Here is a 57671-nt window from a genome sequence, read left to right on the forward strand (position 1 = left end):
CGGACCGGCAACCGGCGCGCCCCTGGTGACCCTACTGTCCGGGATCGGGACCGGCGAGGCTCCCGCATCGGTCACCATGGAAGTGTGTCGAACATTCGCGAAGCCGTCATGGACCTGGAACGCCACGCCGCCGAGCAGGGGTGGGACCGACCGCTGGGCCTGTACGCCCTGGTGCCCACCGCCGACCTGTTGAAAGCGGAGCCCGCTCTGGCCGGTCTGCTGGGGATCGACTCCCCGGTCGACCCGGAGGAGCTGACTCCGGTCGAACAGGAGCCGCTCCCCGACGACGTCCCCCTGGAGGACGCGCTGGGCCGCATCCTGTGGCCGCAGGACGTGGCCGGGTGCGCCCTGGTCATGGAGCGCTTGGTGGTGAAGGGGTCGGACGAGACCCTGGCCATGGGCGAGGACCCGGTCGAGTCGGGCCGGGAGACCGAGGAGATCCGGATGGTCGCCGGAGTGCTGCGGGACGGGTCGCGCCACTGCGCGATGCGGATGCGCAGTCACGACAGCGAGGCCGAGGTGCTCAACGGGGCCGACCTCGTTCCGGCGCTGACCTCCGCGCTCGCGCTGACCCTGGACCTCGACGAGGACGGAGCCGCGGGCGGGCGGACCGGGAACGGCTGAGCCGTATTTTCTTTGGGCCCGCGCCCTGTTTGCTTTGGTCCTGCGCTCCGCTTCGGACCGTGTTCGGACGCCGGCAGGGAACCCGGACGGCAAACCCCCTGAGGTGACCGTCCCGGAAAGGAGGGGGACCTACTCCAGGCCCTCGCAGCGGGGCAGTTCACCCTCTCCGGTCCGGATGGTCTCCAGGGCGGCCACCGCGTCGTCGAGCGTCTCCACCCGGGCCACCTCCAACTCCCCGTAGGCCGCCGAGTCAGCGACCTGGTCGCAGCTGTCGGCGGCCACGAGGAAGTACTCGGCGCCGTCGCGCTGGGCGCTGACCATCTTCTGCGGGATGCCGCTGATCCCACCGACCCGACCGTCGGCGCTGATGGTGCCCGATCCGGCCACGCGGGCGCCGCCGGTCAGGCTCTCCTCGCTGAGCCGGTCCATGATCCCGAGCGCGAACATCATCCCGGCGCTCGGCCCGCCGATGTCGCCGACGGAGATCTCCACGTCGATCGGGAAGTCCGTGTCGTCGGCGATGAGGATGCCGACGGCGGCCGTGCCGTCCTCGCCCTCCGTCGTGGTGATCTCGACCTCGACGGTCTCGCCGTCCCGGTCGAGCACCATCTCCACGACGTCACCGGGGTCGCGCGCGCTCACCGTGTCGACGACCGCCGCGCTGCCCACGGACCGCTCGCCGCCGCCCCCGCCCGTGTCGGTGGGGACGGGCTCGCCGTCGATCTCGACGATGACGTCGCCGGGCTCGACCAGTCCGTCGGCGGGCATGCCCTCGACGGCGTCGGCGACCACCGGGACCGCCTCGTAGGCGATGCCGAGCTGGCCCAGCGCGGCGGCGGTCGCGTCGGTCTGGGAGTCGTTCATCTGGACGGTCTGCCGCTCGCTGACCTCTTCGGGCGTGCGGTCGGCCGGGAAGAGCAGCTCCTCTGGCATGACCGCGTTGCTCGGCGAGAGCCAGGAGGTCAGGACCTCCAGTGTGCTGAGGCGCCGCTGGGGGCCGCCCGCGTACTGGATGGTGACCATGGAGAGCGCGCCGTCGTGCTCGTAGCTCTCGGCGCCCTCGATCCGAATCACCGGACCGTCCTCGAACTCGCCCACGGTGTTCACCGTGACGCCGGGGGTCGCCACGATGTAGGGCATGGGGAGGTAGAGGCCGCCGAGCGCCAGGCCCACGAGCAGGGCGAGGGCGACGACGAGGGTCAGGACACGACGAAGCATGCCCATACCTTACGGCCCGTGCGGAACCCGGGCGCGCGCCCGGTCCCCGCACGGCGAGCGCCCTACGGCGTACCGACCCACTCGTCCTGGCCGTCCTCGAAGGACTGGTGCTTCCAGATCGGCACCTGCGCCTTGAGGTCGTCGATCAGGCGGCGGCAGGCCTCGAAGGCCTCCTGCCGGTGCGCCGCGGCGGCGGCCACGACCACCGCCGCGTCCCCGATCTCCAGGTCGCCGACGCGGTGGACGGCCGCCAGCTTCACCACCGGACGCCCGGGGACGGTGGTGCTGGCGAGCACCTTCTCCATGACGGCGCGCAGCCGCTCCTCCACCGAGGGGTGCGCCGAGTAGGCCAGGCGGGCGACGTCGCGCCCGTGGTCGTGGTCCCGGACCGTGCCGATGAACACGGCGGTTCCCCCGGCGTGGGGATCCGACACGGCGGCGAGGACCTCGTCGACGGACAGGGGCGTGTCGCGTACGGCCGCGAGAGTGATTTCTTGCACGCCTCGACGGTACCAACCCTGACCTGCTCGGTCCCGGTGCCGGGCCAAGCCCTGTGAGGTCCTCCATGCCGACGGGGACGGCCTCGTCGTCGGGTACGAATCCGGACACGCACCCGGTCCACGACGGTCGGCCCCCACCGTTCCCTCTGCCCGGTGGTCAACCCCGGCCGCGGCGGCGCAGGTGGCGGATGGCGGCGGCGGTACCGATCGCGGCGGCCGCCGCGCCGGCCGCGCCCGCGGCGGTGATGGTGACCTCCTTGGCGCCCAGGTTGCGGCCCACCAGCGCTGGTTTGCCGCTCCGGTACTCCAGCAGTGCGCTGAGCACCTCCCCGTTGCCGTAGAGGGGCTTCCACCCGGCCTCCAGCAGGGCCCGGCAGTCCACCACGCAGGGGTAGACGAGGTGTTTGAGCTCGCCCTCCGCCGCCGGGGTGATCCTCGCCTGGTGCAGGCGGCGGATCGCGCCGAAGGCCAGGTGGGCGGTGACCTCGAAGGATTTCATGCCCGCGATCTCCTCCACCTCCTCCTGGGAGAGGGAGCCCTCGCTGGCCACGGTCACGACCCCGCCGAGGCCCTCGACTCCGTGCAGGGCGCAAAATTCCAGGGCGCTGGCCAGGTCGTCGACGTGGCAGAACTGCCACCGCTGCTCGTGGCCCTTCACCGTGAGCAGGCGCGGGGCGGAGAAGTGGCGGCTGAGCAGGGTGTCCAGGCCGGGGCCGACCAGCGGTGCGGGGCGGACGACGGTCACGGACAGACTCGGGTGCGCGCGGCGGGCGCGTTCGACGAGTGCCTCGATCTCCGCGAAGTCGCCGGTCAGCCCGGCGCTGTTGTCGGATACCCGCGGAGCGTCCTCGGGCAGCGGCACCGGATTGTCGGGAGCCGCACCGTAGACCATGGTGCCCGTGACGAGGATGACGCGCGGCACCCCCGAGGCGGCGGCGGCCGTCAGGACCGTCTGGGCGGCGCGAACGTTGTGCTGACGACGCCTGGCGGGTTTGGTGTCCAGGGAACGGTCGTCGGCGGTGTGCACGAGGACGTCGATGCCGTCGAGCCGCGAGACCAACCCCGGATCGCACACATCGGCGATGCGCCAGGTGACGCCGTCCAGGTCGGAGAACTCGCCGTCGATCGCCACGACCTCCCGTGCGGCCGCGGAACCAATCGGCTCGGTCAGGCGTTGCACGAGGAGCCGACCCACCCCGGAGGCGGCGCCGGTGACCGCGACCACCGAGCCCGCGCCTTCGGACGGGCTGTGCTCTGGGCGAACCTGGCTGCTTTCGGTATTCACTCCGGGCGACTCCCAGCTAACGTGACAGTGGAGACCAAACCTAATCCTGCCTGAGGTCTGATTGTGAGCGACCTGCCATTCGGTTTCAGCATGCCGAACGATCCCGATGACGAGTCCGGACGCCGCTCTGGCGACTCCGGCTCGGGTGCCGGCAGCGGCCGCCCGGGCGGGGGAGACTCCGGAACGCCGAGCGACTTCCCGTTCGGCGACCCGCAACAGATGGCCAACATGCTCCGGCAGTTCGCCGACATGATGTCGAGCCAGCCGAGCCCTGGTGGTTCCGGCGGCACGTCGTCGCAGTCGGGGATCAACTGGGACATGGCCAAGAACATCGCGCGGCACACGGTGTCCCAGCAAGGCGACCCGAGCGTCCCGCCCCACGACTACGCCAAGGTCGAGGAGGCGCTCCGCCTCGCTGACCTGTGGCTTGACCAGGCTACCGACCTGCCGTCGGGGATCCACACCGCCCAGGCGTGGAGCCGGTCGGAGTGGATCGAGCGGACGATCGACTCGTGGGCGCAGCTGTGCGACCCGCTGACGTCCAAGACCGTGCAGGCGATGGGACAGAATCTCCCGGAGGAGATGCGGTCCATGGCCGGTCCGCTGCTGGGCATGGTCCAGCAGATGGGCGGCATGATGGTCGGCCAGCAGGCGGGGCAGGCGATCGGCGAGCTGGCGCGCGAGGTGATCGGTACCACCGACATCGGTCTGCCGCTGGCTGGTGAGGGCAACGCGGCCCTGTTGCCGCCCGGTGTGGCCGGGTTCGGTGAGGGGCTCCAGATCCCCGAGGACGAGGTGCGGCTGTACCTGGCCGCGCGCGAGGCGGCGGTGCACCGCCTGTACTCCCACGTGCCGTGGCTGCGTTCACACGTGTCCCGGCTGGTCGAGGAGTACGCGGCCGGGATGTCGTTCGACGTCAGCGGCCTGGAGGACAAGCTCGGCGGGATCGACCTCACCAACCCGGAGGCCCTGCAGGAGGCGCTGTCCGGGGGCATGGGCGGCGAGAGCCTGTTCCAGCCGGAGGACACACCGCAGCAGAAGGCGGCGCTGGCCCGCCTGGAGACCACCCTGGCTCTGATCGAGGGCTGGGTGGCCACGGTGGTGTCGGACGCGGTGTCCGAGCGGCTTCCGCAGGCGGGCGCCCTGGCCGAGGCGACCCGGCGGCGCCGGGCGACCGGTGGGCCCGCCGAGCACACGTTCGCGGCCCTGGTGGGCCTGGAGCTGCGCCCGCGCCGGCTGCGCGAGGCGTCGGCGCTGTGGACCGCGCTGGAGGAGGCGCGCGGGATCGAGGGGCGCGACGCGGTGTGGCAGCACCCGGACCTGATGCCCGCGGGCGCGGACCTGGACGACCCGGACGCGTTCGTCAGCGGCGGCGGGGAGTTCGGGGACGCCGATTTCGACATCTCGAAGCTGACCGGCGACACGAACGCCGCGAAGGACGAGAAGAAGGACGACGGGGACGACCGCGGAGAGGACGCCTAGACCGTGTCTCTGCACGCGGACGCCCGGGCGCTGTTGGGCGCGTGGAGCGCGCCCGACGCCCGGCAGGAGGAGTTGCGCCGGTCGTACCTGGAACACCTGGACGCGCACGAGGACGCCATGTGGCGCGGGTGCCTGCCCGGACATGTGACGGCGAGTTCGGCGATCATCTCGGCGGACGGGTCCCGGGTGGCGCTGGTCCTGCACGGTATCCACGACCTGTGGCTGCAGACCGGTGGGCACTGCGAGCCCGAGGACACCACGCTCGCCGGGGCGGCGCTGCGGGAGGCGACCGAGGAGTCGGGGATCGAGGGGATCACCCTGCTGCCGTCGCCGGTACGCCTGGACCGGCACGCCGTGCCGTGCGGAGGCGGGAGCCACCACCTGGACGTGCAGTTCGCGGCGATCGCGCCACCGGACGCGGTGCTGGTACGTGACCCGAACGAGTCGAACGACCTGGGCTGGTTCCCGGTCGACGAGGTGCCGGAGCCGTCGGACGAACCGTGTCGTGCTCTGGTACGGGCGGCGGCCTCGGCCGTGGCCGAACACCTACGCGACGGTCGGACGAGCGGGGTGTAGGTCCGGGCGTCCGGCACCGTCGGAGGAAACGCGCGGGCCCCGTTCCACCATCCGGAACGGGGCCCGTGTCGTCATGGTGGCCGCCGAGGGCGTGGCCAGGAGGTCAGCGACGGGGACGCGCGCCATGCGACGGTGGAGCGGCGTCCTGGCACGGGAGTGAACGGGGCTCTGGCACAAGGCCGGGGCCACGAGGGCGGCGCTGAGCCCACGCGCACCGACGACGTTCTTCGCCGGAGAGATCCTTTCCCGCCGACCACCGCCTCGGGCGGCGCCCAAGCGCCGCGGGTCCCGCCGGATTCGTCGCGCACGAGGAGACGCGGGGCTTTTCATCGCTCCGCCACCCGCGACCACGAAGTAGGCATGGCACTCACGGAATGTGTCGCTTTCCCCTGGGCCATGGGTGAGGAGTCCGCGTTCGACACACATGCGGTCGCCCCCGCCGCCGGCCCACGTGTGGTGGCCGAACCCGGTCACGATGACCTCGCGGCACCCTGGGCGAGCACGACACCTGGCAGTGGAATGGGCCAAGGCACCGGGACAGTACCCCGAACGCGGGATACCGAACCCCCGAGGGGGCGCGTCGAGAACCGCGGCGCGGGCCGCCTGACCCTCCGGGGGGACGGGAAGGCCTCGGCCGCCCCTGGCCGGCACCAGAATTGACGTTTCTCATACTCAGGCAAACGGCCGCCATCGTGACCCCATGCCAAAATGAAACATTGTCACTTATCCGACATTGTCACGTGTGCGACATTTTCGTTCCTCTCTTCCATTTCTCTCGCTGGCGAGCAAGAATGGCGAGCAGGAACATCAGTAAACAGGTGGAGGGCACGTCACGTACGCGACATCAGTGAGCGTGCTCGCTCGGGAGCGCTGCCACCGAGCGGCGCCCGCCCGCACCGCCCAGAACCTCCACGGGAGTCATGGGCACGAGGGACTTCCCCCGACCGGACAGGCACCGCGACAGCCGAGGACGAGCACGCCCCGCATCGTTCGGACGCGATGGGGGTTCCCATGAACGAGAAGACGATCGCAGGCGCCCTGTTCGCGGGGCTCGCGGTTCCTGCTCTGACGTTCGGCGCTCCGGCGGCCGCGACGACCGCCCAGCCCGGCGGCCCTGCGGTCCCCCAGGCCAACGGAAGCCCGGCCGTCGTCCAGCAGGAGGCCACGTCGGCCAAGACCACGCAGACAGCGCTCCCCGAGCACCGGCGCTGCCACAACCACCGCCACAAGCACGGCGGGTACCACGGCAAGTGGCACAGGCACTACCACTGCCACGGACACGGGTGGGGGCACCACAGCGGCCACGGTGGCGGTTACGGCCACGGCCACGGTGGCGGTCACGGTCACGGTGGCGGTCACGGTGGCGGTGGCGGTGGCGGCGGACACCACAGCGGCGGAAACAACGACTAGTACGGACGCTGAAGACGGCGCCCACGCGTTCGCGGAGGCTCGATCCGCGCGGTCGGGCCTCCCCCTCGCAGGCCTCCGGGAACCCGCTCCTGCGGCGTCTTCGGGTCGGTGCGGGACTCGACGCGTTCACGAACCTGGTCGAGGACGGTGTAACCGTGCGCCTCCAGCGCCGCGATCACACCGCGGGCGACCGCCTCGCGGCCGATCCCGACGTACGCGCGGACGAAGTCGCTCGGCCGTTTCCCCGGTGTCCACGGCCGCCAGGTCTTCCCCGCTTCTGGGCCGCCTCGCCGCGACCAGCCCCACCCTCGAGGCGGGGTAGGTGACGACACGGGGAGCCCCGCAGCTGTGACCCGCTCCGCATCCTCCCAGTCGGAGATCAAGGGCGGCGGTCAGTCCTCGGCCGCGACCCCAGCGGTGTCCTCTTCCTCCTCGGGAACGTCCTCCTGGTCGCAGGGCTCCAGACGCGAGGCGGCGCTGAACCCCTCCAGGTAGCCCCGGGCACGCTCGGCCTTGGGGTAGCGCCGCACCAGCTCCCAGAACTCGGGGCCGTGGTGCGCGTGGAACAGGTGTGCCAGCTCATGGACGAGTACGTAGTCCACCACCCATGAGGGCATGCCGACCAGCCGTCGGGAGATGCGGATCGTGCGGGTCTCGGGGGTGCACGAACCCCAGCGCGCGTTCTGGTTGTCCACCCAGCGCACGGACTCGGGCAGCTCGGTCCCGTCGAGGAACTGGCGGGCCAGCTCCAACGCGCGCTCGTGCAGCTCCCGATCGCCGGAGTGCCGTCGGCCCTCGCGGGCCTCCAGCCGTTGCAGCATCCGTCCCACCCAGCGCTTTTCCTCAGCGCGGGAGAACGTCGCGGGCACGAGGACGACCGTGGTGTCCCCGTCCCGGTAGGCCGACACGGTACGTCGGCGACGAGGACTGCGGCGTACCTCGACTTTGGTGTCTGAGGGCACGAACTTTACGGTAGCCGAGGGAAGCCCCGTAGCACAGATGCGTCTTGCGGAGAATTGTCCGCCTGCTCCGTGATGACCGGGTGACCCGACACGCACGAAAAGCCCTGCGGTGTGGCGAATTCCACTCTGAGCAGGACGATGTTCCGGCCGCTGGAAGCAGCACACGGACACCCCCGGCAGTGGTTCCATGATCCATCCGCAACGAAAACGAGACCGGACGGTGACCCCGTCCGAAGGTCACCGCCCGGCCCCACCGCGCGTGAATGATCAGGTGGAGGGCCTACCGTCCGCCGCCCTCCCACCGGTCAGCCGTGCGTCAACACAGCCTGGACCACGCGACTTCCATGAGCGCCTCCTCCAAACGGCGCTCCTCCCGCTGGCGCGCGCGCAGTTGGCGCGCTCCGAGCCGGAGGCTCTCCCGGCGACGGGGTTCGACTTCCGCGCTCTCGACCACGCGCATGAGTTCCTGAAGCAGCATCATCGTTCTTCGTTCCTTCGTGGGAAGTGTGTTCGGGATCGGTGGGGTGGGGTCAGGCGGCGACCGGAGCGGGGTTCTTCCGGGGGCGGCCCCGAGGGCGCTTGCGCGCCACGACCTGGCCCGCGACGAGCAACTGCCCGCCCCAGACACCCCACGGCTCCTTGCGCTCCAGCGCGTCCGCCAGGCACTGCTCCTTGACGGGGCACGAGCCGCATACCGCCTTGGCGGCCTCGACGTCGGCGGGTGCCTCGGCGAAGAACAGGTCGGGCTGGAGTCGGCAGGGAACTTCGGTCTCACCCAGCCAGGGCGTTTGCAGGACCGACGCAAGCATCGGTGCCCTCCAAGATCTTTGTTCGTTTCGTACAACGCGGTCGGTGCTTGCTGCCACCGGACGAGTCCGGTGCGGGACCTGGACTTGCGATGTCGCCGAGGCCGTCCACCGCCCCTGGGGGACGGAGTCCGGCTACGGAGATACAAAGAAAGCCGCGGCCCCTGTGCGGGGTCCGCGGCCACGGTCGAAACTCTCGGCCTGTTCTGCTCTAGGCCGGAATCCTCCGTGGACACTCCCCCACTGCGCCGTAGCGGCGCCGGGCGGTTTCGGCGTGGTTCGCCAGCGGCTCGCCCCATTCGGGAGCCAGCTCGAGCTCGGCGGACACACCACTGCCAGTACGGGCATCACCCTTGGCGACCTGGATCACCGAGGGGCGGGACCCCTGGAATCCGGTCATGCCGAGGAAGCCGCCGAGGCCGCTCTCGCGACCGCGAGCGATACCGCTACCGGTGGTGGTGAACTCGCCGAACACGGCGTTGACGTCGCCGTGACCGTTCAAGGCGGTGCCCTGGGCAACGGTCACCGGACGCTGACGCGAAGACATGGCGAAGACAGCGACGAAGCCGGTGGTTTGCGTGGTGTTGCTCATCAGATGGGCACCTCCTTCACGATCGGGCGGCAGGGTCTTTCACCTGCGCCAGGGGCGGTCATGACGACGGTGTACACACTACGGCGTAGCCAAGAAAATCAGCAACCTATTTTTGACCTGCGAAAACGTCCGCATCCGGCCACGGGTTCAAGGGAATGTCCGCGCTCGCGGGAGCGTTACCGGGCGGCCGTCGGCCCGGTGTCCGCCACCCCGGCGCCGCCCCCGGAGCGCCGGTCCGCCGCGCCGCGGTCGTCGGCCGCGCCTTCGCCGCCGCCCGGGCCTGGACACACCCGCGACGAGGTCGGCGGGGGTTTCGGCGCACCGCGGCCCCGGTTCGCGCCATGACCGCCAGGTGCACGGCTCCACCCCTCAGTGATAGGGATTCACCTGGAGCCATGACGGAGTGTCATGGCGCAAGTACACAAGGAGTCGACGTGCGACGAACCACCGCCGTCCTCGGAACACTCACCACCGCGGCCGCGCTCACCCTGACCGCGGCACCCGCCGACGCCGCGGACGGGGTCATCTACCTTCTGTACGGGAACTCCATCGTGCGCGAGCACCAGGACCCCCGGGGCTGCTACCACGTCCCGCACGCCGTCGACGGCATCGACAACCGGACGGACAAGTCCGTCGTCCTGTCGCTGAACGCGTGCGACGAGCCCATCGACGCCCTGGACACCGTGGCCCCCGGTGAGCGCGACTTCGTGCTCACCGGCGTGGAGAGCGCCCACGTGATCGACTAGGTCGACCGGGTCGGCCCCGTCCGGAGCGGGGCCGCCCTCGCGCCGGTACGTGCGCGGCGCCGCGACGGGTGATAGGTGTTCCACACAGAACAGACACGGAGAGTCATCACTCGGACGCCACAGGGAGTCGACGTGCGCCACACCGCCGCAGTCCTCGGAACACTCGCCGCCACGGCCGCGCTCAGCCTGGCCACGACCGCACCCGCCATCGCCGACGCCCCGGAGAGGGCGACCCACTCGCACCCGGCCGACGGGACACTCGTCCTCTTCCTCGACGCGAACGGGCCCGTGGAGTACGAGGACCCGGTCGGCTGCATCACGCTTCCCGAGGGCCCCACGGCGCTCTTCAACGACACCAACCGGCGCGTCTACGTGTCCACCACCTCGTGCGCCTTCCATCCACGCGTCGTCGACAGCGTGCGCCCCGGAGAGTTCGGGTCGCTGCCCGGCAACACCAGGAGCCTCGTCGTCCGGAGCTAGTCCGCCGTGCCGCCCCCGGCCGGTGCGGTACGGGGGCGGCCACCGAGGTCGGTCCCGCGTCGCGGACGTTCCCCGGAACGCGCGGCTGATCGTCACCGACCGCCCACCCGAAGGAGTCGACGTGCGTCGAACAGTCACCGGACCCGGCGCCCTCGCCGTGGCGGTCGTGCTCATCCTCGCCACCGCCGCGCCCGCCGCCGCGGCCACGGGGAAGCTCGTCTTCCTCACCGCCGGCGGGGGCGCCGTCGTCCACGACGATCCCGTCCGCTGCGTCGACCTCCCGGACGGCACGTGGGCGGTCCACAACGGCACCGACGCCTTCGTCACGCTGAACAGCGCGCCCTGCGCCCACTCCGCCCAGCTCGGCATCGGCACCACCCTTCCGCCCTCCTTCGGCCTCCGGGTGGACCGGATCTTCACCGCGAGCGTCCGTATCCCCGGGGACTAGGTGTACTGGCCTGAGGGGTGAGGAACACGGGTCAGATGTTCGACGCCGTCACGGACGTCCGCGACGCCGCTCCTTCCCGACCGGCGGCCACCTCCGCGAGCAGTGCCGCGGCCTCGTCCGCCAGACCGCGCGCCCGCCCGCGTTCCACGGCCCGACCCAGGTGCGCCCGGGCACCGTCCCGGTCGCCCCGGAGCAGGGCGGTACGCCCGAGCCCGGCCTCGGCCCGCACCTGGCCCCGGGTGAACGAGCGCTCCGCCGCGATCTCCAGCGCCCGCCGGTACAGCCGTTCGGCCCGGCCGGTGTCGTCGTCGGCCAGCGCCGAACGGCCGAGCCGGGTGAGCGTGCCGACCACGTCCACCCACAGGCCCAGGTCCTCGGCCGCGGCCAGGTCCTCGCTCAGGAGCGCGGACGCGCGCACGCGGTCCCCGCGCAGCTCCGCCAGGCGGGCGAGCGGCCGACGGGCCCGCAGTGCCCCCCAGCGGTCCCCGAGCCCGCGGAACAGGTCGGCGCTGGTCTCGGCGTCCGCCTCCGCCGCCCGCGCCTCGCCCCGGTCCAACCGCTGCTCAGCGCGTTCGGCCAGAGCGAGGGCCCGTCCCCACGGGTCACCGGCGGCGCGGGCTCCGCCGAGCGGGCGGGGGAGGGCCTCGAGGAGAGTCCGCCGTGGGGGGGACGGCCCGGACGGGTGATCCAGGGGTGTCGACCGGTTCCCGCCCCACGGCCCGTCCGAGGCACGGCGGCCGGGGCGGGCCGGGGCGGGTCAGCCCCAGCCCTCGGCGTCGACGACCCGGATCAGGCCCTCCTGCACGACCGAGCACACCAACTGCCCGTCCCGCGTGTAGACCAACCCGCGCGCCAGCCCCCGCGCGCCCTGCGCGCTCGGCGCCTCCTGGGCGTACAGCAGCCACTCGTCGGCGCGGAACGGCCGGTGGAACCACATCGCGTGGTCGAGGCTGGCCATCGAGATCCCCGCGAACGACCTCCCGTGTCTGAGCAGGACGGTGTCGAGCAGGGTCATGTCCGAGGCGTAGGTCATCAGGCACACCTGCGTGAGCCGGTCGTCGGGGAGCTTGCCGTCGACCTTGAGCCACACGGGGTTGCTGGCCGTGCGCAACTGCGGGTTCCGCTCGGCCTCGAAGGACAGCGGCCCCACCGGACGCAGCTCGATCGGGTGCCACCGGACGAACCCGGGCACCTTCCCGAACGCCTCCTGGAGCCGCTCGCGCGTGCTCGGCAGGTCCTCCGGCGGCGGGACGTCGGGCATCGGGATCTGGTGGTCGAGACCCGGCTCCTCCTTGTGGAAGGAGGCCGACAGCGTGAAGATCGCCTTGCCGTGCTGGACCGCCACCACACGGCGGGTGGTGAACGAACGTCCGTCACGGACCCGGTCGACCTCGTACACGATCGGTACACGGGGGTCACCGGGGCGGATGAAGTAGGCGTGCAGGGAGTGCACGTGCCGGTCGGAGGGCACGGTGCGCCCCGCCGCCACCAGCGCTTGGCCCGCGACCAGACCGCCGAAGACGCGCTGCGGCCCCTCCTCGGGGCTGTTCCCCCGGAAGATGTCGTCCTCGATCCGCTCCAGGTCGAGTACCTCCAGCAGATCGGACAGGGACTGCCCGCCGCCCTCGACCTCCACGCGCTCACCCATCGATCGGCTCCTCCCCGTCCTCGGCGTCCGTGCCGCCCTCTGCCCCACCGCCCGGCTCGGACCGTTCCAGGACATCGGCGGGGTCGGCGCCCGCGACCAGCGCGAGTACGGCTTCACCGTAGCGGTCGAGCTTGGCCTGGCCGACACCGGACACGGCGGACAACTGCGCGAGGCTCGACGGCTCCTGCTCGGCGATGGCCTGGAGGGTGGCGTCCGTGAAGACCACGTACGCGGGCACCTTCCGCTCCCGGGCACTGTCCCGGCGCCACTCGCGCATCCGCTCCAACAGCGCCTCATCGTAGCTGGAGGGGCAGCCCAGGCAGCGGCCCAGCTTCCGCTCGGCCGCATCGGCGAGGGTCACCCCGCACACCCGGCAGCGCACGGGACCCCTGCGGCGCTCGGCCCTCCGGCCGGACGTGGACGGGGAGGCGGGCCGCAGCCCGTCCAGGAAGCGCGAGGGCTTGCGGGTGCGGCGGCCACCCGGGGAGCGGGCCAGCGACCACGACATGGACAGGTCTCGACGCGCGCGGGTGACACCGACGTAGAACAGGCGGCGCTCCTCCTCGACCTGCTCGTCGGTCTCGGCGTAGACGATGGGCATCATGCCCTCGGTCAGCCCGACCAGGAACACCGCGTCCCACTCCAGACCCTTGGCCGAGTGCAGGGAGGCGATGGTCACCCCCTCGAAACCGGGGGCGTGCTCGGTGGCCATGCGGGCGTCGAGCTCCTCGACGAAGTGCGCCATGGTGGCGGAACCCCCGTCGGGACCGGGCACGGCGGCCATGTCCTCCGCAAGCTGGGAGAGCGCCGACAGCGATTCCCACCGTTCACGGGCCTGGCGGCCCTCGGGGGCCTGGTCGGTCAGCCCGAGCGGGCCGAGCAGCTGGCGGACGGTGCGCACGAGCGGTTCGTCGTCCTCGCCGGCGGCGCCGTGCCGGGCGCCGCGCAGGGTGTGGACGGCCTGCTTAATCTCGGGGCGCTCGAAGAACCGTGTGGTGCCGCGCACGGTGAACGGCACCCCCTCGTCGGACAGGGCCTGCTCGTAGGCGGCCGACTGGGAGTTGGTGCGCACCAGGACGGCGATCTCGCTGGCCGGGACGCCCTGTTCGATGAGGAGGCTGATCTTGCGCGCGACCCCGGTGGCCTCGGCGGGCTCGTCGTCGTACTCCTGGTAGATCGGGTCGGGCCCGTCGGGCCGCTGGGCCTGGAGGGTGAGGTGGCCGGTGGTGCCGCGCGCCTGCCCGATGACGTGGTTGGCCACCCGCACGACCTGGGGCGTGGACCGGTAGTCGCGGACGAGTTCGACGACGGTGGCGTGCGGGTAGCGGGCGGCGAACCCGGTCAGGTAGCCGGGGGTGGCCCCCGCGAAGGAGTAGATCGTCTGGCTGGGGTCGCCGACGACGCACAGGTCGTCGCGATCGCCGAGCCAGGCGTCGAGCAGGAGTTTCTGGAGCGGATTGACGTCCTGGAACTCGTCGACGACGAAGTACCGGTACTGGTCGCGGACCCGCTGGGCGATCGCGGGGTACTCGGTGATCATGCCGGCGGTGAGTTCGAGCATGGACTCGAAGTCGAGGAGGTTGTGCTCGCGGCGCAGTTCCTCGTAGGCCTCGAACACCCGCGCGACCTCTCCGGCGGGCATCGGCGACTGGCGGCCCGCCTTGGTGACGGCCTTGTCGTAGTCGGTGGGGCGGACCTGGGTGACCTTGGCCCACTCGATCTCGCTGGCCAGGTCGCGCAGACCCGTCCGGTCGGGTTGGAGGCCGACCGAGTGGGCGGCGCGCGCGACCGCCTTGATCTTGCTGTCGATCAGGGTGGGCAGGGGGCCGCCGATCACCTGCGGCCAGAAGTACGACAGCTGGCGCATGGCCGCGGCGTGGAAGGTCCTCGCCTGCACGCGGGGGGCGCCCAGGCCGCGCAGGCGGCCGCGCATCTCCCCGGCGGCGCGAACGGTGAAGGTGACCGCGAGGACCTGCTGCTCGCCGACGACGCCGCTGGCGACCGCGTGCGCGATCCGGTGGGTGATGGCGCGGGTCTTGCCCGTCCCGGCTCCGGCCAGGATGCACACGGGCCCGCGCAGGGCACGTGCCGCCTGGGTCTGTTCCGGGTCCAGTCCCTCCAGGACGCGGTCGGGATCCATGGTGCTCCTGCGTGTGGTCGGGGCGTCTGAGCGGTTCTGGGGGCTCAGTCTCTCAAGTATCGGCCGTCACCGGGAGCGGATCGGCACCGCGCCCCTTCGGAGCGCCACCGAGCAATCCGGAACCAGTCCGGTCTGTGAGGCGTCCCACCGTGTGTCCGGCGGTCGCGGGAAGCGGGTCGCGCCACGCGGTGTTGTCACGTGGTGGATCGACCGATCCCCACCGAACGCCTGACAGGAAGTGGATATGAGCGACATGACGAAGACGGGCACCGAACTGTTCACGATGTACACCACCCCGTGGTGCGGATACTGCAAGCGGCTCAAGAGCCAGCTGGCCCGCGAGGGGATCACCGGGCGTGAGGTGAACATCGAGGAGCACCCGGAGTCCGCGGAGATCGTGATGAAGGCCAACGGAGGGAACCAGACCGTTCCCACACTGGTCTTCAGCGACGGCGCGGCGATGACCAACCCGTCGCTCGCTCAGGTGAAGAAGAAACTGACCGAGTTGGCGTAGGTCGGTGCGCGGACCGCGGTCCCCCTCGGGACGCGGTCCGCACCGCGGGGATTCCTCCCTCGGGGCCGCGGCCCCGGAGCATCCGCGTACCGTCCGGCGACCAGCACGGCCAACCTCTGGTTGGACGAAGACGACGGGGAGTGTTGAGTTGGGGGACGACATGAGGCCTCATGACATCGCGGTCGCCGACACGTTGGACGTCGGCGTGGTGCGCCGCACCTCGACGGGTTGGCGGGTCGAGGGCGGGCAGGAGATGCCCGACCTGGTGAGCGCCATGGTCCTGGCGGACCTGCTGTCGAACGAGGCCGGTGTACCGAAGCCGCGCGCACAGTCGCCCGGGCGCGCGCCGGAGGGCGCGACCGAGGTGGAGCGGCTGCGCCACACGGTCGCGCAGCTGGAGCACGCCCTGCACTCGCGTGTCACCGTCGAACAGGCGATAGGCGTTCTGGCCGAGCGCCACACCCTGCTGCCCAGAGAGGCGTTCGAGCGGCTACGATCCTCGGCGCGTTCGCGCGGCCGCAAGGTCGCCGACCTGGCACGGGACGTGGTGGAGAGCAGCACGAGCCCCCTGACCTCGCTTCCGGACGAGTTGAACACCTCGGCCGGCGCGAACTGAGACCGCCGCCGGCGGCGGCGGGGGGACGCGAGGCCGGGCACCGGGCCCCGCACGACCGATCCCGGGGGACGGACGTGCGGGGCCGTGTTCGTTCTGGCCCTCCGCTCCGCTTCGGACCGTGTTCGGGCGTCACCACTCGCCGGGCAGCTCGCCCCCGTACCAGTGCTCGATGAGGGAGCGCGCGATGGAGACCCGGCCGGGCAGCGTGACCTCACCGGAGTCCACGGCCGCGAAGAGCCGCTCACGCGTGAACCAGCGGGTCTCGGCGATCTCGTCGTCCGTGCGCTCGGTCTCACCGACCGCCCGCGCCGTGTACCCCACCATGAGGCTGCGCGGGAACGGCCAGGGCTGCGACGACAGGTAGCGCGGATCCTCCACGACGATCCCGGCCTCCTCCGCCACCTCGCGCACCACCGCCTGCTCCAGCGACTCCCCGGCGTCCACGAAGCCCGCCAGGACGGAGAAGCGGTGGGACCCCCACCTGGGGTTGTTGCCCAGCAGGGCCTCCTCACGGCCGCCGCGCTCGCGGTGCACCAGCATGATCACCGCCGGGTCCATCCGGGGGTACTGCTCGGTGCCCTCCTCCTGGCATACGCGCATGTGCCCGGCCGCGGCCATGGTCGTGCGCGACCCGCAGCGCGGGCAGAAGCCGTGCGAGGCGTTCCAGTTGGCCAGCGCGACCGCCCGGGTCAGCAGGCCGGTGTCGCGGTCGTCGAGCAGAGCGCCGACCTCGCGCAGTGACGCCGGTTCGGCGGTGGGGGTGGCGGCGAGGTCCTGGAGGGAGCGGACCGCGAAGTAGGCCGTACCGTCCTGGACGCCCAGCAGGTACCGCTCGCCCTCGGGAGCCTTGTCCGGGCCGGTGAGCACGAGTCCGGGCACCTGGCCGGTGGTGACGAGCGCGCGCGACTGCTTGTTCATGACCGCCTGCCAGCCGTAGCTGCCGGGGTCGCCGCCCTCCAGGACGAGCACCCGCGTGTCGGGGTCCGCCCACGCCCTCTCCAACCACGCGGCGTCCGCGCGCCGATGGCCCGCGGGGTCGACGGCGGCACGGGACAGCGAGGGAATGGAGTCGGCGTCCATGGGTCCTTCCGGATGGTCGGTCTGCCGTGGGGGCACGGTCCTCATGTACAGGTAACACCACCGGGGACCGCGGCGCATGCCCGGTGGTGTCCCTCCGGCTCCTTCGCCCCGTCCCGGAGCGCGCTCAGGCGCGGCGTGCGGCGGCGAGCTCCTCCCACAGGTAGGCGGCGCTCTCGGCGCCCTTGAGCAGGAGCGGGACCTCGACCTTCTCGTTGGGTGCGTGGATACGGTCCTCGTCCAGGCCGACCGCGACGAACACCAGGGGGGCGCCGAGGACGTCGGCGATGTCGGCCTCCGGGCCGCTGCCGCCCTCGCGGGTGTACAGCACGCGGGCGCCGAAGGCGCGCTCCATCGCGGTGCGCGCGGCCCGCAGCTCCGAAGAGGTCAGGTCGGAGGCGCACGCGCGCACGCCGGGGCCGCCGAACTCCAGCTCGGCGCGCAGGCCGTCGGGGACGCCCGCCTCGACGTAGGCCCGGACACGGTCCTGGACGTGTGCGGGCTCCTGACCGGGCACGAGTCGGAAGCTCACCTTGGCGTGCGCGGAGCGGGGCACGATCGTCTTGCCGCCCGCGCCGGTGTGCCCGCCCCACATGCCGTTGATCTCCGCGGTCGGGCGCAGCCAGATCCGCTCCAGGGTGCTGTATCCGGCCTCGCCCCAGGTGGCGGTGGAGGCCGCGGTCTCCAGCCACTCCTTCTCTTCGAAGGGCAGCTGGGCGATGAGCTCGCGCTCCTCGTCGCTGGCCTCGACCACACCGTCGTAGAAGCCGGGAACGGCGATCCGCCCGTCGGCGTCGTGCAGGCCGGACAGCAGGTCGCTCATGGCCTTGAGCGGGTTGGGCACCGCGCCGCCGAAGGAGCCGCTGTGCAGGTCACGGGAGGGGCCGTACAGGTTGATCTCCACGTCGGTGACGCCGCGCATGCCCACGCACATGGACGGGGTGTCGGCCGCCCACATGGTGGTGTCGGAGATGACGGCGACGTCACAGGCCAGCCGCTCGCGGTTGGCGCGCATCAGCTCGGCGAAGTGCACCGAACCCGACTCCTCCTCGCCCTCGACCAGCAGCTTGAGGGTGACGGGCGGGGCGTCGGCTCCGGACTCGGCCAGGGCGGCGCGCACGCCCAGGGCGTGGAACAGGACCTGGCCCTTGTCGTCGGAGGCGCCGCGCGCGAACAGGGAGGTGCCGCGCTCGGTCGGCGTGAAGGGATCGGTCTCCCACTCCCCCACCGGGTCGACGGGCTGGACGTCGTGGTGGCCGTAGACGAGCACGGTGGGCGCGTCGGGGTCGGCGGCGGGCCACTCGGCGTACACGGCGGGCAGACCGGGTGTCCGCCACACCTCGACGGTCGGGAAACCGGTCGCGGTGAGGTGGTCGGCGAGCCACCGGGCCGAGGCGCGGACGTCGTCGGCGTGGGCGGGGTCGGCGGAGATCGACGGGATCGCCAGCCACTCCTTGAGTGAGGAGAGGAACTCGTCCCTGTGCGCCTCGATGTAACCGCGTACGTCCATTTTCCACCCGTTCCTTACTCGACGTCCTTGTCCGCTCCGAGCCTAGGCCGTCGGTGGGGGTTCGGGGCACCCGCCGCGGGTGGGGCGGGGGCGGCCGGGACCGGCGCCCCGGTTGGGCGGTCGCCGACCGCCCAACCGGGGCACACGCCCTAACTCTTGGGAACGCGGAGCTGGTCCCAGGTGGTCTTGCCCGGCCAGCCGTCGGCGTCCGCGCCGGAGTACCCGAGCTTCTCCTGCCACTTGGCGTAGGAGTCGCGGTCCACGTCGGACCACTGCGGGCCCGGTCCGATCTGGTACAGCCCACAGCCCTCGGCCACCAGTCGGCGGCCCATGTTGGTCACGATCGTGCTGTTGGGACTGTTCTGGAAGAAGTCGGCCCCCGGGTAGGGCTCGTACTCGGTCGAGTACCTGGGCACCCTGAGCTGGTCCCAGGAGGTCTGTCCCGGCCAGCCGTCGGCGTCCGCGCCGGTGAAGCCCAGCTTCTCCTGCCAGTTCGCGTACGACTGGCGGTCCGCCTCCGTCCACTGGGGACCGGCCCCGGACGTGTACTCGCTACAGCCCTCCGTGATGAGGCGGTTGCCCATCTGGGTGATGATCGAGCTGTTGGGGCTCGTCGTGAACCACTCGGCGCCGGGAAAGGGCTCGTAGGTACCGCCGGACGCGCCCCCTTCCTCGTAGGGGCCGAAGCCCTGGCGCGGGACCTTCAGCTGGTTCCAGGAGGTCTGCCCCGGCCAGCCGTCGGCGTCCGCGCCGGAGTACCCCAGCTTCTCCTGCCAGTTCGCGTACGACTGGCGGTCCGCCTCGCTCCACCGCGGCCCCGGACCCGACAGGTACGCGCTGCACCCCTCCGCGACCAGGCGGACGCCCATCGCCGTCACGATCGGGCTGTCCGGGTTGTTCCGGAAGAAATCGGCTCCGGGAAACGGCTCGTAGCCGGTCGCGCCGGCCGAGACACCGCTCTCGGCCGGCACCGTCAACCGGTCCCAGGACGTCCGTCCCGGCCAGCCGTCGGCGTCCGCCCCGGTGAAGCCCAGCTTCCGCTGCCACATCGCGTACGCGTCCTGGTCGACGTCCGACCACTGGCTGCCGGGACCCACCTGGTAGGGGTTGCAGCCCTCCTGAACGAGCCGTACGCCCATGGCCATGATGATCCGGCTGTTCGGCCGACCCTGGAACCACTCCGTGCCGGGGAAGGGAACGTAGTCCCCGACCGGGCCGCTGACACCGCCCTGGGGGTCCAGCTCCGAGCTGAGAGCGGGGATGACGAGCTCGGTGCCCAACGGAAACTCGTAGCTTTCGACGACGATCAGGGGCAGGTCGTTGATGCGGGCCAGTTCCATCCAGGGGACGTTGAACTTGGCGGCCACCGATCCGAGCGTCTCACCGGCCCCGGTGACGTACTCGGTGGTGCTGCTGTTCACGCCCGGTTCGAGTGCCCCGCTCTGGACCAGGTGGTACAGAAGCGACCCTGGACACGCGGTGGAGTAGCCGTCCCTGTGGCCGAGGATCTCCGTGCCGGCGCCGCCGTAGTGCCTGAGGTAGGCGATGGCGTCGCGGATGCCCTGCCTCATCTCCGGGGTCGGGTTGTAGTTCCACACACCGAACCCGGTCGTGATGTTGCCCACGTTGGTTCCGACCATGCCGAGGACCGCGTAGTGATTGCGGTTCAGGGTCTTGTTACCGTTCGCGGCGCACTGCCGGCGCGCCCCCCGGCCCTCGAACACGTAGCCGTGTCGACAGACCATCAGGCTGTAGCCGATGTCGGCGTAGCCGCGTCCGTCCATGTGCTCGTTCTGGACGGACCGGACCTTCGCCGCGCACTCGCTGTGGTCGACGATCCTGTAGGACGATCCGAGGTAGTGGACCTTCACGCCCCGGTTGGACCAGATCGGGTCATCGCCGTTCGGCTCGAACGGACGGCCGCCCCACTGGGTCTTGGTGACGAACTTCATGGCAGGACTTCTTCTCTCTACTGAGCAGGGGGATGAGCGGGGATCAGGAGGGCCTCTCCGCTACAGGGAGTAGGCGAGCCCTCCGAGGCCCAGTCGGTCGAAGCCGCCGCCTTCGGCGCGCGCCCGGTCGGCGAGGTTCGCCGTGTTGGGGGCGGACAGCCCCTTCCGCGTCACGTAGTGGTGGTGGATGATCACCCACGCGGGGCTGGTCGCCGAGGTGCCCCAGGTGCCCAGCAGCGGCACCTCCGAGGACGCGGGTTCGTACCGCGCGATCTCCTCGCTGGCCGCCAGCAGGCGGTTGTCGTGGCTCGCGTAGAGGTCGACGCCCTGGCTCCAGGCCATCTCGCAGACGGCCGCGAGCAGACTGAGGCCGGTGACCGAGTACCGGTCCGAGGCTCCGCCGTCCCACACGTAGGGGACGGAGTTCATGATCCGGGGCGTGTCGGTGATGAGCGCCGTCGCCTGGTCCATCTTGGCGGTGTCGTCGCAGAAGATCCCGATCGCCAGCGCCGAGGCGATGTGGGACAGTTTCCAGTTGGTCCCGTAGGCCTCCCCGCAGGTGTCGGGGGTCGCGGTCAGGTACGCGTCGCTCACCGGGTGGAGGACGTCCGTCAGCATCGCGGCGAAGCCGGCCGTGTCGAACCCCTCGTGGTCACGGACGATCTCGGCGGCGTTCGCCAGCACGAAGCCGTGGATGCCGGCGGTCTGCCCGAGCAGCGGCGTGCCGGAGACCGACGTCAGCGCCTGCGACCAGGCGTTGAGGATGTCCCTGGCGGTGTCCGCGTGGGCGGCGTCCCCGGTCAGCTTCCACAGCAGCGCGTTCTGGTAGGCGGCGTGCGCGTCGTCGAGCAGTCGGGTGAAGTTCTCGTCGGATCCGCCGACGTTCAGTTCGGCCACCGGGCTGGCCGACCAGCCGGTCTGGGACCGCGCGTCCGCCCGGACCGCGTCCCAGCCGGACGCCCAGGGGTCGGCGGTCTCGCCCGCCCTGGCGGTCAGGTCCGTGAAGTCGGCGCTGGTGTGCAGCAGGCCCGGGTGGGTGAAGGTCGCCGCGTGCGCCTCCGTCGCCACGAACGGGTCCACCAGACCCGCGATGCTCACCCCCGCACCGACGAGCGCGACGCTGTGGAGGAACGACCTACGGCTCGTCACCGGATCGGATGGCATGAACATGCTCCTTGGGGCAGGGGAAGCACCACGGCGGCGGAGGTGGGAGGGCAGGGTGGAACACGCCGACACGCGGTGGCTCAGGGGGATTAAAAAGGAGACTCGTCGCCTCGAGGGACAAGTGTTGCGTCTGGGGAGAAGATGTCAAGTGTGTATAAAGACGACTCATGAGAAGAGGGTGATCGACGAACTCCCGGGTCTCCCGCCCACCTCTCTGTCAAGGGAGGCGCGAAACCGTACCGGGAACCGTGCGCGGCGCGGGAGACTCGAAGTGTGCAGCGGGCGGGACAGCCCCGCCCACCGACGAGAGGAAACCCGTGGACACCGTCCCCTCCGCCGCGATCGCCGAGCGGTTCGGCACGCTCTTCGACACCCTGGACAGCGACAACGACGCCACCCTCACCTGGGACGACTACCAGCGCCTGGTCGACCGCTACGCCAAGGGGTACTCCCTGGACGCGGACGACACCCGGGCTCGGGCGATCCACGCCGCCTACCACGGGCTGTGGGACGAACTGGTCCGCCGCTCCGAGTCGGCCGACGGCAGCCTGGACCGGGAGGCGTTCGTCGGCGCCATGCGCGCGGTCTCCGAGGACACGAGCCGGTCCAACCCGACCGAGGCCCTGGCCGACGCGGTCTTCGACCTCCTCGACGACGATGACAACGGCTCGATCAGCGAGGCCGAGTACGTCGAGTACGCCGAGATCCTCGGCGCGACCGTCGACACCGCCTGGGAGCGGTTCAAGGCCCTGGACACCGACGGCGACGGGTCCATCAGCCGTGAGGAGTTCATTCAGTCGGGTCGGGAGTTCCTGTTCGGTGAGGACACCGAGTCCGCGGGCGGGTTCGTCTTCGGCATGGTGTGATCCCACGGGGGCGGCCCGCGTCGTGTCCGCGCCGCGCCGTCCCCGGCCCGGAGTCGACGCCCGACGGCCTCCCGCCGGGCGTCCACGTCATCGGCGGGGGCGGCGGCGCTCTCACCCGGGCTCGGGCACCGAGTCGATGAGCGCGGCCAGGCCCTCGGCGTCGAGCAGGTCGGCGGGCCGGACGGTCTTTCCGGCACGGACGTAGTGGAAGGCGGCGCGGACCTCGTCGAGGTCGACCCCGGCCAGGTCGGCCCACGCCAGCCGGTAGGCGGCCAGCTGCACGCCGACCGCGCGCCGCTCGGCCTCCGTGGTGGGCGGGTGTCCGGTCTTCCAGTCGACGACGTCGTAGCGGCCGGTCTCGGGATCGTGGAACACCGCGTCCATCCGCCCCCGGATGAGACGGTCACCGATGACCGTCTCGAAGGGCGCCTCGACCTCGACCGGGACGCGCGAACCCCACTCGCTCTCCTCGAAGCGGCTCTGGAGCTCGGCCAGGTCCTCGTCCTCCCCGGCCGTCTCGTCGGCGGCCCCGGGCAGCTCGTCCAGGAGCGCGATGTCACGGCCGAAGCGCTGTTCCAGCCACGTGTGGAAGGCGGTGCCGCGCCGGGTGTGCGGTGCGGGCGGACGCGGTAGCGGCCGACGGATCCGGCGGGCCAGGGCGGAGGGGTCGCGGGCCAGCCACACCATGGACGACACCGACAGGTGGGCGGGCAGCTCCACGTCGATCGGCCCCTCCCCCGGCCCCGCCGCCGCGGCGCGGCGGTGGGCGAGCAGGAGTTCGGTGTCGCGCTCCCATCCCTGGAGGCGTCGGCGCAGGCCGGAGGGTGCGGGTTCGGTGGTGGCCGTACCCGCGCGCAGGCGTTCCCGGGCGCGCTCGACGAGGGCGGCGCCCTCCAGGATCTCCGTCCGCCGGGAGTCGGCGGGGTCCAGCTCCGGCCCGGCCGCGACGGCGCCCTTTGAGGCGGTGTCCCCGACGTGCGCCGGGGGCCACACGGCGGAGTTCTCCTCGTCGTCGTGCGGATTGGTCTCCTCCGGATCCGGCGGCGGCGCCCAGGCCACGACCGACCCCGACCCCGCCTCACACGCCTCGCGAACCTCCTCCAGGAACACCGACGGCCCCCTCGGCGTACCGCCCGTGCGACCCCACCAGTGGCCGGTGCACAGCAGCGCGAAGGACGCGCGGGTGACGGCCACGTAGGCCAGCCGCCGCTCCTCCATCAGGTGGCGCGCCTCCTCGGCCGCCTTGAAATCGGCGATGTCCTCCTTGGCCACACCGGTCAGGGCGGGCAGGCTCGTGCGGTCGCCGCGCAGCGGGTACGGGAGCAGGTGGTCGGCCTTGACCCAGGCCAGCGAGTCACGTGCCTTGGCGGGGAACAGCGGAGCCTTGCGCCCCGCGCTCAGGCCGGGCACGATCACCACCGGCCACTGGAGCCCCTTGGCCCCGTGCACGGTCATGAGCTTGACGCTGTCCGAGGCCCCGACCCGCTCGCCGGGGGCCAGACCGCTCTCGTTCTCCTCGGCGGCGTTGAGGTAGCTCAGGAAACTGCCCAGGGTGGGGTCCTCGCTGTTGCCGACGAAGCGGACCGCGTGGTCGACGAAGGCGTCCAGGTCGGCTCGGGCCGACAGGGGGTCGCGGCCCGTGCGGGCACCCACCTCGATGTCCAGGCCGAGCATCCGCTCGACCTCGGTGACCAGGTCCGGCAGGGGCTGGCCGACGAGTTTGCGCAGGGACCGCAGCTCCTCGGCGAGGCGGCCCAGGCGTTCGTAGGCGGCCTCGGAGTAGTCCTCGGCGGGCCCCGGGTCGTCCACGGCGTCCACCAGGCTGCCGCTCTCCGCGGTCAGGTCCAGGACGGTGCGCCGCAGGATGTCGTCCTCCGGCTCCTCCCCGGGGTCGGGGGCGGTCAGGTCGCGGCGGGTGTGCCGGGCGAGCTCGGCGGCGCGGGCGCCCAGCGCGGCGAGGTCGCGCGGGCCCAGCCGCCACCGCGGTCCGGTGAGCAGGCGGGCCAGCTCGTTGCCCGCCGAGGCGTCGTGCACCACGCGCAGGGTGGCGATGATGTCGCGTACCTCGGGCACGAGCATGAGCCCGCCGAGCCCGACCACCTCGACGGGGATGCCGCGCGCCTCCAGGGCCTCCCGCAGCGGCGGGAACTGGGATCGTTTACGGCACAGGACGGCGACGTCGCCCGGGCTGATCCCGCCGTCCTCGCCGTTTCCGGACTCACCGTTCGGCCACGGAAGGAAGTCGGGTGCGGTGTGCGCGTCGCCCGGCTCCCCCGGCCGGGCGTGGACGAGGCTGTGCACCTGCTCGGCGATCCAGGCGGCCTCCTCGCTCTCGGTGGGGAACAGCGCGGCCAGGGCGGTGCCGCGCCCCCGCCTGGCCGGCCCTGGATGCAGGACGGGGACCTCCGCGGCCTCCGCGCGCAGCGGCTCGGAGATCCGCTCGGCCACGCCCAGCACGCGTTCGCCGTTACGGAAGCTCGTGGACAGGCGGCGTACGGGGGCGGGTCGCCCCGGGGCGGTCGGGAAGTCGGTGGGGAACCGGGTGAGGTTGGCCGCGATCGCACCCCGCCACCCGTAGATGGACTGGCAGGGGTCGCCGACGGCGGTGACCGGGTGCCCCTCCCCGAACAGGGACCTGAGCAGGACGAGCTGGGCGTGGCTGGTGTCCTGGTACTCGTCCAGGAGCACGACGCGGAACCGGCCGCGCTCGATCAGCCCGACTTCGGGGTGGTTCTGCGCGATGCGCGCGGCCAACGCCATCTGGTCGCCGAAATCCATCGCCTCGCGGACGTGCTTGGCGTGGTCGTACCGCTCCACCAGTGGGAGGAGCTGTTCACGGCGGCGCTGGGCGGCGACCAGGTCCCGGGTCTCCTTGGTGGGCTTGCGGGTCATCGTGTCGACCTCGGCCTGGATCCACCGGCCGATCCCGCGCACCCGGTCGGTGGTGGTCAGGTGGTCGGCGATCTCCCCGGACAGGTGCAGGACCCGCTGGGTGACGGTGTCGGCCCCGACGGTGATGTGGTCCATCGGCCCGTCGTACTCGCCGACGATCCGCGCGGCCAGCTGCCAGGACTGTCCCTCGCTGAGCAGACGGGCGGTGGGCTCGACCGCCTCGCGCAGGGCGTGGTCGGAGACGATCCGCCCGGCGTAGGCGTTGTAGGTGGACACGGTGGGCTCACCGTCGAGCACCTCGGATGGCAGCTGTTCGGTGGCGCGCAGCTGGTCGAGCCGCTTGCGGACGCGTTCGGCCAGCTCGGCGGTGGCCTTGCGGGTGAAGGTCAGGCCGAGCACCTGTTCGGGGCGCACGTGCCCGTTGGCGACCAGCCACACCACGCGGGAGGCCATGGTCTCGCTCTTGCCCGACCCCGCGCCCGCGATGACCACGCCCGGTTCCAACGGCGCGGAGACGACCTCGGACTGCTCGGCGGTGGGCTCGGGCTGGCCGAGCAGTCGGGCCAGTTCGGCGGGGGTCAGGCGGGGGAACGTCGGCGCGGGGTCGGCCGGGTCGGTCAGGGGTTCAGACATGGTGGCTCTCGGGGTGGTGGGGGAGGTTCGGTGACGGCGTCCTCAACGTGGCGGGGGTGGGGGTTCACACATGTCGGCCTTCGTCCTGCACGGGGCAGCAGGCGCGCACGGCGCACGCGTTGCAGCCCTTGTTGCGGGTGGCGGCGAAACGGGCGCCGCCCATCCCGGCGGCGACCTCGCGCACCAGCGTCCCGGCCCACTCGGGGTCGGGGTCCTCGCCGAGCGGGGGCTGGGGTTGCTCGCGCGCCTTGCGGGCGAGGGCGGCGCCGCCGACCTGGACGAGGGCGGCGCCACCGGGTTCGGCGAGGCCGAGCTTGGCGAAGGCGCCCCTGAGCACGGCCATCTGGTAGACGCCGAGCTGGGGGTGGCGGGCCAGGTCGTCGGCCTTGGTGCCCCCGGTCTTGATGTCGACGACGACCGCGCGTCCCTGGGCGTCGCGCTCGAGGCGGTCGACGCGACCGGTGATCTCGATGCCGCCGACGTCCACGCGGAACCCCTCCTCGGTGACGACCAGCTCCCGGTCGTTGGCGGCGTCCCAGTCCAGGAGCTTGCCGACCATCTCGTCGGCGCGCTCGCGCTGTTTGTCGGCCTGCCAGGGACCGCCGAAGTCCAGGTCGGACCAGATCTCGTCCATGCGCTTGTGGATCTCGTCCGGCGAGCTGCCGCGGGCGACCAGGACGGCGACGGCGTGCACGACCGTGCCGAGGGCGGAGGCGGAGTCGCCGGAGGAGGCCCCGGCGGCGCGTTCGAGCAGCCACCGCAGCTGGCAGTTGGTGAAACTCTCCACCTGGGACGGGGAGACGCGGATGGTGTCCTCCTCCCCCGCCAGCGGCCGGTCGTCGGTGAAGGGGGTGAGCGCGTACCACTCGGACGGGTCGGCGCCGCGCACGCCCTCCTCGGCCAGGCGGGCCAGGTGGGCGGCGGCGGCCTCGCGCAGCGGGTCGGGCGCGGAGGGGTCGGTGACCACCGAGCGCAGGTCGGCGACGAGCGCGGGCAGGGAGAGCCAGCGGCGGCCGGTGCTGACCGGCTCGGGGTCGCCCACGCCCATCTCCGTGAGGAAGCGCGAGGGGCGCTCGTCGCTCTCCTCACCGCCCACGGCCGTGACGACCAGCGTGTGCCGGGCGCGGGTGAGCGCGACGTAGAACAGGCGGCGCTCCTCGTCCAGGAGCTTGGAGGCCAGGGCGGCGCCGGAGGTGTCGGCGGAGTGGACGTCGGCGTCGACGAGCTCCTCGACGCCCAGGAGCGAGCCGCGCAGCCGCAGGTCGGGCCAATCGCCCTCCTGTGCCCCGGCCACCACGACCAGCCCCCACTCCAGACCCTTGGAGCGGTGGGCGGTGAGGATGCGCACCGCCTCGCCCTCGGGCGCGCGCTCGGCGAGGCTGTCGCCGGGGATCTCCTGGGCGGCGAGGTCCTCCAGGAAACCGGCGGGGGCGCCGGGGGGCAGGCGGTCGCAGTAGCGGGCGGCGCTCTCGAAGAGGGCGACGACGGCGTCCAGGTCGCGGTCGGCGGAGGCTCCCCTGCGGCCGCCCGCCTGACTGGCGCGCAGGAGGCGGTCGGCGAGGCCGCTGTCGCGCCACAGCCGCCACAGGACCTGTTCGGCGTCGGCGCCCTGGGCGGTCAGGGTCCGGACGGTGGACAGTGCCTCGGCGATACGGAGGGCGGGCGCGGCGACCTCCGGGGCGACCAGGGCGAGCTCGCGGGGGTCGCGCAGCGCGTCCACGAGCAGGCGCGCGGCGGGTCGGTAGCCGTCGGGGTGGACACCGTCGGCGGCCTCCCCCGTGGTGCTTTCGGCGGCCTCCCCAGCGGTCCCGCCGGTGCCCTCGGTCCGGGCCGCGGCGACCCGGTCCAGGTCGAGTCGGCGCAGGGCCCGCACGAGCCGCCGCAGCCGGACGGTGTCGGCCTCGCCGAACGGTCCGGTGAGCAGGTCGCGGGCGCTGTCGTCGTCGAGGCGGTCGGGCTCCAGGCCGTAGCGGATGAGCGCGAGCAGGGGGCGCACGATCGGCTCGGCGGCCACTGGAAGGTCGTCGGCCCCCACGACCACGGGGACCGACGCGGCGGTCAGGGCGCGGCGCAGGACCGGCAGCTGTCGGGTGGAGGAGCGCACGAGGACGGCCATGTCCGACCACGGGACGCCGTCGACCAGGTGCGCCCGTCGCAGGGTGTCGGCGATGACCGCCGCCTCCTGGGCGGCGCTGTCGGCCAGGAGGACCTGGACCCGCCCGTCCGGGACGCGTTCGCCCGGGGTCAGGTCGCGGTGCTCGTTGACGTGCCCGCCCGCCGACGCGACGGCGGGCAGGCGCCGGGTCAGCCCCCGGGACGCGGCCAGCAGCGCGGACCCGCTCCGGCGGCAGACACGCAGCGCGACGACGGGCGCCTCGGAGCGGTCGGCGGCCCGGAAGCGGCGGGGGAACTCCAGGATGTTGTCGACCTCGGCACCGCGGAAGGCGTAGATGGACTGGTCGGGGTCGCCGACGGCGACGAGGTCGCGGCCGTCCCCGGCCAGGGCGCGGAGCAGCTCCTCCTGGGCGGGGTCGGTGTCCTGGTACTCGTCGACGAACACGACCTCGCGAGCGGCGCGCTCGCGCTCTTGCACCTCGGGGTCGGCGAGCATGTTGGCGGCGACGCGAACGAGCTCGGCGTAGTTGAGCGTGGGGACGGGGGCGATGTCGAAGCGGCCGGTGTAGCGGTCGAGGAACCCGGCCGCGGCCTCCCAGTCGTCCCTGCCGCGCTCACGGCCGAGCCGGTCGAGTTCGGCCGGGCCCAGACCGCGCTCCTGGGCGCGCATGAGGAAGTCGCGCAGCTCCTCGGCGAAACCGCGCGTCTCCAGGGCGGGGCGCAGCCGCTCGGGCCAGTGGGCGGCGCCGTCGAGGGCCTCACCGGTGAGGAGTTCGCGCACCTCCATGAGCTGTTCCGGACCGGAGAGCAGGCGCGGCGGCAGGTCGCCCATCCGCTGGAACTCCCGCCGGATGAGGGAGTAGGCGTAGCTGTGGAAGGTGAGCGCGAGGGGTTCGCGGGTGGTGCGGCGCAGCCGGGCGGTGATCCGTTCGCGCAGTTCCTGGGCGGCCTTGCGGCTGAACGTGAGCACGAGCACGCGCGAGGGGTCCACACCCCGGTTGTCGATGCGGTCCACGACGGCCTCGACGATGGTGGTGGTCTTCCCGGTCCCGGGTCCGGCCAATACCAGGAGGGGGCCGCCCGCGTGCTCGACCACGCGCCGCTGGTTCTCGTCCAGCACCGGCGGCGGCTGCGCCCGGTTGGCGCGCCGCACGAGTCGGTATCGGGCATGGTCCACGACCAACAGTTCACCAGAGGTCGGGGACCTTCTCGGCCAGAACGGACACATCCGTCCGCGCCGCGGGGGTCAGCCCCGCCGGGTCCCGGGGCTCAGTTCCGCCCGTCCCACCGGGCCCGGCGCATGTCGACGCGGTCGGCGCCGGGACGCATGGGGGTGGCCTCCGCCGCGTAGTGGGACAGAGCACGCACCTCGTGGCCCGAGGGCGGGCGGCCGTCGGAGCGCACGACGCGCCACCAGGGGACGGCGCCGCCCCACGTGGACATCACGGAGCCGACCTGGCGGGGGCCGCCGCGACCGACGTACTCGGCGATGTCGCCGTAGGACATCACCGTGCCGGGCGGGATGGACTCGACCACGGAGAGGACCTCCTCCGCGTAGTCGTCCGGTCCGGCGTGGGGGTCGTCGAAGTCGTCCAGCACACCGGAGAGCCTACTGCGGACGGGTCGCACGGCGTGCCCCGGCACGACCGGCTCCCGTGGGGCGGCACGGGAGCCGTTCGGCACGGCACCTGCCTCAGGGGGAGCTCACGCGGCCGGACGGCCTCCCGCCGAACTCGTTGCGGTGGATGGTCCAGGCGAGCTCGGGGTCGCGCTTGCGGGTCCGCCCGGCCATCACCAGCCCGTAGAGGCCCAGCAGCATGATCGCCGGCCCGATCAGCCACGCGCTCCACGCGGCGGCGGTCTGCTCGGTGAACCCCAGGATCCACGGCAGGGCGAAGGTCAGCAGGCCGATGGCCATCAGGGCGATCTCCCCGGACACCGCCGCGGGGCGGTTCAGGGAGATGACCGCCGCCATGATCACGACCAGCCCGAGCACGAACATCAGTCCGCCGCCCCAGCCGTACATCCCGTGCCACATCCAGCTCACTCCGAGGGCCAGACCGGCGGCGATGGCCGCCCAGTCCGCCCAGCGTCCCTTCTCTCGCATGACGCCACCTCCCAGCGGCGGGCCGCTCCGACGACGTGGGCGGCCCCTGTGGGACTTGTACCCACTCACGAGCGGCGGCGACAGGAGGGCCCGAGGCCGTGGACGACGACGGGGGACGGAGCGGGCCGGCCCGCTCCGTCCCCCGTCGGTGGGACCCCGCCGGTCAGTAGACGGGCAGGCTCGGGTCGACCTGGTTGACCCAGGCCAGCACCCCGCCGCCGACGTGCACGGCGTCGTTGAACCCGGCGGACTTGACCGCGGCCAGCGCCTCGGCCGAGCGCGCGCCCGACTTGCAGTGCAGGACGATCCGCTTGTCCTGCGGCAGCCGCTCGAAGGCCTTCCCGTTGAGGAACTCACCCTTGGGGATGAGGACCGCGCCCGGGATGTTGACGATCTCGTACTCGTTCTGCTCGCGGACGTCGACCAGGAAGATGTCCTCGTCCTTGTCCAGGAGGTCCTTGAGCTCGCCCGCGGTGATCGTGGAGCCGGCGGCGGCCTCGGTGGCCTCCTCGGACACCGCGCCGCAGAAGGCCTCGTAGTCGATGAGCTCGGTGACCGGCTCGGTGTCGGGGTCCTTGCGGACCTTCACCTCGCGCCAGGTCATCTCCAGGGCGTCGAAGATGAGCAGGCGGCCGACGAGCGGGTCACCGATGCCGGTGATGAGCTTGATGGCCTCGTTCACCATGACGGACCCGATGGACGCGCACAGCACGCCCAGCACGCCGCCCTCGGCGCAGGAGGGGACCATCCCGGGCGGCGGAGGCTCGGGGTACAGGTCGCGGTACTGCGGCCCGTGCTCGTTCCAGAACACGCTGACCTGGCCGTCGAACCGGTAGATCGAGCCCCACACGTAAGGCTTGTCCAGCAGCACGCAGGCGTCGTTGACCAGGTAGCGGGTGGCGAAGTTGTCCGTGCCGTCCAGGATCAGGTCGTAGCCGGCGAAGATGTCCAACGCGTTGTCCGACTCCAGGCGCTCCTGGTGGAGGATGACCTCGACGTTGGGGTTCACCTCCTTGATGCTGTCCCGCGCGGACTCGGCCTTGGGACGGTCGACGTCGCTCTGGCCGTGGATGATCTGGCGCTGGAGGTTGGACTCGTCGACGACGTCGAAGTCGATGATGCCGAGCGTGCCCACACCCGCGGCGGCGAGGTAGAGCAGCGCGGGGGAACCCAGACCGCCGGCGCCGACGACCAGGACCTTCGCGTTCTTCAGGCGCTTCTGCCCGTCCATACCCACGTCGGGGATGATCAGGTGACGCGAGTAGCGGCGCACCTCGTCCACGGTCAGCTCGTCAGCTGGTTCCACCAGCGGCGGCAGCGACACGGTGACTCCTCAGGTCTGTTCAGGTGGCTCCGCGCCGCCCGGACCGAAGGGCGTCGGCCGAGGGGGCGGGGCGCGAAGCGTGCTTGCACTTATACCCAACCTAACGGGTGGGGTTTCCCATTCCCACCCCGGGGAGGCGTGGGACACACCCCTGCCCGCATGCCTCAACGTACCTTCTCCGCCCCCGCTGCCTGCGGGTTCGTGCCGCCCGGTTCCCCTACCGGCGGCCTTGGGGCGGGTAGTGTCGTCTGTACGCGCAGCGACGACGCCGGGAGGCTCCCGTGACAGCACAGAATCGAGCCGGGAAGAGGCGCCTTGAGGCCGACGCGGACCCGTCGGACTCCGTCCCCGAGGCGGACGCGGCGGAGCAGAGCGCGCGGACCGCCGAAGAGGAAAGCGACCAGTGGCTGGAGAACCCCGCTGGTCGGAGTCTGGAGCAGGCCAACGAGGCGGACGTGGTCGAGCAGTTGCGCGAGTTGGGCGCCGACGACGAGGAAGAGCACCGGTGACCCGGGCCCGCCGCTGACCGCCCACACCGAACCTACGCCGGAGTAAGATGAGGGAAAAGCTGTGGAGCGTGACACCATGTCGCGCCGGGCAGTACTAGCCACGCAGATGTTCGAGGTGGCGTGCATCTGCCATGCCGATTTCGGAGGGTGTGGGTGTGACAGCTCCTTCAGACGCCCGCGCCCGGGGTACCCGCTTGCCCCGGGTCAGGCGCCGACGCCAACTCCTGGCCGCGGCACAAGAGGTCTTCGTCGCCCGCGGGTACCACGCCGCGGCCATGGACGAGATCGCTGACCGCGCCGGAGTCAGCAAGCCCGTCCTGTACCAGCACTTCCCAGGCAAGCTGGAGCTCTACCTCGCCCTGCTGGAGGAGCACTCCGAGGCGCTGGTCGAGAAGCAGCGCGAGGCGCTGGAGAGCACGGACGACAACCGCCAGCGCGTGATCGCGAGCTTTCGCGCCTACTTCGACTTCGTCGCCGGCGACGGTGAGGCGTTCCGCCTGGTCTTCGAATCCGACCTGCGCAACCTGCCCGCCGTGCGCGAGAAGAGCGAGCAGACCTTCCAGCGCTGCGCCGAGCTGATCGAAGGGGTGATCCGTCAGGACACCAGCATCTCCGACGAGGAGGCCCGCCTGCTGAGCATCGGCCTGGTCGGCATGGCCGAGACCAGCGCCCGCTACTGGCTCAACAACTACGGCGAGGTGCCCAAGGAGGCCGCCGAGCAGCTCGTCGCCCGCCTCGCCTGGCGCGGCATCAGCGGTTGGGACCTGCAGCGCCAGCCCGAGGAGCGGGACGAGCGATAACCCCGCCCGACCGACGGTCTCCGGCCGCGGTCCCCCCGACCCGGACCCCTGGGCCCCGGGAGCGCCGAGCACGCTCCCGGGGCCTTTTCGTGTCCGCGTCCACCATGAATGACCGAATTTCCAGACGACACCCCGGAAATTATTCCATTTTCCCGTAAAAGAATGTCCAAGAAAGAGCAACCCACCCCCGACAAGGCGGGCAAAAGGTTCAATCACCAAAGGTCGGGTATCGCGGACATGAGAACTACAGCACTTTTTGTGCGCCGTACCCGTCCGGGTGGACTCCGTGCCCCGGCGGACAAAGCGATTCGGGGGTGAAGGCGTTATGGACATTGGTCAGGGCGTGACCGCGGCCTGGGAGATGGTGGCGACCTTCGTGCCGTTGCTGGTCGGTTTCCTCGTGATCCTGGTGATCGGTTGGTTCGTCGCCTGGGTCCTGGGCAAGCTCGTCGCGAAGGGGTTGCACTCGATCGGCCTCGACCGCGCGCTGCACCGCGGCGGGGTGGGCGAGTACTTCGAGCGCAGCCGCTGGGGCGCCAGTGAACTGTGCGGGAAGATCGTCTACTACGTCGGTCTGCTGTTCGTGCTCACGCTCGCGTTCAACGTCTTCGGGCCGAACCCGGTCAGCCAGCTGCTCAGCGAGGTCATCGCCTGGATTCCGCGCGGCATCGTGGCGCTGGTGATCCTCGTGGTGGCCGGCATCCTGGCCAAGGCCGCCCGCGACCTCATCAGCGGGGCGCTCGGCGGCCTGTCCTACGGACGGGTCCTGGCCAACGTGGCGGCCATCGCCATCATGGCGCTCGGTGTGATCGCGGCGCTGAACCAGATGGGCGTGGCCATGAGCGTCACCATGCCCGTCCTGATCGCCGTGCTCGCCACGATCGGCGGCATCCTCGTCGTCGGTGTCGGCGGCGGCCTCATCAAGCCGATGCAGTCCCGGTGGGCGCGCTGGCTGGACGTGGTCGAACGCGAGACGGGCCAGATGGGCCCGGGCGCCACCTACGAGGCCGGACGTGAAGCGGCGATGCGCCGCCCCGCGGAGCGGGAGAAGGAGACCACGGAGGCCAGGACGGCCCCCGGACAGCGCGGCGGGGGCGAGTCCGCCCCGTAGTCGCGCACGAGACCTGCGGCCGCGCTCGTCGGCCGGAGGAAAGGGATGCAGGTAGGGGGCGGGGCCGACGGGCCCCGCCCTCGCGTCGTGCCCGGGCGCCGCTACACCGGCGCGTGGACGTCAGAGCAGCTCGGAGTCGCGAAGCTCCATGCGCGACAGGTGCTCGATCCTCCGGAACGCGAGGACGCCCGAGGCGACGATCGGGATGAACGCCAACCAGAAGACCACGCTGCCGGGCCCGGAGAAGACCATCGAGACCAGCGCGACGACGATGATCAGTGCGAACAGCGCGAAGTCGAGGCGCTCCTGTTGGATCAGGACGCCGACCGGTGGACGCGCCGCCCCATGCCGACCGCTCCTCATGCGCATTCCTTTCTCGCGGCTCTGCGGGCCGCTCCGCCAGTCGCGGTCCCGGCCACTGCGTACCGGCACCACGTGTCCCACGTTGCATTCCGCAGGGCCCTGGATCAGCCTCGGCGACGGGGCCGGTCATCGGCCTCCCGCTCGTCACCGGCTACCTTCACAGCGTACGCCGAGCTCCGGGTTTTCGCTGGGGAACGGGTGGGCCCGGCCACAGCGAGCATCCTCGCGTCAGGCATCACGACCGCCCGCGGATGCCACCAACCTAGCGGACGAAGCCCCGTTCCTTCGCCAGGCGGCAGATCGCGAGAATGCGGAGGGTCTCCCAGTCGTACTCGACCGCCTCGGAGTCCCAGCCCTGTTCGAGGCACCCGTCGATGAAGCCGTGCAGGTACGTTCCGAGGCTGCGCGCCGTGAGCCTGCCTCCCGACGAGGTGATCGCGTCGCACACCTCCGCGGCGTGCTGGTCCAGCTCAGCGCCCATACCAGGATCGATCGGGGAGCCGAGGGGACCGAGCTTGTGGAAGTCACGGGTGAGTCCGGCCAGCGGGTGGCGCACGGAGGTCCCACGGGGCATGGAAGTACCTACTCGCGTGGTCAGGAGACGGGGAACGTCATCGACTATACGTGCATTGACCAAGGAATCGTCATGAAAGTGTTGGGCGGGAACCCCCTCCGACCACGAACGACGCGGTGGCGGAGGCTGTGGCGGCCGGCCTCCCGGGGCACGGGATCCGGGGACCGGCGGGGCTAGTCGGCCAACCCCATCGCCCGCAGACGCCCGGAGTGCCCCTCGGTCAGTGAGGCGAACATCCTACTCACGGCGGCCAGGTCACCGACGCCCGAGGACGACTCCGCCCCGCGGTCGCCCCCGGCCAGCAGCTTGGCCAGCTCGGGACGCTGCACGGCCACGGCCTGGGCCTGGCTCAGGGCCTCGCCGACCAGGCGCCGCGCCCACAGGGACAGACGGCCCGACAGCTTGGGGTCCTCCTCCAGGGCGCCGCGCACCGTCTCGGCGACGAACTCGGCGCGGCCGGTCTCGGCGAGCACGCCCTCGACCAGGACGCGCGTCTCGTCGTCGGCGAGCCCGGCGACCCTGGCGTAGAAGTCACCGGCGATACCGTCGCCGACGTAGGTCTTGACCAGGCTCTCCAGCCAGCTCTGCGGCTCGGTGCGCTCCTGCCAGGCGTCCAGCGGCGCGACGAAGGGCGCCATGGCCTCCTCGGGGTCGGCCCCGAGCTCCTCCAACCGGTCCCGGAGCGCCTGGTAGTGAGCCTGCTCCGTGGCGGCGAGGGCGGCCAGCTGGCCCTTCGCCCGCAGGGTCGGCGCGAGTCCGGCGTCGTCGGCGAGCCGGAAGAACGAGCCGAGCTCGGCGTAGGCGAGCAGCCCGAGGAGATCGATCACGCCGGGGTCGGCGGAAGGGCCTTGCGTCATGCCCGTCAGGGTAGCGCCCGGTGCGCCCGGCTCCGAACCGGGGCGCGCCCCGTCGGCTCCGCGACGGGTTCCAGGGACTAAACGAGGGGCGGACACGGTTGCATCGGCTGGGAACGGGTAGGTCCTCGGCCGTCCACAGCTCGGTGAACTGCTATGTCCACCAGCTGAGTCACCAGCTAGACTCTGCGTGATGACCGGCGTGTGCAGGCGACCAGACCGGCCCCCGCCCGATCGGGGACGGTCACCCGGCCACCACGGTGCGGCGATCGGTGCCGGTCTGGAACACAGCGGCCCTCGAAGCGCCCCTCACACGCGGGGACGGACCCCTCGTACACGACAGAACTGCGGATGGAGCCGGTCCGCGGACGGGTACACCCCGGCCCGCACGGATCCAGGCGGCAGCGCCACCGCGCCCCTCACCGGAAGGTGGAGCAGCGGTGAGCCGCGCCCTCCGCGGCGGCCACAAGCCGCCCGCGACCGCACCCCGCCGCGGCCACGCCAACGTTGCGGCCCGCCAAGATGGAGGCTTGAGCCCTGAGCAGCACACAACAGACCACACAGAACCGAACGACCTTCCGCGACCTGGGCCTGACCGCCGAGATCGCCGACGCCCTGGAGGCGGAGGGGATCATCGAGCCCTTCCTCATCCAGGAACTGGCCCTCCCGATCGCCCTCGCCGGCAGCGACATCATCGGCCAGGCCCGCACCGGTACCGGCAAGACCCTCGCCTTCGGCCTCCCGCTGCTCCAGCGGGCCCAGGAGTCCCCGGGCTCGGCCAAGCGCCCCCGCGCCCTCGTCGTGGTCCCCACCCGTGAGCTGGCCATCCAGGTCGCCGCGGACCTGACCACCGCCAGCAAGCGCAACGGTCTGCGCGTCCTCACCGTCTACGGCGGCCGTTCCTACGAGCCGCAGATCAACGGCCTCAAGGAGGGCGCGGACGTCGTCGTCGGCACCCCCGGCCGCCTACTGGACCTGGAGAACCAGAAGCACCTGCGGCTGGACCAGGTCGCCGCCGTGGTCCTGGACGAGGCCGACAAGATGCTCGACCTCGGGTTCCTCCCCGACATCGAGCGGATCCTCACCAAGACCCCGGCCGAGCGCCAGACCATGCTGTTCTCGGCCACCATGCCGAGCGAGATCGTCGCGCTGTCGCGGAAGTACCTGCGCCAGCCCACCCACGTGCGGGCCAGCGACGACGACGAGATCGACGGCTCCTCCATCACCGGGCGGATCGCCCAGCACGCGTTCCGCACGCACCAGATGGACAAGATCGAGATGCTGGCCCGCCTGATCCAGGCCGAGGACCACGGCCAGAGCATGGTCTTCTGCCAGACCAAGCGCACCTGCGACCGTGTCGCCAGTGACCTGAAGGCACGCGGTTTCGCCGCCGCGGCCGTCCACGGCGACCTGGGCCAGAGCCAGCGCGAGCGCGCTCTGCGGGCCTTCCGCAACGGCAAGATCAACATCCTGGTCGCCACCGACGTGGCCGCCCGGGGTCTGGACGTCGACGACGTCACCCACGTCGTCAACTACGAGACGCCCGAGGACGAGAAGACCTACACGCACCGGATCGGCCGCACCGGCCGGGCCGGGCGCAGCGGCACCGCCGTCACCTTCGTGGACTGGCAGGAGATGCCCCGCTGGAAGCTGATCAACGCCGCCCTGGACCTGTCGTTCCCGGACCCGGAGGAGACCTACTCCACCTCGGAGCACTTCTTCACCGCCCTGAGGATCCCCGCGGGCACCAAGGGCAAGCTCGCGGCGGACAAGCGCACCCACGCGGGTCTGGAGGCCGAGGAGGTCGAGGACATCGGCGACACCGGCGGCCCGCGCACCGAGCGCGGCGGACGCCGTGACCGCGACCGCGGCGAGAGCGGCCGCGGCGAGAGCGGCCGTGGCGAGAGCGGCCGTGGCGAGAGCCGGAGCCGGGGCCGGCAGCGGTCGCGCCGCCGTACCCGTGGCGGCAAGGCCGTGGCCGCCGCCGAGGGCGCGAGCAGCGAGAAGGCGCCCAGCACGCCCGCCCGCTCCGGCAGCCAGTCCTCCGGCGAGGAGGGCACCAAGCGGGTCCGCCGCCGTCGCCGTACGCGCGGTGGCGCCAGCGCCGCCCGCCGGGACCCGGAGAACACCTGATCGCGCTCCCGTCGCCGACCGCACCGCCGGGCCGTGGTGGTACCGCCGCCCGCCCCGGCCGATCGCGGGCGGCCCTCCCCTGAGGGGGAGCCGGAGGCGACGGGGCCGGGCACCGTGACCGCTGACCGTCCGCCCATCTGGCGGACGGGCGGTCGGAGATGATCCGGGGCCGGTGTCCGCCGAAGATGCCCTAAGGTTGCCCGACGTGAGTACACCGACCTTCCTCGACCCGCCGCCCGGTGTGCGGCGGGCGGACCTGCACCTGTCCCACGGCCCGGTGGCGGCCCTGCGCGCGCTGCCGACGTCCGGCGGCGCCGAACTGGCGCCCGCCGTCCTGGTGCACGGCTTCACCGGCAGCAAGGAGGACTTCATCGCCCTCCTCCAGAGCCTGGCGCAGGCCGGTCGGGAGGTGGTCGCGATCGACCTGCCCGGCACCTATGAATCGCCTGGACCGGAGACCCTCACCGCCCCTCCCGGCGTCCAGCTCCCCGACTACCGCCTCTCCTCCCTGGGCGGCGTGGTCGCAGAGGTCGTCGACGAGGTGGGAAACGGCTCGCCGGTCCACCTGGTCGGACACTCGTTCGGCGGCCTGGTGGTCCGGGAGACCGCCCTGTCCGAGCGTGTGGCTCTGGCCTCGCTCACCCTCATGTGCAGCGGCCCCGGCGCGTTGGAGGGTGACCGCGCGACCGGTGCGCGCAACCTGATCGCCGCGCTGTCCATGGACCCCTCGACCGCACGGCTTCAGGAACTGTGGGACGAACAGTTCGACAGCGAGGCGCGCCAGCGCACAGCCGACCCGGGCATCCAGGACTTCCTCCGCAGGCGGCTGGTGTCGAGCAGCGCCATGGGGCTCATGCGCACCGCTGAGGACCTGCTGGGCACGGCGGACCGGGTCGACGAGCTCGCCGCCCTGGACCTGCCCACGCTGGTGCTGTACGGCGAGAACGACGACACCTGGTCGACCGACGAGCAGGCCGAGATGGCCCAGCGGCTCGACGCCCAGCGCCTGGTGGTGCCCGGTGCCGGTCACTCCCCCAACGTGGAGGCCCCGGAGACGACGTCGAGCGCGCTGACGTCCTTCTGGAACCAGACCGAGTCCGTGGGCCGGCGCTAGGACGTGCGCGGAGGACACCTACCCCGCCGCGCGACACCGCTGAGCCGGCGAAGCGGCGCACGGTAGGGGAGCTCCCTCTTCGGGCTTGCGGCAGTCGCGCTGAAGCCCCCGCCCTCCGCCGCCCTCGACGGACGCCCGCCGCGCGAGGGCTTCCTCGGCACGGGCGGCATCCACGGAACACGCCCCGGTCCGTGGATGCCTCGGGCCCGCGCTCCGCTCCGGCCCGGTCCGCCGCGCCACCGGAACGGCGCGGCGGACGGTCGTCCAGGTCAGACCCAGTCGTCGAAGTTCTTGCTCTCCGCGCCGGAGGTGGTGGCCGGCCCGCGGTCGGGCAGGATGCGGGTGGCCGGCGGCAGCGACAGCAGGGCCTCGCCGATGGAGGCGAGCTGCGTCGTGTAGTCGATGTAGGTGTCGCCGACCATGCCGGGCTCGCCCTTGCGCAGGGTGTCACCGCTGAAGACCACGCCGAGCTGGCTGATGTAGTAGCCGACGGTGCCGGGCGAGGTGCCGGGCAGCGCCAGGACGTCGATGTGCAGATCGCCGATGTCGAAGGCGCCCTGCCCCTCGACCTCGACCTCGGGACGGTGCTCGGCCCCGTGGTGGCGGCGCCAGGCGCGCATCTCGCGGGGGTGCAGGGCGATGTCGGCCTCGCTCTCCTCCGCGACGCGCAGCGCGCCCTCGATGTGCGGGGTGTAGCCGTTCGTGCAGGCCACGAGGTAGATCTCGCGGTCGCCGACGGCCTTGAGGATCGCCTCGGGGTCGTGGCCGGGATCGATGACGACGACCCCCTCGTCGTCGGCCTCGACGATCCAGGTGTTGCTGACGATCTCGTAGGTCTGACCGTCGAACTCGAAACTGCCCGAGGTCCGCACCCGTGTGATGCCCTCGCCGTCGGGGCCGGTCACGCCCGGCTCCTCCGCGTCGTCGGCGAACACGTCGGCGGGGCCCTCGCCCTCGGCGTCCTTGGCCTCGGACTTCCCGCCCTCGGCGCTCTCGGCGTCGTCGGTGTCCTCATCGGAGGCGTCCCCGTCGGCGCCGGTCTCCTCGGCGCCGGTCTCCTCGGCGCCGGTCTCCTCGGCGCCGGTCTCCTCGACACCGTCCGTGGTCTCTTCCGTGTCCTCGGACTCGGCCCCCGCGGCCTCCTCCTCGGAGTCCTTCGCGGCCTCCCGCTCCTCCACAGCGGAGTCGGTGGCCTCCTGGCCGTCCTTCTTCTTCGGCTTCCGCTTCCAGAACACGGCGTCAGACCTTTCGAATCGTCCAGGTTCAGGTAGTTCGCTGCGACCATTGTCGCGCTCTCTGGCAGTGGTCCGTACCGTATCGAACGCGCGATCCTGTTTTCCGGAGCAGGCGCCCAGGGGGTTTCGTTCGGGCGCCGGCAGGGTGCTGCAAGACGAGTCGAGCCGCGAGCGAGGAACGAGCGACAGGCGAGGACGAGGATGAAGCACCCCTGCCTCTTCAGGCGCCCGAACACGGGCCGAAGCGCAGCGGAGGCCCAGAACAGGCACCGGGCACGCGGGTCAACCTCGGATGAGCGAAACGCCCGTCGCGGGCGCCACGAGTTCCTCGAAGGCCTCGGGCGCGGTGGTGCGGCAGCCCAGGCGGTGCCCGGTCAGGCTCCCGTGGTCGTCGCTGGAGCCGGTGACCACCACGCCCAGGTCGGCGGCCACACCCCGCCACTCCTTGGTCTGGGCCCGGTTGTGCGAGGGGTGATCGGCCTCGATACCGCCCAGCCCCGCGGCCACCATGCGTTCGACCAGGTCGATCGGCACCGCCCCGTTGAGCGCGCCCTCGGCGCGCGCCGGGTGGGCGAGGGAGCAGACGCCGCCCGCCTCGCGTACCAGCTCCACGGCGCGTACGGGGTCGAGGGCGTACCGAGCCGCGTAGGCGGGGCCGCCCGAGCCGATCCACCGGTCGAAGGCGTCCTGGACGTCCCGGGCCGCGCCCGCCTCCACGATCGCGCGCGCAAGGTGCGGGCGGCCGATCGTGTTGGCGTCGGCGTACTCGTCCCGTCCGGCCCCGGCGATGGTCAGGACCCGCTCCCAGGACACGTCGACGCCGAGCCCGCGCAGCTTGGCCACCATCTCCTCCGCCCGCGAGGCCCGGTCGGAGCGGACCCGGCGCAGCTCGGCTGCCAGTCCGGGGGCGTCGGGGTCGAACAGGTAGGAGACGAGGTGCACGCTGGACCCGGCGTGGGCGCAGGACAGCTCCATCCCGGGGACGAGGGTGAGACCCGGGGGCACGTGCTCGGCCGCCTCCGCGATCCCGCCGACGGTGTCGTGGTCGGTCAGGGCGAGGACGTCGAGCCCGGCGGCCACCGCTTCCCGGAGGACCTCGGCTGGTGTGTCGGTCCCGTCGGAGACGGAGCTGTGCGAGTGCAGGTCGATTCGGGTCACTGCCCGATTGTACGTAAGTCCCGTTCAGCGTGCCCGGGGTGCTCCCACGCACCGCCGGGGCCGGGTCATTCCAGCGGTGCGAGCCCTCCGGTGAGGAAGGGGCTGAGGGCCCCGAACGGCGGCTCGAAAGCGACGCCGCCGTCCTTGATGTCGCGCAGGTCCCGCAGTGCGTTGATCTCGCACATGAGGATCGCGGTATCCGGTGAGGCGAACACGAACCACAACCAGTGGGCGAGCGCCTCACCCGTGTAGACCGCGCGGTCGCGGCCCACGTCGAGGTTCCACAGGGCGATCTCGTGACCGTCGAAGCGCACCTTGGCGTCGGCGGCCGAGGAGTCGAACCCGTCGCCCGGGTCGGGCCCCTCCAGACCGGCCAGCCGGGCCCCGAGCCCCACCCCGGGGTCCTCGGCGACGATGACGGCCTCGCCGATCCCACCGAGTGGGTTGGGTCCGGACAGGGCGACGGCGGCGGCCACCACGCCGCTGCGGTCGTCACCGGCCTCGGCGAACCCGGTCACCACCCACCCGGTGGGCAGCGGCCACGGGACCCAGACCGGAACGTGGGCCTGGGGAAGCAGGGCGTCGAGACTGCTCACCCCGGGGGCTCTGACCCCCTGGAGGGGCGCCACCGGGCCGTGGACGTCACACTGCCACGCGCTGGTCCACAACCCCGGAGGATGGACCGCGCGCCCGCATCGAGGACACGAGGGCTCCGACTTCATCGCTCTAAGCGGTTTACCCCTCTGACCTGGCCGGAAACGCGTCGGGGGCGGTCGGCGTCCACCGACCGCCCCCGACCCGCGAACCCCTACTGGGACTGGCGCTTCTTGTGCGCGGCCATGCGGGCGCGCTCCTTCTGGTCGAGGACCACCTTGCGGATGCGCACGTGCTCGGGGGTGACCTCCACGCACTCGTCCTCGCGGCAGAACTCCAGGGCCTGCTCCAGGGACAGCTGGCGCGGCGGCACCAGGCGCACGAGCTCGTCGCCGGTGGCCGAGCGCATGTTGGTGAGCTTCTTCTCCTTGGTGATGTTCACGTCCATGTCGTCGGCGCGGGAGTTCTCGCCGACGATCATGCCCTCGTACACCTCGGTGGTCGGCTCGACGAACAGCGTGCCGCGCTCCTGGAGGTTGAACATCGCGAACGCGACGGCGACACCGGCCCGGTCGGCGACCAGGGAACCGTTGGGCCGTGTGCGCAGGTCGCCGAACCACGGCTCGAACTTCTCGAAGACGTGGTGGGCGATGCCGGTGCCGCGGGTCTCGGTGAGGAACTCGGTGCGGAACCCGATGAGGCCGCGGGAGGGAACCAGCCAGTCCATGCGCACCCAGCCGGTGCCGTGGTTGACCATGTTCTCCATGCGGCCCTTGCGGACGCTGAGCAGCTGGGTGATGGCGCCCATGAACTCCTCGGGGGCGTCCACGGTGAGGCGCTCGACCGGCTCGTGCGTCTTGCCGTCGATCACGCGGGTGACCACCTGCGGCTTGCCGACGGTCAGCTCGTAGCCCTCACGGCGCATCTGCTCGACCAGGATGGCCAGGGCCAGCTCACCGCGGCCCTGCACCTCCCAGGCGTCGGGGCGCTCGGTGGGCAGCACGCGCAGCGACACGTTACCGATCAGCTCGCGGTCCAGCCGGTCCTTGACCAGGCGGGCGGTGACCTTGGCGCCCTTGACCCTGCCGACCAGCGGCGAGGTGTTGGTGCCGATGGTCATGGAGATGGCGGGCTCGTCCACCGTGATCAGCGGCAGCGGCCGCGGGTCCTCGGGGTCGGCGAGGGTCTCGCCGATCATGATGTCGGGGATGCCCGCGATGGCGGCGATGTCGCCGGGCCCGGCCTTCTCGGCGGGCCGGCGCTCCAGTCCGTCGGTCATGAGCAGCTCGGTGATCTTGACCTGCTGGGTGGTGCCGTCGCCGCGGATCCACGCGACCTGCTGGCCCTTGCGCAGTTCGCCCTGCTGGACGCGGCACAGCGCCAGGCGGCCCAGGAACGGGGAGGCGTCCAGGTTGGTGACGTGGGCCTGGAGGGGCGCGCCGGGGGTGTACTCGGGCGCCGGAATGGTCTCCAGGATGGTGGTGAACAGCGGAACGAGGTTGTCGTTGTCGGGCACCTGCCCGTTCTCCGGGCGCTCCAGGGAGGCCTTGCCGTCGCGGGCGCAGGTGTAGATGATCGGGAACTCGATCTGCGACTCGTCCGCGTCCAGGTCCATGAACAGCTCGTAGGTGTCGTCCACGACCTCGGCGATCCGGCTGTCGGGCCGGTCGACCTTGTTGATGACGAGGATGACGGGGAGCTTGGCGGCCAGGGCCTTGCGGAGCACGAAGCGGGTCTGCGGGAGCGGGCCCTCGCTGGCGTCCACGAGCAGGACGACGCCGTCGACCATCGACAGGCCGCGCTCGACCTCGCCGCCGAAGTCGGCGTGGCCGGGGGTGTCGATGATGTTGATGACCACGTCCTCGCCCTCGGGCGTGGTGTAGTGGACGGCCGTGTTCTTCGCGAGAATGGTGATGCCCTTCTCGCGTTCCAGGTCGTTGGAGTCCATCACGCGGTCGTCGACGTCCTGGTTCTCACGGAACACACCGGACTGCCAGAGCATGGCGTCGACGAGCGTCGTCTTGCCGTGGTCCACGTGGGCGACGATGGCGACGTTTCGGATGTCGCCGCGGCGTGCGGAGCCCTCGACGGGCATGGCGCTGGACATGGGAAAGTCTCGATCTCCTGATACTGGGTAGAGACCGCAGAGTGCCACGGCCCGTCGCCAGTTTATGCGGTAAGAGGTGTCTGGTTGGGAAACGTGCAGGTCAACCTGGTCACGATGGGTTGACCAGCAAGGGTGCGAGCGGGCCCAGGAAGGGGACGTCCGCGGGCAGCCAGTCGACGGCGCGCAGGTCGGCGGCGGAGAGCCAGCACAGGGACAGGTGTTCCAGCGGTTCGGGCTCGCCGTCGACCAGCTCCGCCCGCCACAACCGCAGCACGGCGTCACGCGTACGGGAGCCGGACGGGGCCGGGAACGGGGCGTCGGATCCGATCGGGTGCAGGGGTCGGACGGTGACGCCGAGTTCCTCCCGGCACTCGCGGGTGAGCGCGTCGGTGGGCGACTCCCCGTCGTCGACCTTGCCGCCGGGGAACTCCCACCGGCCGCGCAGGGCCGCGGGTTCGGCTCGTTGGGCGGCCAGGACGCGGCCGTCACGGATGATGGCGGCGCCGACGACGATCAGGGTCTCTCGCACGGTCAACCAGCGTAGTGGCCCGCCCGTCGCCCACCACCACCCAGGGTTCGCTTCGCGAAGGGGGACACCCTTAACCGACGGCCTCCGGCCGCGGCACCTACCAGTTCCCCAGCCGGTGGGCCAGGGCGGTGTACCGGTGGCCGGAGGAGGCGTTGCGGACGGCCTGGGCGAGGGCGCGGCGGGAGCCCACCAGGACCACGAGCTTCTTCGCCCTCGTGATGGCGGTGTAGAGCAGGTTGCGCTGGAGCATCATCCACGCGCTGGTGGTGACCGGTATCACCACGCAGGGGTACTCGCTGCCCTGCGAGCGGTGGACGGTGACGGCGTAGGCGTGCGCCAGCTCGTCGAGTTCGGCGAAGTCGTAGGCGACCTCCTCGTCCTCATCGGTGCGCACCGCCACCTCCTGGGCGACCGCGTCGATCCCGGTGACCACGCCGAGCGTCCCGTTGAAGACCCCGTTGGCCCCCTTCTCGTAGTTGTTGCGGATCTGCGTGACCTTGTCGCCCACGCGAAAGACCCGTCCGCCGAAACGGCGTTCGGGCACCCCCTCCCCCGGCGGTGTGACGGCGGCCTGGAGGGCGGTGTTGAGCTGGGCGGATCCGGCCGGTCCGCCCTTCATCGGGGTGAGGACCTGCACGTCGCGGCGGGGGTCGAGCCCGAAGCGCCGTGGAATGCGGCGGGCGACGACATCGACGGCGCGTTCGGCGGCCTCCTCGGCGTCGTCGCAGGGGAAGAGGAAGAAGTCGGTCATTCCCTGGAACTCGGGCTGCTCACCGGTGTTGACCCGGTGCGCGTTGGTGACCACGCCCGACTGCTGGGCCTGCCGGAACACGTGGGTGAGGCGGACGCTGGGGACGGGGGAGCCGTCGTCGAGGAGGTCGCGCAGCACCTGTCCCGCTCCGACGGAGGGCAGCTGGTCGACGTCGCCGACGAAGAGGAGGTGCGCACCCGGTGGCACCGCCTTGACCAGCTTGTTCGCCAGGACCAGGTCCAGCATGGAGGCCTCGTCGACAACGAGCAGGTCGCAGTCCAGGGGGTTGTCGCGGTCGTAGGCGGCGTCACCGCCGGGGCGCAGTTCGAGGAGCCGGTGCACCGTGGAGGCGTCCACACCGGTGAGCTCGGTCAGGCGCTTGGCGGCCCGCCCGGTGGGCGCGGCCAGGATGATCTTGGCGCGCTTGGCCGCGGCGAGGGTGACGACGGAGGCCACGGTGAAGGACTTGCCGCATCCGGGGCCTCCGGTGAGCACACACACCTTCCCGGTGAGCGCGGTGCGCACGGCCTCGCGCTGGGCGTCGGCGAGGTCGACCCGGGTGCGCTCGCGCAGCCAGCCCAGGGCCACGTCCCAGTCGACGTCCGTGAAGGACGCGAGCCGGTCGCCGGGGGCCTCCAGGAGGGAGCGCAGCCCCGAGGCGAGCCCGATCTCGGCGCGGTGCATCGGCACGAGGTACACGGCGCGCACCGTCTCGTCCTGCGGTCCGGGAAGCGTCTCGCGGACCACGCCCTCGGTGGCGACCAGTTCCTGGAGGCACTCGATGACCAGGCCAGCCTCCACCCCGAGGATCTTCACGGCGGCGGAGATGAGCCGCTCCTCGGGCAGGTAGCAGTGACCGTCGCCCGTCGACTCCGAGAGGGTGAACTGGATGCCCGCCATGACCCGCTGGGGGCTGTCGTGCGGGATGCCGACCGCCTGGGCGATGGTGTCGGCGGTCTTGAACCCGATCCCCCACACATCGGACGCCAGCCGGTAGGGCTCCTTCTGGACGACGTTGATGGAGGCGTCCCCGTACTTCTTGTAGATGCGCACGGCCAGGGAGGTGGTGACCTCGACCCCCTGGAGGAAGACCATGACCTCCTTGATCGCCTTCTGCTCCTCCCAGGCGTCCGCGATGAGCCGGGTGCGTTTGGGGCCGAGCCCGGGCACCTCGACGAGCCGCTGGGGGTCGTCCTCGATGACGTCCAGGGCGTCGGTGCCGAAGTGCCCGACGATGCGTTCGGCCATCTTCGGGCCGATCCCCTTGATGAGCCCGGAGCCGAGGTAGCGGCGGATGCCCTGGACCGTGGCGGGCAGGACGGTGGTGTAGTTCTCCACCTGGAACTGGCGGCCGTACTGGGGGTGGGAGCCCCAGCGGCCCTGCATGCGCAGCGCCTCGCCGGGCTGGACGCCGGCCAGGGCGCCGACGACGGTGAGGAGGTCGTGGGCCCCGTTCCCGGTGTCGACCTTGGCGACGGTGTACCCGTTGTCCTCGTTGGCGTAGGTGATCCGTTCCAGGACGCCCTGGACGACGGCGGGCCGGAAGGTCCTGTCGGACACGAGATGAACGCTCCCTCCCGATCGGTCACACGGTGGCGGACGGCCCCTCAGGCCGGGGGGCGTCGTCGCCCAGGGCCGCGAGCACGCGGTCCCGGTCGGCCCGGCGCAGGCTCCGGGCGACCAGTACGTAGGAGTGTCTCAGCATCTCCACGATCTCGTCGTCGGGCACGGAGCCGTCCAGGAGCACGGAGTTCCAGTGCCGTTTGCTCATGTGGTAGCCCGGGGTGACGCCGGGGAACTGGTCACGCAGTTCCAGGGCCAGTTCCGGGTCGCACTTGAGGTTGACCACCGGGCCTTGGGCGCGCTCCATGAGCAGCGCGAACATCTTCTGGTCGGCGACCTTGTAGACCAACGGGCCCGGACCGAAGGGTTCGGTCTCGGACGTCTCCGGGAACCACAACGCGGCGTCGATGAACTGCTCGGGGGTCATGGTGCCTCCTCTCGTGTCGAGCGTGCCAGAAGGCACCGACGAACGGGAGTGCCGCCGAACATCGGTGGACGGCGCCGGTCGGGCTCACCGCCGCGGACCGTCCGGCGGCTCCGGGCCGTCGAGGGGGCCCGGGTGGCCGGGATACCCGAGTTCGTTGGTGAGGGAGGCGACGCGCAACGCCAGCTCCTGGGCCTGGACGAGGGTGGACAGCGCCTCGTCCTGCTGCCGGTGGTCGGACCCCGCCTCCAGGGCCAGAGCCTCCAACCGCTCGGCGGCGCGGCGGTCGTAGCGCTCCATCTCCGCGGCGCGGACCTTGTTCGCGTAGTCCTCCAGGACGCGGACGCGTTCGGCGACGCGGGCGACGTCCTGGTCGAGGACCTCCCGGGCGCGCGCGGCGGCCCGGCGGCTGTGCTCCCCCGGAGTGGGGGTGCTCGCCATGGTGCGCCGGGTCCGGGTGTGCCCGGCCAGGCTCCTGGCCAGGCCCCACTCGACGTCCGCGAGGACGACCCGGTTGCGGACCGTGTCCAGCAGCAGGCCCTGGTCGTGCAGGGAGGAGGCCAGGACGGAGTCAACGGCGGCCTGGGCGCGGCCGAGCAGCGCGCGGGCCGGGGTGTCCAGCGTGTCCGGGCTGACGTACCACTCCCTCCACTCCCGCAGCAGCCACTCCTCCGTCGCGCGTTCGGCCTGGCCCGGAAGGGGCCTTCGCGACGGCTCGTCGAAGGCCTTCGTGATGACGGTCGCGAGCGCGGCGACGCCCGCCGCGCCGAGCCCGAGGAAGACGAGCACGCCCGCGGCCACGATCCCGAGGAACGGCAGCAGGAGCAGGAACAGCCCGACGATCACCGCGCCGCCGACCGGGTAGAGCCAGTGGTCCTTGTCGGGGAGCGAGGCGTCGGAGCGCCGGTACGGGAGGGGCGGCCGTGGCTGCGGAGCGGGCCGGTCCCGGCGCAGGGCGGCCGCGTTGAGCCGGACCGCGGTCCCGTCGTCGACCTCCGGGTGGACGGTGAGCCGGGTGGGTTCGTGCCCGCCCCAGTCGTCCCCGCCGCCCCCGAAGGCCGTCCCGGGCGCGTTGGCCAGCAGGTCGCGCACTCCGGCTCCGCGTTCGGTGAGGACCCAGATCCCCAGGCGCCGGTCCCGGACCGCCAGCCGCTGGTCGGCCAGCGCTCGGACGGCCTCGCCTGGGGTGCGGCTCCGCAGCCGCGACAGCCCCGGACGGCCCTGTACGGGCACCGCCGCGCGCAGCGCGCGGGAGGTGGCGGCGGTGATCCGCACGGTGGTGCCGTCGGCGAGGGTGAACTCCATGGCGTCCTTTCCGGCGCTCGGCCCGCGCGCGGGCGTACCTCTCGCCGGATTCGACGCGCGAACCGCGTCCGGGGTTGTGACGAGATCCCGGGAGCGCCAGGGGACCCACGACCGTCGACCGCGCGCGACCCGACGCCGAAACACACGGAGGATAGGATCCCGGCACACGCGTCCCCCAGCGAACGGGAGCACGATGAAGGCGCGCGGCATCCGCAGACTCGCCCCCCTCGAACCCGGAGACCCGCGCACGGTCGGCGGACACCGGATCCGGGGCAGGGTCGGCTCCGGAGGGATGGGCACGGTCTACGCCGCCGAGTCCCCCGGGGTCCACGGTTACCTGGCGGTCAAGGTCGTCCACCCCGAGCAGGCGGCCGACTCCCGGTTCCGTACGCGCTTCGCCCACGAGGCGCGGCTCCTGGCCAGGGTGAACAGCCCGTCGGTGGCGCGGTTCGTCCGCGCCGACGTCGAGGCCGACCCGCCGTGGATGATCACCGAGTACGTCCCCGGTCCCACCCTCCGCCACCACGTGGAGCGCTTCGGCCGGTTGCGCCGGGGCATGCTGCTCGGGCTCGCGGTCGGGACGGCCGAGGCCCTCAGGGCGATCCACGACGCCGGTGTGGTGCACCGCGACCTCAAACCGAGCAACGTCGTGCTGTCGGACCGGGGCCCCAAACTGCTCGACTTCGGGATCGCCCACCCGGTGGAGGACCCCGACCCGACCAAGTGGATCAGGCTGCGCCGGATGCGCCGCGCCTACCGCGACCTACGGCTCCCGTCCCCGGAGGCTCTGGCGGACGAACGGGTCGCACGTCAGCTCGACCGGCTGGGCACCCCGGGGTGGATGAGTCCGGAGCAGTACGGCGCCCTGCCCACGACCCAGAAGGCGGACGTGTTCCTGTGGGGGGCGACGGTCGGGTTCGCCGCGGTCGGGCACGACCCGTTCGGGCGCGCGCATCCCAAGGAGATGGCGCGCCGGGTGATGTTCGAGGAGCCGGACGTGGAGCACCTGCCGCCGGGGTTGGAGCGGCTGGTGGCGGCGGCGATGGCCAAGGACCCCGACGACCGGCCCGGGGCGGCGGAGCTCCTGCGGGAGTGTCTGGCCCTGGAGAACGAGGAGGGCGGTGTGCGACCGCCCGAGGGCGCCGGGGAACCGGGGACGGGGGCGGCCGCGGTGCGGGCCCTCCTCGGACGCCGGTGGACGGAGGTCGCGGTCCGGCCTCCGCTGCCCCCGCGTGAGGGGCCGCGCCTCTTCGGACTCGGAAGGAGCGCGGAGAGGACGGCCGCCCGGGGCACCGGGCGTCAGAGCAGCCCGTAGTAGGCGCGCCCCTCCCGGGAGAACATGAACGCCACCATCGTGGCGGTGAAGCCCAGCGGCACGACGGACTGCCAGTCGCCACCGCTGATGTTCCAGACCAGGAGCGCCCCCGCCGCGACCTGGAAGACCACCACGCCCCAGAACACCCCGATCGTCCTGCGGCGGATCCGGGACGCCAACAGCGTGGACAGGAGCCCGTACACACCGGTGACCAGAGCCAGCGCGGCCATGAGCGAGCGCATCACGTCGACGGTGACCACCGCCTCGACACCCTGTTCGGCGGCCAGGTCGGCCTGTTCTCGGAGGACCTCGCCCATCGTCTCCGGTGGGATGGCCAACCCCATGAGGAACAGCGCGGACAGGGCGAGTCCGCAGGAACCGCCGACGAACATCAACGTCCGGACCACCGCGACCTTCCGGGGCGTCGGGGCGTTCGGGTGCAGGGCGTCGAGGTGCGCCCCGAAACCGAACAGCCCGCGCTGGGGCGGAACACCGCCACCCGCGCCACGCGCCCCGTCGGGGTCGTGGGGGTCCTGGCCAGAGCGATGCACAGGGGTCCTCCGAGGAGTCGATGGGCGTGTGCGTCCATGGTAGAGGTGCCGTGGCCCTCGGGGCGGTAGTGCGCGCACCCGATTCGTCCGGCGACCCGGCACCCGGTTTCGTCCCCCGGACCGGCACCGCGGGTTCGCCGCGTCGTCACCCCCGATCCCGTGCCAGGAGACCCTTCTTCCTCTAGGGTGATGCCCTCTGACCCCCATCCCGGGACGTCCCACCGTCCCGGACCCCCTCCCCCAAGAAACTGGAGTCACAGAGCATGACCAGACTCGTGCGCGCGTCCGGCGCGCTGGTACTGGCGGGCGGCCTGGTCGCCTCGTCCGTATCCGTCTCCGCGGCGGACGCGGCGCCCCGGGAGACCCCCGGTACCCGGGCCGGAGCCGACTTCACCCTGACGATCCTGCACGGGAACGACCCCGAGTCCGCGCTGCTGCACGCCTCCGCCCAGCCCGACTTCGGCGGCGCCGCCCGCTACACCACCCTCCTGCACGACCTGCGGGACGCCGAGAACGCGGGCGTCGGCGCGGGCGCGGACGAGGCCGCCGAGCGGGGCGTGGTGTCGGTCAACTCCGGCGACCTCTACCTGCCCGGTCCGGAGTTCTCCGCCTCGATGGAGGAGGGCGCGCCGTTCTACGACGCGATCGCCACCAACCACGCCGGCTACGACGCGGTGTCCATGGGCAACCACGAGTTCGACTTCGGCCCGGACGTGTACGCCGACTTCCTTGAGGCGATGACCGGTGACACCACCGTCGTCGCGGCCAACGTGGACGTGTCGGGCGAGCCCCGCCTGGCCGCGCTGGCGGACGCGGGCCGCATCGCGCCCAGCACGGTGATCGACGTCGCGGGCGAGCGTGTCGGCGTCGTCGGCGCCCTCTACCCGGAGCTGCACAGCATCAGCAGCCCCCGCGACCTGGTCCTGCACGACGTGGTCGGACCGGTCCAGGCCGAGGTCGACCGGCTCACCGCCGACGGCGTCGACAAGATCGTCATGATCTCCCACCTGCAGAACATCGGTTACGAGCAGAGCGTGGCCGAACAGCTGACCGACGTCGACGCGATCGTCTCCGGCGGTGGCCACGAGGTCATGGCCAACCCCGACGACCCGCTGGTTCCCGGCGACGAGGTGACCGCGCACCCGTCCACCGGAGAGCCCCTCTCGTACCCGCTGTGGGCGAGCGACGCCGAGGGCGCCGACCTGCCGATCGTCACCACCGGCGGCGACTACGAGTACGTCGGCCGCCTGGTGGTCAACTTCGACGCCGACGGCCGGGTGTCCTCCGTCTCGGACCGTTCGGGCACCGTCCGGGTCTCGGGCGTCGGCGACGACGCCGTCGAGCCGCACGCCGCGGTCCAGGGCGAGGTGACCGAACCGGTCTCCGCCCACGTCGCCGCCCTCGACGAGACCGTGGTCGCCGAGAGCGAGGTCGCCCTGGACGGCACCCGTGACCCGGGGGTGCGCACCCAGGAGACCAACCTCGGAAGCCTGATGGCCGACGCCCTGTTGGACACGGGTCGGCGCAACGCGGCGGAGTACGGGGTCCCGGAGCCGCAGATCGGGATCCAGAACGGCGGCGGCATCCGCAACTCGTCGGTCATCCCGGCGGGGCCGCTGACCGCGCTGGACACCTACGGGATCGCGCCGTTCGCCAACCAGGTCGTGGTGGTGCCGGACATCCCGCGTTCGCAGATCAAGGAGCTGCTCGAACACGGTGTGCACGCCGCCCCCGCGGCCAACGGCGGGTTCATGCAGGTCGGCGGGGTGAACTTCGCCTACGACCCGGAGCGCGCCGCACAGGAGGTCGACTCGGACGGCCGGGTGGTCGCTCCCGGGGAGCGGGTCCGCGAGGTGATTCTGCACGACGGCACGGTCCTCGTGGAGGACGGCGAGGTCGTCGACGGTGACCCGATCACGGTCGCCACCATCGACTTCTCCGCGCGCGGCGGCGACATGTACCCGTTCCGCGGGGCCGACTTCACCGTCGTGGGCGCGACCTACCAGGGCGCCCTGGAGCAGTACCTGACGGGGTCCCTGGAGGGCCGGGTGACCGCCGAACGGTACCCCGAGGGCGGTTCGGGCCGGATCGTGGTCGGCGACCAGGCCACTCCCGTCGAGACGCCGACCGGCACGCTGGAGCTGCGACGCACGCCGGTCCGGGAGCCCGCGACGGCGATCTTCCGCTACTCCACCGACTCCCCGGGCCGCGACAACCACGTGGCGGTGTTCGCCGAGGGGGTCTCCCCGGGCGCGGAGGAGCCGCTGGCCACGCGCCGGGCCCGCCGCGAGTGGGGCCACGTCCCGGTGAGCACGCGCGTGCTGGGCGCCGGTACGTTCACCGCCTACCTGCTCGACGGTGACGGAGGAGTCCTGGCCGGACCGCTGACCTTCGAGGTCGAGGAGCGCTGATCCGGCGGCGCCGTCCCGGCCATCGGTTCGGGACGGCGCCGACCCGGCCACCGGTCGGCGGCGTGCCCGCTCCGGACCGGTGGCCGGGGCTCAGCAACGCGGCAGGCCCTCGATCGGCTGCCACGGCTCGGCCGCGTCGAAGGCGGTCGCGCTGACGAACACGTCCCTGTTGCCGGTGTCGTCGTCGGTGAGCACCCACCACATGGTGCTGGTGTCCTTGCCATCGGTGTGCGGCTGCCCCTTGGTCTGGCAGAAGACGTAGTGCCGCCCCGGCCACAGCCACCCGCCCGTCGCGTAGCGGGTGTCCGCGGACCAGTAGGTACTGGCGTCCCGCCACGTCGTGTAGTACAGCCGCGGGGAGGCGGACTCCGTCCTGGCCGCGGTGGCCGACGGCGCCGACACGGGTGTCTCCTCGGGTCCGCTCTCCGCCGTGGCGACCGGAGCCGCCAGCGCCATGGGCGCCGCGAGCCCCAGGGCCGCCGTCGTCACTCTCAGGAATCGTCTGCTGGCCATCACCGCTCCTCGTCCGGCCCCGGGTGCGGGGCGGGGTGGTTGCCGGTGTCGGCGCTCTGGCCGGACTGTCAGCCGTGGGGCGGTCGGGGCCGGCACCGGGATGGATGTGCTCGGTGGAACGGCCACGGGGCGCACAAGCCCGACGGACCGCACCAACGAGGCCATTGTCACCCAGAGTGATTCCTAATGTGCGTAACGACACGATGTGGCGCCCCGGACGGAAGGGCGCTCCGGCGCGCGGCTCAGAGACAGCCGACGATCTCCTCGGCGGCGGCGGTCATGTCATCGCGCTCGCCCTGGTCCAGGCCGTTCTGCTCGAACCAGATGAGCACGAAGTGGCAGGCGTACTGCACGTCCACGGAGTCGCCCTCCTCATCGGCGGAGAGGGCCCCGGCCATGAGAGCGGCGATCCCGGAGTTGTCGAAGGCGATGACCCGCACCAGGTTGGTGTCGATCGCGGAACTGCACTGGAAGAGCGGCCCCTCACCCTCGTCGGACTCGCAGATGTCGCCGGTCGTGTCGTAGCGCTCGGTGATGTCGAACTCGGACGACAGCTCGTCGAGCAGCTCAGTGGAGGTGATCAGCTCCTGGGGCTCGAACTCGGTGGGCTCCTCGGTCGGCTCCTCGGTCGGCTCGAACTCCTCCTCGGTGGGCTCCGGGGTGGGCTCCTCGGTCGGCTCCCCAGACGGGGAGGGGTCCTCGGCGGGTTCGGGCGACGGGTCGGCGGCGAATCCGCTCACCACCGTCTGCCCGAGGAAGAGACCGCCGCCGAGGAAGGACGCGCCCGCGAGAACCGCGATGACCGTGAGCACGGCCAGCACCCCGGCCCCGTAGCGTCCGCGCCCCGCTGGAGGGGGTGAGGCGGGTCCGGCCGGACCCTGGGGCGGAGGCCCCTGGGGCGGCCCCTGCGGGGGCTGCTGCCCCTGGAAACCCTGGGGATTCTGAGGAGGCTGCGGTGGCTGAGGCCCCTGGGGGACCTGCTGGTTCTGCCAGTACTGCGGCTGCTGCGGCTGACCGAACTGCTGGGCGTGGCTCGGCTGCTGGGGCTGGTGGGGTTGCCGCCCTTGCGGGTCCAGGAACTCCTGGGGGTGGTGGGGCTGCTGCCCCTGTCCCCCATGGGGGCTCTGCGGACCCTGGGGCGGCGGGCCGAAACCGCCCCCGGGGTCGGGCGTGTGGTCGTTCACGAAGGAGCTCCTCGGTGTCTGGGGATCTGGGGATCTGGGGTGGTCGCGCTCGGACGGGGGGCTGGCGACCGAGCGCGAATCCGACTCCGCGTCGATGCCCCACCGGGGCCGCCCCCATGTCCCGTCGCGTGATGAAGTGTCCCACTTCCTCGGGGCGGAAGTCGCTCAGGGTCGCGCCGGAAACGCACACGGCACAACGGGGCTCCCGCACACGCGAGCAACCAGCATCCCAGTATCACCAAGAAAAAGCAAAGAAAAGGCACAATATGGATGAATGAACGGTTTGCCCGGTATGGGAATAGCGTATTTTCGGCCAACCTTGGGCCATCCGGCGCGCATAATAGGGAAATGCGCGACCCCAGACCTACGATCGGGACCATGACCTGCGTTTTGCTGGCCGAAGACGATGTCTCGATCTCCGAGCCCCTCGCGCGTGCGCTCCGCCGCGAAGGCTACACGGTGGACGTGACCGTCAACGGCATTGAGACACTCGACCGTGCACGTGCGGGAGACATCGACCTGATGGTCCTGGACCTCGGGCTGCCAGAAATGGACGGCCTCGAGGTGGCACGTCGGCTGCGCGCCGAGGGTCACGGCACGCCCATCCTCATCCTGACCGCCCGAGCCGACGAGGTCGACACCGTGGTCGGCCTGGACGCGGGGGCGGACGACTACGTCACCAAACCGTTCCGGCTGGCCGAACTCCTCGCCCGTGTCCGCGCCCTCCTGCGGCGCGGCGGAGCCGAGGTGCCGGTCGTCCACGGTGTACGCATCGACAACGACTCACGTCGTGCCTGGCTCGGCGAACGCGAACTCCAGCTGACCACGAAGGAGTTCGACCTCCTGCGTGTTCTGGTCCGCGACGCGGGCAAGGTGGTGACCCGCGAGCAGATCATGCGCGAGGTGTGGGACACCAACTGGTGGGGGTCGACCAAGACCCTGGACATGCACATCTCCTGGCTGCGCCGCAAGCTCGGCGACGACGCCAACCAGCCGTCCTACATCACCACCGTGCGGGGCGTGGGCTTCCGCTTCGAACGGGACTGACCCGACCGCGCGCCGACACGCTGGACGCGATCGGCCGCCCGGGTCGCACGGATGAGGTGACATGCGCAGGCGGATGGTTTTCTCCACCCTCGTGGTGACCGTCATCGCCGTCATGCTGCTCGGCCTGCCTCTGGGTGCGCTCACGTACAGGATGGTGCACGACGAGGCCAGCCAACAGCTCCGGAGCGAGGCGGAACTCATCGGCGCGGAGAGCGACAACATGCTCGAACTCCAGGGCGAACTCGACCTCGCCGAGTTGAGCTCTGAGCATCCCCGCCGGTTCATACGCATCACCCCTCCCGGGGAGACCCAGGCGACCACGGCGGGGGACCCCGCCCTGAGCCCCGCCACGCCGGATGCGCCGAGCTTGCTCCGGGCCATGGACACCACCGGTCGCGGCACACACGTCCAGGTGTGGGCGAGCGCGGACAAGGTCCAGCGCAGCGTGGTCCGCGCCTGGCTCGGGATCGGCTCGCTGTCCCTTCTCGCCATCGGCGTGGCCGTGGGGCTGTCGATGTTCCAGGCCCGCAGGCTCACCCTCCCCCTGGTCGACCTGGCGGCCACCGCGGAGCGCCTGGGGTCAGGCGTGGCCACCCCCTGGGGCCACCGCTACGGGATCCCCGAGGCGGACCGGGTGGCCGAGGTGCTCGACCGCAGCGCCGAACGCATCGCCGGCCTCATCGCCACCGAACGCCACTTCGCCACCGACGCCTCCCACCAGCTGCGCACACCGCTCACCGCACTGACCATGCGCCTGGAGGAGATCGTCGCCGAGGCCGACGACCCCGAGGTGGTCCGGGAGGAGGGTGAGGCCGCGCTCTCCCAGACCGAACGCCTCGTCGAGACCGTCGAGAGCCTGTTGGGGCGGGCTCGCAAGAGCCAGAACCCCGAGGTGGAACCGGTGGAGGTCGACCCGGTGCTCAACCACCTCCAGGCCGAGTGGTCCCCGGTCTTCCAGCAGGAGAAGCGCGACCTGGTCGTCGCGGGGGACCCGGGGCTGACCGCCATGACCGTGCCGAGCGACCTCACGCAGATCCTCGCCACCCTGGTCGAGAACGCCTACAAGCACGGAGCGGGCACGGTGACCATCCGCCGCCTCGACACCGGCCAGTCGGTGCGTATCGAGGTCAGTGACGAGGGCGACGGCGTCCCCGAACACCTGTCGGGCCGGATCTTCGACCGCGAGGTCAGCGGCGACGGCGGCACCGGACTGGGGTTGGCCCTGGCCCGGCACATCGCCGAGTCGGAGGGGGCTCGGATCGAACTGGTGCAGACCCGGCCGACCACCTTCGCGCTGTTCCTGCCCGCGGGCGCGGGCGGTCTGACGAAGATGACCGGCCCGGTCTGACTGTGTTCGTTTCGGTCCTCCGCTGCGCTTCGGCCCGCCCGTCGCCCTCCACCACCCTCAACGGACGGCCTTCGGCCGCGGAACCTCCCTCTTCGTCGCCCTCCACCACCCTCAACGGACGGCCTTCGGCCGCGGAACCTCCCTCTTCGTCGCCCTCCACCGCCCGGGGGCCGCTTCGCGGTGGGCCGGGCACCCTCAACCGACGCCTCCGGCGCAGTCTTGATCTTTGAGAACCCCGCCGGCTCCCGAACGTCAAACCCCCTGGAGTGACCGCCCCGCCTTGGCCCACAGAAAACACGGCTACGCCACCGTCGGGGTCGACGCGGCCTGGGGCACCTTCCCGCGCACCACCAGGTCGCTCCACAGCGAACGCACCCGCGCCAGCCCGTAGGCTCCGGTCACCTCCGCCCTCGCCCGCTCGGCCTCCTGCGCGAACCGGCCCTCGGACACGATCGCGTGGACGGCCTCGGCCATCTCCACCGCGTCGTCGT

The 57671-nt window shown here is 71.9% G+C and carries 53 protein-coding genes (1 of these 53 cut by a window edge); 19 read left to right on the forward strand and 34 right to left on the reverse strand.

Annotated features, from left to right (window positions below; genetic code table 11):
- Nucleotides 1-84 precede the first annotated feature (84 nt).
- A complete protein-coding gene (locus tag KIK06_RS17145) occupies nt 85-624 on the forward strand; it encodes a PPA1309 family protein (protein ID WP_241479540.1) in 540 nt (179 codons plus the stop codon).
- Nucleotides 625-753: 129 nt separating this feature from the next.
- Here KIK06_RS17145 and KIK06_RS17150 read toward each other — a convergent pair whose 3' ends face one another.
- The 3 genes from KIK06_RS17150 to KIK06_RS17160 form a co-directional block, all read right to left on the reverse strand.
- Complete coding sequence (locus tag KIK06_RS17150; protein ID WP_268644036.1) at nt 754-1842, reverse strand: YlbL family protein; 1089 nt, start codon at nt 1840-1842, stop codon at nt 754-756.
- Nucleotides 1843-1904: 62 nt separating this feature from the next.
- Complete coding sequence (locus KIK06_RS17155; RefSeq protein WP_017596882.1) at nt 1905-2342, reverse strand: molybdenum cofactor biosynthesis protein MoaE; 438 nt, start codon at nt 2340-2342, stop codon at nt 1905-1907.
- A 157-nt stretch (nt 2343-2499) separates the two neighbouring features.
- A complete protein-coding gene (locus KIK06_RS17160) occupies nt 2500-3567 on the reverse strand; it encodes an NAD-dependent epimerase/dehydratase family protein (RefSeq protein WP_268646043.1) in 1068 nt (355 codons plus the stop codon).
- Nucleotides 3568-3690: 123 nt separating this feature from the next.
- On the opposite strand from KIK06_RS17160, the gene KIK06_RS17165 reads away from it, so the two are divergent.
- The 3 genes from KIK06_RS17165 to KIK06_RS17175 all read left to right on the forward strand — a co-directional run bounded on the left by KIK06_RS17165 (nt 3691) and on the right by KIK06_RS17175 (nt 7095).
- Nucleotides 3691-5109 (forward strand): zinc-dependent metalloprotease, encoded by a 1419-nt coding sequence (locus tag KIK06_RS17165; RefSeq protein ID WP_268644038.1) that lies wholly within the window; start codon nt 3691-3693, stop codon nt 5107-5109.
- Nucleotides 5110-5112: 3 nt separating this feature from the next.
- Complete coding sequence (locus KIK06_RS17170) at nt 5113-5685, forward strand: NUDIX hydrolase (protein ID WP_017596885.1); 573 nt, start codon at nt 5113-5115, stop codon at nt 5683-5685.
- A gap of 1011 nt (nt 5686-6696) precedes the next feature.
- Complete coding sequence (locus KIK06_RS17175; protein ID WP_268644040.1) at nt 6697-7095, forward strand: hypothetical protein; 399 nt, start codon at nt 6697-6699, stop codon at nt 7093-7095.
- A gap of 392 nt (nt 7096-7487) precedes the next feature.
- On the opposite strand, the gene KIK06_RS17180 is transcribed toward KIK06_RS17175, so the two are convergent.
- From KIK06_RS17180 to KIK06_RS17195, 4 genes are all read right to left on the reverse strand, one after another.
- Nucleotides 7488-8057 (reverse strand): M48 metallopeptidase family protein, encoded by a 570-nt coding sequence (locus tag KIK06_RS17180; protein WP_026127284.1) that lies wholly within the window; start codon nt 8055-8057, stop codon nt 7488-7490.
- Between the two features lie 316 nt (nt 8058-8373).
- Nucleotides 8374-8538: a hypothetical protein gene (locus KIK06_RS17185; RefSeq protein WP_017596887.1), complete on the reverse strand. Its 165-nt coding sequence runs from the start codon at nt 8536-8538 to the stop codon at nt 8374-8376.
- Nucleotides 8539-8587: 49 nt separating this feature from the next.
- Nucleotides 8588-8866, reverse strand: coding sequence for a WhiB family transcriptional regulator (locus tag KIK06_RS17190; RefSeq protein WP_017596888.1), 279 nt, complete (start codon nt 8864-8866; stop codon nt 8588-8590).
- Between the two features lie 208 nt (nt 8867-9074).
- On the reverse strand, nt 9075-9455 hold the full coding sequence (locus KIK06_RS17195) for a hypothetical protein (protein ID WP_268644042.1): 381 nt from the start codon (nt 9453-9455) through the stop codon (nt 9075-9077).
- A gap of 434 nt (nt 9456-9889) precedes the next feature.
- Between KIK06_RS17195 and KIK06_RS17200 the strand changes: the two genes are divergently transcribed.
- The 3 genes from KIK06_RS17200 (at nt 9890) to KIK06_RS17210 (ending at nt 11129) form a co-directional block, all read left to right on the forward strand.
- Entirely contained in the window at nt 9890-10201 is a 312-nt protein-coding gene (locus KIK06_RS17200) for a hypothetical protein (RefSeq protein ID WP_268644044.1), read from the forward strand.
- 132 nt (nt 10202-10333) lie between these two features.
- Nucleotides 10334-10681, forward strand: coding sequence for a hypothetical protein (locus KIK06_RS17205; RefSeq protein ID WP_152486187.1), 348 nt, complete (start codon nt 10334-10336; stop codon nt 10679-10681).
- A gap of 121 nt (nt 10682-10802) precedes the next feature.
- On the forward strand, nt 10803-11129 hold the full coding sequence (locus KIK06_RS17210; protein ID WP_268644047.1) for a hypothetical protein: 327 nt from the start codon (nt 10803-10805) through the stop codon (nt 11127-11129).
- Nucleotides 11130-11160: 31 nt separating this feature from the next.
- On the opposite strand, the gene KIK06_RS17215 is transcribed toward KIK06_RS17210, so the two are convergent.
- From KIK06_RS17215 to KIK06_RS17225, 3 genes are all read right to left on the reverse strand, one after another.
- Complete coding sequence (locus KIK06_RS17215; protein WP_268644049.1) at nt 11161-11685, reverse strand: hypothetical protein; 525 nt, start codon at nt 11683-11685, stop codon at nt 11161-11163.
- A 201-nt stretch (nt 11686-11886) separates the two neighbouring features.
- On the reverse strand, nt 11887-12777 hold the full coding sequence (gene tesB, locus KIK06_RS17220; RefSeq protein WP_268644051.1) for an acyl-CoA thioesterase II: 891 nt from the start codon (nt 12775-12777) through the stop codon (nt 11887-11889).
- Nucleotides 12770-14917, reverse strand: a complete 2148-nt coding sequence (locus KIK06_RS17225) for an ATP-dependent DNA helicase UvrD2 (protein WP_017596896.1) — start codon at nt 14915-14917, stop codon at nt 12770-12772. The genes tesB and KIK06_RS17225 overlap by 8 nt, the downstream gene beginning before the upstream one ends.
- A 253-nt stretch (nt 14918-15170) precedes the next feature.
- On the opposite strand from KIK06_RS17225, the gene KIK06_RS17230 reads away from it, so the two are divergent.
- Nucleotides 15171-15431, forward strand: coding sequence for a mycoredoxin (locus tag KIK06_RS17230; RefSeq protein ID WP_026127285.1), 261 nt, complete (start codon nt 15171-15173; stop codon nt 15429-15431).
- A 160-nt stretch (nt 15432-15591) separates the two neighbouring features.
- A complete protein-coding gene (locus tag KIK06_RS17235) occupies nt 15592-16047 on the forward strand; it encodes an ANTAR domain-containing protein (protein WP_017596898.1) in 456 nt (151 codons plus the stop codon).
- A gap of 129 nt (nt 16048-16176) precedes the next feature.
- On the opposite strand, the gene nudC is transcribed toward KIK06_RS17235, so the two are convergent.
- From nudC to KIK06_RS17255, 4 genes are all read right to left on the reverse strand, one after another.
- Nucleotides 16177-17127, reverse strand: a complete 951-nt coding sequence (nudC, locus tag KIK06_RS17240; protein ID WP_268644054.1) for an NAD(+) diphosphatase — start codon at nt 17125-17127, stop codon at nt 16177-16179.
- 124 nt (nt 17128-17251) lie between these two features.
- Nucleotides 17252-18634 carry a dipeptidase gene (locus KIK06_RS17245; RefSeq protein WP_268644056.1) on the reverse strand — a complete coding sequence of 461 codons (1383 nt, stop codon included), beginning with the start codon at nt 18632-18634 and terminating at the stop codon, nt 17252-17254.
- Nucleotides 18635-18783: 149 nt separating this feature from the next.
- Nucleotides 18784-20586, reverse strand: a complete 1803-nt coding sequence (locus KIK06_RS17250; RefSeq protein ID WP_268644058.1) for a peptidoglycan-binding protein — start codon at nt 20584-20586, stop codon at nt 18784-18786.
- Nucleotides 20587-20646: 60 nt separating this feature from the next.
- Nucleotides 20647-21750, reverse strand: a complete 1104-nt coding sequence (locus KIK06_RS17255; RefSeq protein WP_161630075.1) for an alginate lyase family protein — start codon at nt 21748-21750, stop codon at nt 20647-20649.
- 317 nt (nt 21751-22067) lie between these two features.
- Here KIK06_RS17255 and KIK06_RS17260 point away from each other — a divergent pair, with 317 nt between their 5' ends.
- Nucleotides 22068-22616, forward strand: a complete 549-nt coding sequence (locus tag KIK06_RS17260; protein ID WP_017596905.1) for an EF-hand domain-containing protein — start codon at nt 22068-22070, stop codon at nt 22614-22616.
- 111 nt (nt 22617-22727) lie between these two features.
- Here KIK06_RS17260 and KIK06_RS17265 read toward each other — a convergent pair whose 3' ends face one another.
- The 5 genes from KIK06_RS17265 to moeZ form a co-directional block, all read right to left on the reverse strand.
- Nucleotides 22728-26141 (reverse strand): ATP-dependent helicase, encoded by a 3414-nt coding sequence (locus KIK06_RS17265; protein ID WP_268644061.1) that lies wholly within the window; start codon nt 26139-26141, stop codon nt 22728-22730.
- 64 nt (nt 26142-26205) lie between these two features.
- Nucleotides 26206-29409: an ATP-dependent helicase gene (locus KIK06_RS17270; protein WP_268646044.1), complete on the reverse strand. Its 3204-nt coding sequence runs from the start codon at nt 29407-29409 to the stop codon at nt 26206-26208.
- 116 nt (nt 29410-29525) lie between these two features.
- Nucleotides 29526-29855, reverse strand: coding sequence for an MGMT family protein (locus KIK06_RS17275; RefSeq protein ID WP_026127288.1), 330 nt, complete (start codon nt 29853-29855; stop codon nt 29526-29528).
- 94 nt (nt 29856-29949) lie between these two features.
- Nucleotides 29950-30363 carry an SPW repeat protein gene (locus KIK06_RS17280; protein ID WP_268644063.1) on the reverse strand — a complete coding sequence of 138 codons (414 nt, stop codon included), beginning with the start codon at nt 30361-30363 and terminating at the stop codon, nt 29950-29952.
- A gap of 163 nt (nt 30364-30526) precedes the next feature.
- Entirely contained in the window at nt 30527-31687 is a 1161-nt protein-coding gene (gene moeZ, locus KIK06_RS17285; RefSeq protein ID WP_017596912.1) for an adenylyltransferase/sulfurtransferase MoeZ, read from the reverse strand.
- Between the two features lie 281 nt (nt 31688-31968).
- Between moeZ and KIK06_RS17290 the strand changes: the two genes are divergently transcribed.
- The 3 genes from KIK06_RS17290 (at nt 31969) to KIK06_RS17300 (ending at nt 34107) form a co-directional block, all read left to right on the forward strand.
- Nucleotides 31969-32196 (forward strand): hypothetical protein, encoded by a 228-nt coding sequence (locus KIK06_RS17290; protein ID WP_268644066.1) that lies wholly within the window; start codon nt 31969-31971, stop codon nt 32194-32196.
- A gap of 155 nt (nt 32197-32351) precedes the next feature.
- Nucleotides 32352-32996, forward strand: coding sequence for a TetR/AcrR family transcriptional regulator (locus KIK06_RS17295; RefSeq protein ID WP_026127289.1), 645 nt, complete (start codon nt 32352-32354; stop codon nt 32994-32996).
- A 325-nt stretch (nt 32997-33321) separates the two neighbouring features.
- On the forward strand, nt 33322-34107 hold the full coding sequence (locus tag KIK06_RS17300; RefSeq protein WP_268644069.1) for a mechanosensitive ion channel family protein: 786 nt from the start codon (nt 33322-33324) through the stop codon (nt 34105-34107).
- A gap of 120 nt (nt 34108-34227) precedes the next feature.
- Here KIK06_RS17300 and KIK06_RS17305 read toward each other — a convergent pair whose 3' ends face one another.
- From KIK06_RS17305 to KIK06_RS17315, 3 genes are all read right to left on the reverse strand, one after another.
- Nucleotides 34228-34470: a hypothetical protein gene (locus KIK06_RS17305; RefSeq protein ID WP_017596916.1), complete on the reverse strand. Its 243-nt coding sequence runs from the start codon at nt 34468-34470 to the stop codon at nt 34228-34230.
- A gap of 262 nt (nt 34471-34732) precedes the next feature.
- Nucleotides 34733-35044: a DUF6401 family natural product biosynthesis protein gene (locus tag KIK06_RS17310; protein WP_017596917.1), complete on the reverse strand. Its 312-nt coding sequence runs from the start codon at nt 35042-35044 to the stop codon at nt 34733-34735.
- 173 nt (nt 35045-35217) lie between these two features.
- Nucleotides 35218-35901 (reverse strand): ferritin-like fold-containing protein, encoded by a 684-nt coding sequence (locus KIK06_RS17315; protein WP_268644072.1) that lies wholly within the window; start codon nt 35899-35901, stop codon nt 35218-35220.
- 588 nt (nt 35902-36489) lie between these two features.
- Here KIK06_RS17315 and KIK06_RS17320 point away from each other — a divergent pair.
- Together KIK06_RS17320 and KIK06_RS17325 are read left to right on the forward strand one after the other, a co-directional pair.
- Entirely contained in the window at nt 36490-38031 is a 1542-nt protein-coding gene (locus tag KIK06_RS17320) for a DEAD/DEAH box helicase (protein WP_268646045.1), read from the forward strand.
- 205 nt (nt 38032-38236) lie between these two features.
- Nucleotides 38237-39145: an alpha/beta fold hydrolase gene (locus KIK06_RS17325; protein WP_268644074.1), complete on the forward strand. Its 909-nt coding sequence runs from the start codon at nt 38237-38239 to the stop codon at nt 39143-39145.
- A 269-nt stretch (nt 39146-39414) separates the two neighbouring features.
- Here the strand turns inward: KIK06_RS17325 and KIK06_RS17330 are convergent, their stop codons facing one another.
- The 8 genes from KIK06_RS17330 to KIK06_RS17365 all read right to left on the reverse strand — a co-directional run bounded on the left by KIK06_RS17330 (nt 39415) and on the right by KIK06_RS17365 (nt 48811).
- Nucleotides 39415-40380, reverse strand: coding sequence for an MBL fold metallo-hydrolase (locus KIK06_RS17330; RefSeq protein ID WP_268644076.1), 966 nt, complete (start codon nt 40378-40380; stop codon nt 39415-39417).
- A 282-nt stretch (nt 40381-40662) separates the two neighbouring features.
- Nucleotides 40663-41538: a PHP domain-containing protein gene (locus tag KIK06_RS17335; protein WP_268644079.1), complete on the reverse strand. Its 876-nt coding sequence runs from the start codon at nt 41536-41538 to the stop codon at nt 40663-40665.
- Nucleotides 41539-41603: 65 nt separating this feature from the next.
- Nucleotides 41604-42260 (reverse strand): DUF6758 family protein, encoded by a 657-nt coding sequence (locus tag KIK06_RS17340; protein WP_268644081.1) that lies wholly within the window; start codon nt 42258-42260, stop codon nt 41604-41606.
- Between the two features lie 86 nt (nt 42261-42346).
- A complete protein-coding gene (gene typA / locus KIK06_RS17345; RefSeq protein ID WP_017596925.1) occupies nt 42347-44239 on the reverse strand; it encodes a translational GTPase TypA in 1893 nt (630 codons plus the stop codon).
- Nucleotides 44240-44348: 109 nt separating this feature from the next.
- Entirely contained in the window at nt 44349-44768 is a 420-nt protein-coding gene (locus KIK06_RS17350) for a (deoxy)nucleoside triphosphate pyrophosphohydrolase (protein WP_327084648.1), read from the reverse strand.
- Nucleotides 44769-44865: 97 nt separating this feature from the next.
- Entirely contained in the window at nt 44866-47079 is a 2214-nt protein-coding gene (gene recD2 / locus KIK06_RS17355; RefSeq protein ID WP_268644083.1) for an SF1B family DNA helicase RecD2, read from the reverse strand.
- Nucleotides 47080-47104: 25 nt separating this feature from the next.
- A complete protein-coding gene (locus KIK06_RS17360) occupies nt 47105-47509 on the reverse strand; it encodes an MmcQ/YjbR family DNA-binding protein (protein ID WP_017596928.1) in 405 nt (134 codons plus the stop codon).
- 84 nt (nt 47510-47593) lie between these two features.
- On the reverse strand, nt 47594-48811 hold the full coding sequence (locus KIK06_RS17365; RefSeq protein WP_268644085.1) for a hypothetical protein: 1218 nt from the start codon (nt 48809-48811) through the stop codon (nt 47594-47596).
- A gap of 193 nt (nt 48812-49004) precedes the next feature.
- Between KIK06_RS17365 and KIK06_RS17370 the strand changes: the two genes are divergently transcribed.
- Nucleotides 49005-50126 carry a serine/threonine-protein kinase gene (locus KIK06_RS17370; RefSeq protein ID WP_268644087.1) on the forward strand — a complete coding sequence of 374 codons (1122 nt, stop codon included), beginning with the start codon at nt 49005-49007 and terminating at the stop codon, nt 50124-50126.
- On the opposite strand, the gene KIK06_RS17375 is transcribed toward KIK06_RS17370, so the two are convergent.
- A complete protein-coding gene (locus KIK06_RS17375; RefSeq protein WP_268644089.1) occupies nt 50111-50677 on the reverse strand; it encodes a hypothetical protein in 567 nt (188 codons plus the stop codon). The genes KIK06_RS17370 and KIK06_RS17375 overlap by 16 nt on opposite strands.
- 263 nt (nt 50678-50940) lie before the next feature.
- Here KIK06_RS17375 and KIK06_RS17380 point away from each other — a divergent pair, with 263 nt between their 5' ends.
- Complete coding sequence (locus tag KIK06_RS17380) at nt 50941-53088, forward strand: bifunctional metallophosphatase/5'-nucleotidase (protein WP_268644091.1); 2148 nt, start codon at nt 50941-50943, stop codon at nt 53086-53088.
- Between the two features lie 90 nt (nt 53089-53178).
- On the opposite strand, the gene KIK06_RS17385 is transcribed toward KIK06_RS17380, so the two are convergent.
- Nucleotides 53179-53601 (reverse strand): hypothetical protein, encoded by a 423-nt coding sequence (locus KIK06_RS17385; protein WP_152486188.1) that lies wholly within the window; start codon nt 53599-53601, stop codon nt 53179-53181.
- 242 nt (nt 53602-53843) lie between these two features.
- On the reverse strand, nt 53844-54785 hold the full coding sequence (locus KIK06_RS17390) for a hypothetical protein (protein WP_268644093.1): 942 nt from the start codon (nt 54783-54785) through the stop codon (nt 53844-53846).
- A 378-nt stretch (nt 54786-55163) separates the two neighbouring features.
- Here KIK06_RS17390 and KIK06_RS17395 point away from each other — a divergent pair, with 378 nt between their 5' ends.
- Both KIK06_RS17395 and KIK06_RS17400 read left to right on the forward strand, forming a co-directional pair.
- A complete protein-coding gene (locus tag KIK06_RS17395) occupies nt 55164-55832 on the forward strand; it encodes a response regulator transcription factor (protein ID WP_017570862.1) in 669 nt (222 codons plus the stop codon).
- A gap of 61 nt (nt 55833-55893) precedes the next feature.
- The gene (locus KIK06_RS17400) at nt 55894-57180 is read left to right on the forward strand and encodes a sensor histidine kinase (protein WP_268644102.1); all 1287 of its coding nucleotides are present in this window, start codon (nt 55894-55896) and stop codon (nt 57178-57180) included.
- 300 nt (nt 57181-57480) lie between these two features.
- Here the strand turns inward: KIK06_RS17400 and KIK06_RS17405 are convergent, their stop codons facing one another.
- Nucleotides 57481-57671: the 3' end of a glycosyltransferase gene (locus tag KIK06_RS17405; RefSeq protein ID WP_268644104.1), read on the reverse strand. The gene runs 2017 nt beyond the window's last position; only the last 191 of its 2208 coding nucleotides appear in the window; its start codon lies beyond the right edge, outside the window; its stop codon occupies nt 57481-57483.

The organism is Nocardiopsis sp. EMB25, from assembly GCF_026797795.1.
GTDB lineage: Bacteria > Actinomycetota > Actinomycetes > Streptosporangiales > Streptosporangiaceae > Nocardiopsis > Nocardiopsis lucentensis.

Excerpts from the sequence above, each read along its gene's own strand:
- KIK06_RS17150 (WP_268644036.1), bottom strand. The coding sequence starts at position 1,842 with ATGCTTCGTCGTGTCCTGACCCTCGTCGTCGCCCTCGCCCTGCTCGTG.
- KIK06_RS17175 (WP_268644040.1), top strand. The coding sequence starts at position 6,697 with ATGAACGAGAAGACGATCGCAGGCGCCCTGTTCGCGGGGCTCGCGGTT.
- KIK06_RS17185 (WP_017596887.1), bottom strand. The coding sequence starts at position 8,538 with ATGATGCTGCTTCAGGAACTCATGCGCGTGGTCGAGAGCGCGGAAGTC.
- KIK06_RS17190 (WP_017596888.1), bottom strand. The coding sequence starts at position 8,866 with ATGCTTGCGTCGGTCCTGCAAACGCCCTGGCTGGGTGAGACCGAAGTT.
- KIK06_RS17195 (WP_268644042.1), bottom strand. The coding sequence starts at position 9,455 with ATGAGCAACACCACGCAAACCACCGGCTTCGTCGCTGTCTTCGCCATG.
- tesB (WP_268644051.1), bottom strand. The coding sequence starts at position 12,777 with ATGGGTGAGCGCGTGGAGGTCGAGGGCGGCGGGCAGTCCCTGTCCGAT.
- KIK06_RS17225 (WP_017596896.1), bottom strand. The coding sequence starts at position 14,917 with ATGGATCCCGACCGCGTCCTGGAGGGACTGGACCCGGAACAGACCCAG.
- KIK06_RS17230 (WP_026127285.1), top strand. The coding sequence starts at position 15,171 with ATGACGAAGACGGGCACCGAACTGTTCACGATGTACACCACCCCGTGG.
- KIK06_RS17235 (WP_017596898.1), top strand. The coding sequence starts at position 15,592 with ATGAGGCCTCATGACATCGCGGTCGCCGACACGTTGGACGTCGGCGTG.
- nudC (WP_268644054.1), bottom strand. The coding sequence starts at position 17,127 with ATGGACGCCGACTCCATTCCCTCGCTGTCCCGTGCCGCCGTCGACCCC.
- KIK06_RS17245 (WP_268644056.1), bottom strand. The coding sequence starts at position 18,634 with ATGGACGTACGCGGTTACATCGAGGCGCACAGGGACGAGTTCCTCTCC.
- KIK06_RS17250 (WP_268644058.1), bottom strand. The coding sequence starts at position 20,586 with ATGAAGTTCGTCACCAAGACCCAGTGGGGCGGCCGTCCGTTCGAGCCG.
- KIK06_RS17255 (WP_161630075.1), bottom strand. The coding sequence starts at position 21,750 with ATGCCATCCGATCCGGTGACGAGCCGTAGGTCGTTCCTCCACAGCGTC.
- KIK06_RS17265 (WP_268644061.1), bottom strand. The coding sequence starts at position 26,141 with ATGTCTGAACCCCTGACCGACCCGGCCGACCCCGCGCCGACGTTCCCC.
- KIK06_RS17280 (WP_268644063.1), bottom strand. The coding sequence starts at position 30,363 with ATGCGAGAGAAGGGACGCTGGGCGGACTGGGCGGCCATCGCCGCCGGT.
- KIK06_RS17300 (WP_268644069.1), top strand. The coding sequence starts at position 33,322 with ATGGACATTGGTCAGGGCGTGACCGCGGCCTGGGAGATGGTGGCGACC.
- KIK06_RS17305 (WP_017596916.1), bottom strand. The coding sequence starts at position 34,470 with ATGAGGAGCGGTCGGCATGGGGCGGCGCGTCCACCGGTCGGCGTCCTG.
- KIK06_RS17310 (WP_017596917.1), bottom strand. The coding sequence starts at position 35,044 with ATGCCCCGTGGGACCTCCGTGCGCCACCCGCTGGCCGGACTCACCCGT.
- KIK06_RS17315 (WP_268644072.1), bottom strand. The coding sequence starts at position 35,901 with ATGACGCAAGGCCCTTCCGCCGACCCCGGCGTGATCGATCTCCTCGGG.
- KIK06_RS17340 (WP_268644081.1), bottom strand. The coding sequence starts at position 42,260 with ATGAAGTCGGAGCCCTCGTGTCCTCGATGCGGGCGCGCGGTCCATCCT.
- typA (WP_017596925.1), bottom strand. The coding sequence starts at position 44,239 with ATGTCCAGCGCCATGCCCGTCGAGGGCTCCGCACGCCGCGGCGACATC.
- KIK06_RS17360 (WP_017596928.1), bottom strand. The coding sequence starts at position 47,509 with ATGACCCCCGAGCAGTTCATCGACGCCGCGTTGTGGTTCCCGGAGACG.
- KIK06_RS17365 (WP_268644085.1), bottom strand. The coding sequence starts at position 48,811 with ATGGAGTTCACCCTCGCCGACGGCACCACCGTGCGGATCACCGCCGCC.
- KIK06_RS17370 (WP_268644087.1), top strand. The coding sequence starts at position 49,005 with ATGAAGGCGCGCGGCATCCGCAGACTCGCCCCCCTCGAACCCGGAGAC.
- KIK06_RS17380 (WP_268644091.1), top strand. The coding sequence starts at position 50,941 with ATGACCAGACTCGTGCGCGCGTCCGGCGCGCTGGTACTGGCGGGCGGC.
- KIK06_RS17385 (WP_152486188.1), bottom strand. The coding sequence starts at position 53,601 with ATGGCCAGCAGACGATTCCTGAGAGTGACGACGGCGGCCCTGGGGCTC.
- KIK06_RS17395 (WP_017570862.1), top strand. The coding sequence starts at position 55,164 with ATGACCTGCGTTTTGCTGGCCGAAGACGATGTCTCGATCTCCGAGCCC.
- KIK06_RS17400 (WP_268644102.1), top strand. The coding sequence starts at position 55,894 with ATGCGCAGGCGGATGGTTTTCTCCACCCTCGTGGTGACCGTCATCGCC.